The organism is Scytonema hankhaensis NUACC26 (assembly GCF_045865695.1).
GTDB lineage: Bacteria > Cyanobacteriota > Cyanobacteriia > Cyanobacteriales > Nostocaceae > Scytonema.
On sequence record NZ_BAACAP010000242.1, the window covers coordinates 1 to 57,671 of the forward strand.

The window sequence follows — 57,671 nt, forward strand, 5'->3', positions numbered from 1 at the left end:
TTCGTAATGCTCTTTTAATTCAGCTAATAATTTATCAATTGAATCCATACATAACACTGGTCACTGGTCACTGGTCACTGTCAACGGCGAACTAGGGCTAGCTGGGGTAAAGGAAGCGTGACAGTAAAGGTAGTTCCTACTCCAAGCGTGCTCTCGACAGCAATTTTGCCTCCGTATAAATCTACACATTTTTTCACGATCGCTAACCCTAATCCAGTACCGGGGATATCTCTGACATTTGCCGCACGATGGAATAAACTAAAAAGTGTTTCTTTATCTTCTAAAGGAATCCCAATACCATTGTCTTGAATTTTGAAGATAGCTTCATTGTCCATACACTGTAATATAAAGTGAATGGTGCTATGCGGTCGTGAATACTTGATGGCATTAGAAAGTAAATTGCTCAAGATGTGGCGGATTAAAACTTCATCAACACAAGCATCACCGCAATTTCCGTAAGTTACAAAAGAAATTGCGTGCTTACTATTCATACTTAAAAGAATTTCTTCTGCTAAATTCCTACACAATTCTGTTAAATCCATAATTTCGGGATTTGCTTTAAATTTACCTAAATCCGCACGACCAATTACTAAAACATCATCTAGCAATTGAGTCATTTTTTTAACTGTTTGTTTAATTTGCTGAAAGAATTGCTTTTTCCTATCTTTAGATAGTTGCTCGCCGTATATTTCAATCATTTGTGTAGATGACAAAATCACCTGTAGCGGAGAGCGAAACTCGTGGGAGACCATAGAAACAAAGCGAGATTTCAATTCATTAAGTTCTCTTTCTTTTTGTAAAGAAGAACGAATTTCTGTCTCCAAACATCTTCTTTGTTCGATCTCCATCAGGAGTCTTTTGTTCGTAGCGAGCAATTCCTTTGAGAGAAAACGCAATCGCAATAAAACTTCAATCCTAGAAAGCAATTCTAATTTTTGTATTGGTGTAATAATTAATTCATCAACATTTTGCCAAAGATAACGAGTCCTCATCCCTACACTTTGTCGTGGAGTGACTAAGAGAAATGGCAGTAAAACTGGGGATTCAGTATTTCTTCTCTCTTGTATTTGCTGATTTATACCTTCAAGCGTGACTCCACATAAAATACACAAATCAAAAGACTGCTGCCATAGAGCTGATATTTTTCCTTGGAGCGTATCAACATCAGGCACTATGACTTCATAGCGCGTTTTCAACCATTGAGCCAATAAGCGGCGATTTTCCTGATGTTCGAGCAAGAGCAAAATACGTCTCACAGTTCTTCTCCTAGAAAACTGCGAATTATTCTTATATAACTTTTACCAACCCAAAGCCGTATTAAAATACTGCGATCGCGATCGATAAACTTTCTTTGCTTGTCATTCTAACAGTAGTGTCAACCATAGAAACTCTAGATTATGGATGAAATTTTCATTCTACTGCGAATCATGACCTACCCATTCTGGTGTCCCGCTCAAAATTCGCCGCAAACTATGAAGTGGTTTGCCAACTTTGACTCCATAACGAGTGATTTCAATTTCCCGCAATGTTTTTTCAAAATCTGATAGACGTTTCTTCAGCACCCCAATTGCCTTTCGCATTTGACCTTGAACTTCTATATATCGTAAGAACACGATGTTATCAGCTAAATAACTAATACCTAACTCAGTGGCACGAAATTCTCCCGTAATATGTTCCGTTTCATTAATCAGTAGCACTGTGACACCCATATTCTGCAAATACTTACATAAAGCGTGAAGATGCGTGACTAAATTTTCCCCTTGTAAAGAAAGTCTGTAACCTGCAATACTATCAAGCATAACAATTCTGGCTTGTTTGACTTCTACCTCATGCCGCACCAAATGTGCAAATCGATCGGGTGTTAATTGTAACAGTTCTACCTCTACAATTGACAATGTACCTTTCTGTTTCATGGCACACGCAGGGATATTTATAGACTCAGAACGATATAGCAAAGTATTTTCTGCTTCTTCAAAAGTATAAATCACCGATCGCTCGCCTCTTTGTGCAGCTTCTTTCATAAACTGCAAACCTAAAGTTGTTTTACCGACACCTGTTGCACCCGTTATCAGAGTAACAGTACCTCTTTCCAATCCACCGTGCAGCATTCTATCAAATTCGGGAACGCCAGAAGGAATTGTTTGAGCAACAAACTCCTGCTTGTAAATTTCCGGTTGTAAACGCGGAAAAACTTCCATACCCGTCTTTGTCAACTGCATGGAGTGGAAACTGTGTTGAAAATCCGAACCCCGGAACTTAGTCACGCAGACACTTCTACCTAACCGAGAGTGGTTGAGATGGATAACGCCATCACTAATAAATTGCAAGTCATCATCAGGAATTCTGTTAATTCCTTCTGAGGAAAACATTACAGTAGCACCTTGTGATAAAAGAAAGCGAATAAAAGACAGCACTTGCTTGCGAAATAGGAAAGCATCGCCAGATAGATAGCGAAACTGAGTCACAGCATCAAGAAAAACACGTGATGGTTTTTTAGTTTCTACTTCCTCAATAATTCTTTTAGTCGTCGGTTCTCGTTCAACTTCAGCCGGAGAAAATATGTCGTAAGTTTGGACTTGAGCAAAAAATTCAGTATTTGGGCTTAGGTCGAGGAAGTCGATAAAATCAGCATTTATACTTAAAGATTTAGCATTGTCGCGAATTTGCTCGGCTGATTCCCCCAATGTGATGTACAAACAGCTTTCCCCTTGTGTAACTCCAACAGATAGAAAGTGCAATCCCAGGGTAGTTTTGCCAGCACCAGGTCCACCCCGTATAAGATAAGCTCGGTTTGGAAGTAAACCGCCATATAAAACTTCATCCAGACCTGAAACCCCAGTAGACAGACGTTGTTTAACCATTTGGTGGGTTATAACGATAAAAAATAAAATATTTATTAATATTTTGAATTAATTAATAGAAATTAGTGAATTTATTAAATTTATTTACAATAATGTATAGTAATGTTAAGTGAATAAAACAAAAATCACTCAAAATATATATCAATCCTATTTCCTATTTAATTTGTGAAATACCTGTAGGTAGGGAAGACAGCCCACCACTAACACTTTTGGTAAGCAATGCTCAGTACATAAAAATTGTGTACGGCTACGCGGGATATAGGGATTTAAAAATCAACGCTAAGATCTAGGTATTCTTCATGAAATCTTATAAAACAGTGAAGTTCAAATCCTGTACTATCTTGTTTTATGCAAAAAAATCAAATATTTATGTCTACAGAGAGGACTCCACACACCGTACCCCGAAGGGGTCGGTGTGTGCTAGAAGGTTGTTAGAGAAAACATAAACTTATGTTCCCTCAATCCCCATCCATAGCTTCAGCTTCCAACGTTGATATTCTTATCGTTGACGATGAACCAACCAATTTACGAGTTTTATCTACGATTGTGCGCTCATACGGGTATCAAGTTAGACAAGCTATTAGCGGGATTGTAGCTCTAAGAGCAGTACAGATACAGCCACCGGATCTCATTCTTCTCGATATTATGATGCCAGAGATGGATGGGTATCGGGTTTGCGAGCAGTTGAAATTCAATTCTGAGACTAAGGATATTCCTATTATTTTTCTCAGTTCGTTAGTATCTGGAATGGATAAGGCAAAAGCATTTCAATTGGGAGGAGCAGACTATATCACCAAGCCATTTCAAGTTGAAGAAGTTTTAGTAAGAATAGATTATCAACTAACACTGCGGACTCTACAAATTCAACTTCAGCAGAAAAACAATCGACTCAGAGAGCAAAATGAGCGACTTAAACAAGAAATTGAAATTCGTCAGCAAACGGAAGTAGAACTTCGACGTTCAGAAGCACAATTACAAGGTAGAACTCAGCAACTTCAGCAAGCTTTAGATGAATTGAAATTGGCTCAGACACAGCTTGCTCAAAGTGAAAAAATGTCTAGTTTAGGGCAAATAGCTGCAGGGATAGCTCACGAAATCAACAATCCCATCGGCTTCATCTATGGCAATCTAGATTATGCTTCTGAATATATGGAAGCACTAATAAATATCATCAATTTATATAATAAATATTATCCTCAGCCACACCCAGAAATTGCCAAGAGAATACAAGTTTCCGAACTCGATTTTGTGCTTAAAGATTTCCCAAAAGTTCTTAAGTCCATGCTAGTGGGAGCCGAAAGAATTAGAGATATTGTCTTATCGATGCGTTATTTTTCAGGTTATGACCAAGCTTATGCTCAGCAAGAAGATATTCATATTGGTTTAGATAGCACGCTAATCATCTTACAAAGCCGTATCAAAGAACAAACCAATCGAGTAGCAATTGAAGTGAAGAAAGAATATGGAGAAATTCCCCCAGTCAATTGTTATTCAGGACGATTAAATCAAGTTTTTATGAATCTTTTGAGTAATGCGATAGATGCTATAGAAGAGAAACTAGAAGTTGTAGAAGAACCTTTTCACCCAATTATAAAAATTTGTACGCAATTAAGCAATTCTAGTAAACAATTTCAAGATAAAAATACTCAATGGGTTGAAATTCGGATTGCTGACAATGGCATTGGTATTGCACCTCAGATACAACGTTCCATATTCGATCCCTTTTTTACAACAAAGCCCGTAGGAAAAGGAACGGGGCTGGGATTATTTATTAGTTATTCTATTATCGTCGAGCAACATAACGGTCAATTACAGTGTAACTCGGAAGTAGGAAAAGGCACAGAAATACTCATACGGCTTCCAATAGAAGTTCCTCAAAGTTTGGATGTCTCAACAACCAGAAAAGTAAAAATTGCTCCAAGCAGCTTATCACTTGAATCCGATATTGGTGAAATGTAAATATCTAAATAAGTTGCAGTTTGTTCGCTAATATACTTGACAGTTTGCACTTTGTATAGATAGCGATCGCGACTTACCTCTTCTATAAAAGCAATTGAATTAGGGACTTCCAAATAAAAAAATGTTCAACTTTCTCTTGTGGTGCTTTCTCTTGTGGTGCGGGCGTCCCCCTATCTCCTATCGGAGACGCACTCGCGTTCGGGTTCGCCCTCCGGGTTCGCCAGTCCCCTGCGGAGGGAAACCCTCCTTCAGGACTGGACTCACCGCCCGCCACCAGTATAAGACGGGCGAGGACGCCCATCCCACAAGATGGATAATTTATTGCTTGGAAATTCCTTAACTCATTCAAGTAACCAACTAAACAAATCTTCTACAGTGAGGTTGAAGTTTTCAGCAAATTCTGGCACTGGCAAACGTGCTTTTGGTTCATCGTAAAAAGTGACGCTTCGATTTGGCGGGTAAACAAATACCGATTGTTCCTCTGGATCGATTAACCATCCCATCTGAGTTCCATACTTAAGGTAATGCAGAATATTTTTAGTAACTTTAGTTTGACTTTGCTCTGGAGATAAGATTTCGATAGTCCAATCTGGAGCAATTGAAAAGACATTGGCTATTCCACCATTTTCCTTTCGTGGGATTCTTTCCCATAAAAACACAGAAATGTCAGGGACAATTGAGCGTCCGCCAAACGTACAGCGAAGTTCGGAGAAAGCCCGTGCAATCTGTTTGGGTTTGACAACCAAGTTGATTGCAGGTGCTAACTCAGTTTGAATAGCGCTATGTTCTCCTTGTGGCGTTGGTTTTTGGATGATACGCCCATCGATATATTCGCTAGCAGGTTCCGTTTCCGGTAGCTTCAAAAAATCTTCTAGAGTTGAGTATTGAGCAGGGGTTTGTACCATTTAAGGTTTCCTTAAGAGGTGCAATATCAATTTAGAATTTGTTGTTGAGTTATGCTGTTTATTCTTGATTCTATCGTGCTACCCTTTCCCCTTGCTAAATCTTCTCACAATGCGACCGCTTTTAACTAATGTATAATAGAGAAGAGCATTTTTGGGAATTGTTTGTGGGAGTTCCATATTTACGTAACTTGCAAATATGTCTCCAAAAGAATTGGAAACAAAAAGGCTAGTATAAAACAAGCACCACTTCCTGAAGGATCGCCAAGTTAGGAAGATTTTTGTGAAATGTTTTGGGAAGATATAGAAGCGGGAGTTGCAGCAAATCAATCTGGATTTAAGGTGGTTCGCAAATTGTTAAGCGATCGGAGGTTTGATAAATGAAAAGTAATGGATTTAATAAACTTGTTGCATTTCTAAATCAACTAGAACAGGAAAAAATCAGTTACACATTAGCTCACAATCGGGATGAAACCATAATGGTGAATGTAGCTGTACCTGGGGAAAGGTGGGAAGTAGAATTTTTTGAAGACGGTTCAATAGAGGTTGAAAAATTTATTAGTAATGGTGAAATTCTGGGGGAAGAAATTTTGATGGATTTATTGGATGTGCCTTTAAATTTAGACGAGCGTAGAGTTGAAATCAGTCATAATCCTGAATTGGCAAAGGCATACCTTCAGCATACGCTTGCGCTCTAATTAAAGAGTCAACAAATTCAGTGAAGCGATCGCCACCTGGTGTTTTTAATGAGAAAATATCGTAGGAGTTAATTGTCCACATTTATCTAAATATTATCTGCACTATATTAAGCTATTACTTTAGATTCATCATTTTAATTAGGGCTGACGCAAAAATCGTTTTTTTTCCAAGAATCGTCATTTTCAAGCATAAATCTTTGCCCAGAAACTCGGTTTCTTCCGTGTGAGTGCGTCAGTCCTTTTGATTAGCAGTTTAGTTTTAAAAATTAGCTTAATTTATGATATCACAATAACTCATTCGAGCAACCAACCAAGCTTTCTATGGTAAGGTTAAAGTCTTTATGAGCTTCTGGTTGAGTATCGCTTTGATTATCAGAAGGCAAAGCCCAATCGCTTTGCTACTTGTAGTGGAAAGCAACGAACAGTTGTGGTTTTAAATGAAGATGTAGCTAAGGTTTTTACGACACCAGAATCGGTTAATAAAGTTCTGAGGGCATTGATTGAGTCAATGCCAAAAGTAGCAGATGGCGAGTCAATCTAGCCTACATTGCTTAGAGGCCTACCTCCAAAAAAGGCATTCCCAGGCGGAGCCTGGGAACGAGGGTGACAGTCTGCTCACTGATTACTGGTCACTGGTCAGGTGGTCACTGTTTAATAGGCGTCCTGTAGTTCGTAGAAGTCGGGCGAGATGTAATCCTTACGTAGGGGCCAACCAACCCAATCTTCTGGCATTAAAAGCCGTTTGAGGTTGGGATGCCCTTCGTAAATGATGCCGTACATATCAAAAGATTCGCGTTCTTGCCAATCTGCTGTCTTCCAAATCCAGTAAACTGAAGGGACTTTGGGATTTTCTCTTGGCAAAAATACCTTGAGTCTTACTTCTTCTGGGCGATCGGCATTATCACTGATTTTAATCAAATGATACATACTGACTAACTGTTGCCCCGGTCCTAAGTCAATGCCACACTGACATTGGAGACAGTTGAAACCGTAAGCATACAGAGCAGTACACAGAGGCAGTAAAAAATCTGGCTCTACTTTAATAACCTCTACACTACTGTGGTCTGGTTCTAAAGCCTCATGAGCGAATTCATTTTCTGCCAACCACTGAGATACTTTACCTGCTTTCACTATCGACTGTTCGCCAGCCGGTACTGGTTTTGATTCTTCTTCAGCCACGGTTTGTTTCCTCCTTCGCTTTTTCTGTCAGGAGAGCAGGTGGTACTGGGAGACCGATCGCTTCTGTCAATTCCTTTGGTGGTGCAACACGGGTATCAGACATCAAGTACTGACCCGTATGAACTTGCTCGGTTGGGTTGAGTTTATGAGTTGTGCTGTAATAGCGGTGTTTTTGCTTAGTACGATTCCGCTCTTGTATGGAATCATCCCCTATTTTCTTCCGCAATTTGATAATCGCGTCAATAATTGCTTCTGGACGTGGCGGACAACCAGGTAAGTAAACATCCACTGGAATCAGCTTATCAACTCCACGGACTGCGGAGGGAGAGTCTACGCTGAACATACCGCCAGTAATAGTACAAGCACCCATGGCAATTACGTACTTTGGTTCTGGCATTTGTTCGTAAAGACGTACCAACTGGGGTGCCATCTTCATCGTAATTGTGCCTGCTGTAATAATGAGGTCAGCTTGGCGGGGACTCGAACGGGGAATCAAACCAAAGCGGTCAAAGTCAAATCGGGAACCAATAAGAGCTGCAAATTCAATGAAGCAGCAAGCAGTGCCAAATAGCAAAGGCCACAAGCTCGAAAGCCGTACCCAATCGTAAAGGTCGTCAACAGTAGTCAGGATAACGTTCTCTGACAAGTCTTGGGTAACTGTAGGACGCTCAATCGGGTTGAGAATGCGCTCTTTCTGCTGCTGCTCTATATTTGTATCTAAGACCATTCCAAAGCTCCTTTACGCCATGCGTACACTAGGGCAACTACAAGAATTGCTATAAAAATGAGGGCTTCAATAAATGCCAAAAGCCCAAGGCGATTAAAAGCTACTGCCCATGGGTATAAAAATACGGTTTCTACGTCAAAAACGACGAAGACAAGAGCAAACATGTAGTAGCGAATGTTGAACTGAATCCAGGCTCCACCGATGGGTTCCATACCAGATTCATAGGTGGTGCGCCGTTCTGGGTTGCGACCGCTCGGTCGCAGGAGCTTAGACGCTGATAGAGCCAAGGCAGGCACTAGGCTACAGATAATGAGGAAGCCTAGGAGGTACTCGTAACCGCTGAGGACAAACACAATAAGTTTTTACCGCTTGATAGTGCAATTAACTCTGTTAACCTTATTTCACATTATATCTATAATGATTTTCCTAAATGCCCAATCTGCAGAACTTGCGATGATTTGATTCGTTTTGGCTCGAGATAGAAAATTCCAACACTTGTGTCATAATTTTTAACATATGTTTAATATTTCCTTTTTACCAATGCCAGAGTCATGAGCGAACAAGCTGTTGCCGACACCGCGTTAGACAGATACGAATGCCGCGCCTGCGGTTATGTTTACGAACCCCAGAAAGGTGACGACAAGCACGATATTGCCCCAGGAACCTCTTTCGACGAATTGCCCAACAGTTGGAAGTGTCCGGTTTGTAGTGCTAAGAAAGTTGCTTTTAACAACATTGGTCCCGCAGGGACTGCATCGGGCTTCCAAGAGAACCTTAAATATGGCTTGGGTGTCAATACTTTGACTCCAGGACAGAAAAACTTGCTGATTTTTGGTGCTTTGGCTCTTGCTTTCTTGTTGTTTATGAGTCTTTATGGCTTAAAGTAAAAATGCTCTTCAAAGCCTTGAGGTCTGCATTTTCACAGAATTAGGTAAACAAATTTAGATTAGAAACTGACGAATAGAAATGTTTTCAATTGCAAAATCTTGGCAGCGTTTATTAGCTTTATTTGCAGTTATCCTCGCGTGCGTGGGATGTAGTAAGGTTCCTTCAACTTCTTACAACCCTTGGGAAGTGATTTCTGTACCAACACAGGCAAAACTTCTCGATATTGCCTTTAATGACCCCCAACACGGTTTTTTGGTGGGTAGCAATGCTACTCTGTTGGAAACTCAAGACGGTGGTTCCACTTGGCAACCTGTAGAATTACAATTGGAAGACCAACGGTATCGTTTTAACACTGTTAGTTTTTCAGGCAAGGAAGGATGGATCGCCGGAGAACCTTCTTTGTTACTCCATACTGTTGATGGAGGTCATTCTTGGTCGCGGATTCCTCTCAATGAAAAACTACCAGGTAACCCCATTAAGATTGTCGCCCTAGGAAAATACTCTGCTGAAATGGCAACAGATGTGGGTGCTATATACAAAACTACCGATGCAGGTCTGAATTGGAAAGCTCAGGTAGAGCAAGCTGTGGGAGTGGTTCGTAATATGAAACGCTCTCCTGATGGGAAATACGTTGCAGTTTCTGCTAAGGGTAACTTTTACTCCACTTGGGAACCAGGACAAACTGCTTGGGTTCCTCACAACCGCAACAGTTCCCGACGTGTCGAAAACATGGGATTCACGAGCGACGGGCAAATGTGGATGCTAGCACGGGGCGGTCAAATTCAGTTTAGCGACCCAGCAGATCCTGAAAAGTGGCTCGACACTCAATTCCCAGAACTTTCCACAAGTTGGGGTTTACTGGATTTAGCTTATCGCGACAGCAATGAAATTTGGATGGGTGGCGGTAGCGGTAATTTGATGCGTAGCCCTGACGCTGGCAAAACTTGGGAAAAAGATCGTGATGTTGAAAGCGTTCCCGCGAATTTCTACAAAATTGTCTTTTTGAACCCGAAACAAGGTTTTGCGATCGGCGATCGCGGTGTCTTACTAAAATATAATTCCAGTGTTGCAAGTACTGCCAAGTCTGAAGCAGCCTAGGTATTTATCCTGTTTTCTGAGAAAGAGGTTACGAGGTGTAACTCTTTCTTAACTTTGTAGGATAATGATCTCAATAGCAATCTTTATTGAAGGTAGGGATATAAATGTCAGGAACTACTGGGGAACGTCCATTTGGGGACATCATCACTAGCATTCGTTACTGGGTCATCCACAGCATCACCATTCCCGCACTTTTTGTTGCAGGTTGGTTATTTGTCAGCACGGGTTTGGCATACGACGTGTTCGGGACACCTCGCCCTAACGAATACTACACGCAAACACGGCAAGAGTTGCCAATTGTAGATAACCGTTTTGATGCAAAACAACAAGTACAGCAATTTAGTAACACAAAGTAGTTTCAAATTATGACAAGCGGAAATAACATCAATCAACCAATTACCTATCCCATTTTTACAGTTAGATGGCTTGCCGTTCACACCCTAGCAGTACCAACCGTCTTCTTTTTGGGTGCCATTGCTGCAATGCAGTTTATTCAACGCTAGGAGAAAATCATGGATAGAAATACCAATCCCAACAACCAGCCGGTTGAGTTGAACCGGACTTCATTGTACCTAGGACTATTACTCGTCTTTGTTCTAGGAATTCTGTTTTCCAGTTACTTCTTTAACTAACTGGAACGACCGTTATCCGTCGAGTGTTGATGTCTGAAATTGTATTGTGTATTCATTAAGGGAGGAAAAATCAGTGTCTGGAAGTGGCAGAATTCCCCTCTGGGTTGTAGCGACAATCGCAGGGTTAGGCGTAATCACAGTTTTAGGTATTTTCTTCTACGGCGCTTACGCTGGTCTCGGTTCTTCTATCTAACTAATAGTTAGTAGTTGATTTTTACAAATAACAACTGTAGGGGCGCAATGCATTGCGCCCCTACTAACTATTTGCTAATTACCTACTAACCATTTGCTAATTAACCGATATCGTCACGTTCAATGTATAGCAACATAAACGCCGATACTATACCGGGAAATAGCAAAACCGTTAGGGGTACAAGGATGGCAGGCAAGAATGCAGCTGAGTACATACAAATTCCTCTTAAATTGAGCAACAATTCATTTAGGAGCTTACTGCAAATTCTGTCCTGTTTTTTTGAACTCTAAAGATTTTTAACAAATTGGGCGATTGGTTAATTGTAAAGATTTTTAACAAAATTGGTTAGGGACTCCAAATAAAAAAATGGAACCGCAGATGCACAGCAAAGCACGCGGATGTAGCTAGTTCTTTAAATTCCTAGAAGTTCGTCTGGTCGTAACTGCGGTAAGTCTGGAGGAACAACGGTTTTCTGTATGGAAACTTTGTCACTTTCTTGTTTAGTAGCCATGTTGAGTGCGATCGCTTCCAACCGAATCTCCAGACACCCATAAGGAACGTTGATGTGAATGAGTTCTTCCATACCGCCCGAAATCAGAGGTAGGAAATTTATCAACCAACGAGGACCATCTATTAACTGACGAGTTTGGCAATCTTCTACCCAGAACTTCACAGCTAATTCAGAACGACGTTCGGTTAGCCGCACCCGCAACATAACAGATTTTCCAGAAATTAATTCGCCTTTTGGTAAATATATTTGAGGAACAGGTAGCAGTTCTGCCATCGCTGATGCTGTAGGCAATACGATAGGTAAATCCGATGCAGTTTGTTCCTCGTGCTGTACGAGATTGGGTGTTGAAAGATCGGGTAATGGCTCATCAAAATTATCATCTACCACTATTTCTTGTGCTAACAAGGTGAATCGTGCTTTACTGTAAGGGGAAGTGGTAACGGGTAAGTTATTCGTTGATTTTACAGATAATTCCTCAGAGACCTCTGCTATAACATTTGTTGCAACGTCTGGCTGTATGACTGTATACGCTTCTTGTGACTCCGCAACTGCACCTGCTTGTGTCTGCACTTCCTCTGATGACTTGCGAGCTTCCTCTTCCTGCGTCTCCTTTTCCTCTTCTACTGAAATAGGAACAGTATCAATATCATAATAGTCTTGGTCTCTTAAATTAATTGGTTCGGGAATAGCATACCCTTGACTTTGCATCCACTGTCTAATTAGAGGAGATGTGCTAGGCTCGCCTGTGACTATTAAATCAGAACTAGATACAGGAAAAATTTCAATAAGCGATCGCTTTTGAGATTCTCTCTCTTCTTCTCCTAATGGTGATGAATCTTGCTCTAGAGATCGATCTTGGGTTTGTGTCTCTTCAACATTAGGTTGAGAAATATCTTGTTTGAGAGGTTCGTTTTGAACTTGCGTATCTCCTACCTCTAATTGAGCGAAATCTTCATAAGGAGTTTCAACTATTTCCTGTTGATTACTAACTAGTGGTTGAAAATTAAATAACTCCAAAGGTTTACTTTCAACTTTTTGCCCGTCACTGATGAACGCTTTTATTTGCCTTAAATATGGAAAAGTCGTGCTTCGAGTTCTTACATAACCAATATCATCTGCACTCGACAAAGTAGGAACAACAGCACCAGGGGAGAGCGCCTTATTTTGCATTGAAGAAATTCTTGGCAATTGAGGTGATGATTGACGGCTAGAATCCTTATGAATTTTGGGCGGTAGAGTTTTATTAGGAATAGGATTGACAGCGAGAGGCTCAGATATTTTCGCTGTTTTAACGAGATTAAAAAATTCTAATCCTATTGGTATATTAGACTTTTTAGCTTCAGACGTTGCAAATAAACCAACTTCTTGAGTGTCTTCTACTATGTCTGATTCCTTATAAGATGTAGCGCTAACTGCTAATAAATCTGCTACATCTGCTGTAATTGTAAAAGACTCTCTCGCTAACAATAAAGTTTTGCTACCCAGCGAGATTGTACCATACAAACTAATTTCTGCTAAAATGAGTTTAGATACACATTCAACCGGAATTTCAATAGAGCATCGAATATTAAAAGGTAACGACTTTTCTGGTAAAGACTGACGCACTCTTCTGATCAATTCAGAAGCTTGTGGCGAATACAACTCAATTCTAATCTCACCACTATAAATTCTTTCATAATCAATTGACTCTTTTAACTTCACATATCCATTAATTGTAAGAGTTTGCCCCCAAGATACGGTGTATATTTCCCGATCTAACACTAGAGAAAGGAGACATTCCAGTATAGCTAAAGAATCTTCAGCAGTTTCTTCACCCACTAGCACTGCTTCCGAATCTGGTAAAGCTAATTCAATCAAATTGTTTAAAATTTGCTCTGCAGTTTCTCCTTTCAGCCATACTGGGTTAACAGGCAGAATATCTTCATCCCGTTCATCATCGCTATCAGCAGCAAGTACCTCCTTACTCTCTTGTCCTGCTTGCCCAATTGTTACCTTGGGAAGGACTTGTAACCGAATATCCTGTTGCCAAGACGTACCGAGAACATCCGACACGAGATTGCTCGAACAACGCAACTCCCAAATTCCAGGCTTGAGGTAGGTAAAAGGAATCACTGCCATTAAGCCATCAGAATTTACGCGACGCGATCGCCTTTGGATGCGTCGCTTAGGTGGCATCTCTAAAGTCGAAGTATGAGCAATCCGTACCTCCACATCCATGTTAGTACGATTTGAGCGAGCGACAATTCTGTACCGCCCCTCGGTAATTTCTTCGGTGGGTGATTCCAATGGACGCCAAGAGCGATCGCCTTGTTGCTGAATGAGAAATTGCCAGTTTTCCATTGTGACTGATACAGAAAAGATAAAGCCGCTTTTGTATAACTTGCAAGAGCTTGCTGACAGTTTAGCTCAATGCACTACCGAAAGTGTTATTTTTTTATCCAAGTATTGAAAGATTTTTGAATTATGTCTAATTCACTAAGTTCATCACCCATACTCGAAGCGAAAAACATCCGTGCTGGGTACATTAAAGATGTGGATATCCTGCAAGGCGTTAATTTTCGGGTAGACCCCGGAGAATTGGTTACAGTTATCGGTCCCAATGGTGCGGGGAAATCTACATTGGCAAAAACCATCTTTGGGCTTTTAACTCCCCATACAGGCACAATTACATTTAAAGGTGAAAATATTGCTGGGTTAAAGTCAAACCAAATCGTTCAACGAGGAATGTGCTACGTACCACAAATTGCCAATGTTTTTCCTTCCTTAAGCGTGGAAGAAAACTTAGAAATGGGAGCTTTTGTCCGTAATATTCCCCTGAAACCGCTTAAAGACAAAATATTTGCCATGTTTCCTAGGTTAAGCGATCGCCGTCAGCAACGAGCTGGTACGTTATCAGGTGGGGAACGTCAGATGTTAGCAATGGGTAAAGCATTGATGTTAGAACCGAGTTTATTACTACTTGATGAACCCTCTGCTGCATTATCTCCCATACTTGTCACCCAAGTGTTCGAGCAAATTAAACAAATCAACCAAAGCGGTACAGCAATTGTACTTGTAGAACAAAATGCCCGGAAAGCTTTAGAAATGGCGCATCGCGGTTATGTACTAGAGTCCGGGCGCGATGCAATTTCCGGTCCCGGTTTAGAATTACTCAACGATCCCAAAGTCGGCGAATTGTATTTAGGGGCTGGGAAGAGACACTAACCATTAACAATTTATTAAACCGGTGAAGTACATACATCGACTGCTAGGCAGTACGATGTAGGCTTCGAGTAAACTCTCGAATTTCCTTGAGGATACTCATAGAATCCGAAGACTCTATTATCAATTTCCCCCGACGGCTTTTTATAGTAGGGAAAACTCCCAACCCTACTCGTTTGATGTTGACTGCCGCATTGATATCACGGCAGATAATGCCAACATTGCACGCTTGACAATCATGAATTCTATCTGACAAATCTTTCAGGACATAGGCATCACAATTGCAACAAATTTGGCTCGTGTAGTTTGGTTTTATCTTGATAACCTGCCCCCCAGTTTTCTCGACTATGTAAGACAAGATATCAACAAACTGACCGAACCCCGCATCCAAAAAACTTTTGTTTAATCCACTTTTTTGAGATTGATGATTTGGTAAAAACTTTCCGTTCTCATCAAGTTTCGCTTTATTCCTTAAGGTAAGATTTTTTAAGTCTAAGTCCTCTACAAAAAATATCTTTTTACCAATCCTTGTTAACCGATGACTTGCTTTGAAGTGATGGTCTTTACGACAACGCGCAATTTTCTGATGTAACTTAGCTTCCTTCTTTACTAACTTACGTCGTTGAGCACTCCCCTTTTTTTTAGTAGACTTCTTTTGTAATATCTTTACTAGTTTATCTTGGTTTTTACGAAATGCTTTTACAGAGGGTAGTAGTTCGCCTTCCGAAGTTGCAATGAAAACATCGCCCTCTAGTACTGCATCTAGACCACTAGAATTATTAACAGTTGGTACGATTTTGATAGATGGGTTATTGGGTACTGATTTGTCTTCCAATGACAGCGTTATATACCATCCATCTGCTTTCTTTGAAACAATACAAGTTTTGACCTTGAACCCATCAGGTATCGGTCTATGAAAGATTATTTCTATCTCCCCTATCTTAGGAAGTTTAATGAATTTCCCATTAATCCACCTATCTAAAACTTGAGTGTAAGTGAATGACTTAAAAGTTGATTCAGATTTAAATCTGGGTTTGCCACAATGAAGGATACAACCATGACACACATCATTGAAGATTTTATAGATTCATTAAAAATACCGGAAATTGGCAATTCCTCTAGCACCCCGCTCTCTCGTTGACCGACGGTCAACGAGAGAGCGGGGTGACTAGCCTCAAAAGCAAGGGACTTCATCCCGACACCCATCTGAAACAGATAAGGTGCGGGATTCTGACCAAAATAGTTAAATCTTAACTCTTACGCCCTTAGAGATTTTGGTATGTTCCAGTCAACAACCAAGCTGTTATCAGTTGGATTCATTTACCGAGAAATATTAATGAGTCGAATTAATGGATTTGTAGGGCGTCGTAATTTTTTACTAGGTGTAGCTGGCTTTGCTACAGCTGGTAGCTTACTCTGGTATCAACGACAAACTTCCATATTACAAGCAGATGCAGATACAAATCCAGTCAATCCCCATCCAGTCACAGCTACAGAAGCTCTCAAACGCTTGCTGGAAGGGAACCAACGATTTGTAGAGCGAGAGCGTAAATATCCCAATCAATCTCTTAAAGACGTACAATTGCTAGCAAAAGGTCAGTATCCTTTTGCAGCAGTATTAGGTTGTTCGGATTCTAGAGTACCGACGGAAATTATCTTTGACCAAGGGCTTGGAAATCTCTTTGTCGTGCGTGTTGCAGGGAATGTCGCTAGCGATATGGCGGTAGGAAGTTTGGAATATGCCACATCAGTTTTAGGTTCTCAATTGATAGTCGTTTTGGGTCATAAAAAATGCGGTGCTGTCATGGCAGCACTTCAAGAGAAACCAGCGCCCGGTAGGATTAACTCTATTATCGAGGGAATCAAACCAGCTGTTGCAAGAGTTAGATTAAGCAAAGGCGAGAATGCGATCGCGGCTAATATTAAATATCAGGCAGAAAAGCTAAAGAGTCAATCGACGATTTTGGCTAATCTGATTCGGGTAGGCAAATTGCAGGTTGTAAGTGCTTGTTACGATATTGATACTGGTAAGGTAATTTTTAAAACGTAGGATTACTGAGAAGGAGCTTAGCATTTTAAATATAGCTCCTCTTTCTTCTCAAATTATAGAGTTATTTTTCATACTAAATTGGGTATAAGTACTAAGACGGTTAGCTAATAGTCAGTGTCATAGTGGTGAAGTATAAATGGTAAGAGTAAGGAACCGCACCCTTAACGCAGACAGACGCAGATGGGAATTGAATGAGATTACAGAAAGGATTATTGGTTGTTCTTTTACAGTTGGAAGATATTTGGGATGTGGATTCTTGGAAAAGGTTTATGAGAATGCCTTAACTTATGAGTTAAGACAAGCTGGGTTGTTTGTTGAACAACAGTATGAGATTGAGGTACAATATAAGGACGTAGTTGTTGGGAAATTCGTAGCCGATTTATTAGTAGAAAAACGTGTGTTAGTCGAACTGAAAGCTGTAAAATATTTAGATGAAATCTATTTTGCACAATGCCTCAACTACCTAAAAGCAACAAATCTTAACATATGCCTATTAATCAACTTTGGGAATCCAAAAGTAGAATTTAAACGTATCGTTCAAAACCTATAATTTCTGTATTCATCCGCGTGCATCTGCGTTAAGGGTGCGGTTAAAAACAATCGTGAATCTCAACCTCAACCCAGAACACCTCCAAATCATCTACACACAAGCCGAAACCACCTACCCAGAAGAGTGCTGCGGTCTACTCTTAGGTATTCTAACCGACCAAAACAAAACAGTAATAGAAGTCATACCAACAGAAAATGCCTGGTCAGAGACATCAGACCCCTTCGGAGATATTACAGCAAGCAAACAACGAAGATACACGATCGCACCCCAAGTCATGCTAAAAGTGCAAAAAGAAGCACGCGATCGCAACCTGAACATCATAGGTATTTATCACTCCCACATCAACAATCCAGCAAACCCATCTGAATTTGACCGCCAATTAGCTTGGCAAGAATACTCATATCTCATTATCTCCGTCATAAATGGCAAAGTGACTGACATAAAAAGTTGGATTTTGAACGATAATCATCAATTTCAACAAGAAGCCATCGATACGGGGAATCTCGAAGAATAATAATTGTAATGTTTTATGCACCAGTCTTCACTCACGACTCCCAATGACACACAATTTTCGATAGGATAATAAATCCGCGCTTCCTCATCAAATTGTTATGCTTAATCCCAATCTGGATGAAATCCAGCTAACACGAGAAGAATACGAAAGGTACTCCCGCCACCTCATTTTACCTGAAGTGGGGATGGAGGGACAAAAACGCTTGAAAGCAGCTAGCGTGTTGTGTATCGGTACTGGTGGCTTGGGTTCGCCACTGCTATTATATTTAGCAGCAGCTGGGATCGGACGCATTGGTATCGTTGATTTCGATGTTGTTGATACCTCCAATCTGCAACGTCAAGTCATTCACGGCACGTCTTGGGTAGGTAAACCCAAGATTGAATCAGCAAAAGATCGCATTCACGAAATCAATCCCCACTGTCAGGTAGATTTATACGAAACTCGCCTGACTTCGGAAAATGCCCTCGATATTATCCGACCCTACGATATCGTGGTAGATGGTACCGATAACTTCCCAACGCGGTATTTAGTCAACGATGCTTGTGTACTGTTAGATAAGCCCAACGTTTACGGTTCTATTTTCAGGTTTGAAGGGCAGGCTACAGTCTTTAACTACGAAGGCGGACCAAACTACCGCGACCTTTATCCAGAACCACCACCACCAGGAATGGTTCCTTCTTGTGCAGAAGGTGGGGTACTAGGAATTTTGCCAGGGATGATTGGTGTGATTCAAGCTACGGAAACTGTCAAAATCATTCTCGGTAATGGGACGACTTTGAGTGGAAGATTATTGCTGTACAACGCCCTAGAGATGAAATTCCGGGAATTGAAGTTACGTCCTAACCCAATTCGCCCGGTCATTGAAAAACTGATAGACTACGAGCAATTCTGCGGTATCCCACAAGCCAAAGCACAAGAGGAGAAACAGCAGATGGAAATTCCAGAAATGACAGTGCAAGAATTAAAGGAATTGCTAGATGGCAGTGTAAAAGATTTTGTGTTGCTAGATGTCCGCAATCTCCACGAGTACGAAATAGCTAAAATTCCCGGTTCTGTTTTAATACCTTTACCAGAAATTGAAAATGGTGAAGGAGTCACAAAGGTACGGGAATTAGTAAACGGTCATCGATTGATTGCTCATTGTAAATCAGGTATGCGTTCCACAAAAGCTCTCAATATCCTTAAAGAAGCAGGAATCGAGGGGACAAATGTGAAGGGTGGTATTCTTGCTTGGAGTAAGGAAATCGACCCATCAGTACCAAGTTATTAGAAACGGAACTGCATTCGATGTAAAAAAACTAAACAAATTAAACTTCTTGTGGGGTGGGCGTCCTCGCCCGTCCATCCTCTTTATTTAGAAAATGGAAAAACACACCGAAAGCACAGCGCGATCGCATATTTTATGGTTGCAAGTTTGCAGTTTGGCAGGAGTGCAAGGGGGAGGGAACCGGAAATCTGATTTCCCCCCCTATCCATGGGGGAGACTAAGGGAGGGAAATCTACTTCTGTGTACACCATAGCTTGCCAAGTATCACCTCAGAATTATTTCTCTCAAAAAAGAATTTTATAAGTGTTTAAGTCCATACTTTTAAACATAAAAATTTACCGCTCGCTGACCACTGGTCACTGGTAACTGGTTACTGTTACAGCCTATTTCCTAGGTAATGAGTAATATTACTTTACATACTTCTTTTGATAGCCAACAAATTATCTTTTGTAACAAAGTTTGACCCGTTAGAATCGTCTGATGAGAAGATATCCTGTGCTCAAAAAAGTTATATACTGAAAGTATAAAAATTGTTCTATGAATACCTTGAAAAGGAGGAAGTTCATATGCTCGCTATAGTCGCCTTCTTTGCTGGCTATGCAGCTCTATCTGCATACTTTATTTCTGTTGTTGAGTAGTCGTATAAAGCCTGCTTCCTTGTATCTAATGTTATCGCATTGTACTCAAACTTGTTCTTAGTGTTATTTTAATTATTTAAAGTTGAAATAGCAGAAGAAAACATTAGATTCAGGAAGCAAAGTTTTATATATTTTTTATTTTTTCACTGGTCACTAGTCACTGAATTGCTGGTCACTGTTTCTTGACGAAATGCGGTAACGACGCGATCGCGTCCTGACTGTTTGGCACAATATAAAGCAGTATCAGCAGCTTGAATGACTGCCCCTGGTGTTAAACCGTGCATTGGAAAAAGTGAGACTCCTAGTGATAGAGAAATTCTGCTAAGTGACTGGTGACGGTATTGCAGATCTAACTGCTTAGCACCTTCGCGTATTTGCTCTGCGCGTTCCAAGCAAATTTCTAAGGTTGTTTCTGGTAATACAATCAAAAACTCCTCACCGCCATAACGGCAAGCAATATCAGCTTGGCGAATTTGTTGTTTAAAAAATCCGCCGAGTTCTCGCAAAACTGTATCGCCTGCTTCATGACCGTAAACATCATTGAAGCCTTTGAAGCGATCGACATCTATCATAATGATACCTACCGAGTATTGCTTGCGTTCTGCTCGGTATATTTCTTTTTCTAAAAACTCATCTAGATAGCGTCGATTGAACAAACCAGTGAGGGGGTCGCGAGTGCTTTGCTGTTGAAGTGCTTCGCGTAACTTTAAATTTGCTAGAGCCAGTGCAATATGTTCGGAAACTCTAGAGGCTAACTGTTGTTTTGATTTTGTAAATTGTCCCTCTTGTTGTGAAGTCAAATACAACATTCCTAAAGCTTCTCCTTGTGCCATCATAGGAACGCAAAGAGATTCACCACACCAATCCTGACTCATATGCGTACACTGCAAACCACTGCATTTAGACTCTACAAAATGAGTGCGTCCTCGCCTTAGTCCCCAACATTCTTCAGGCGTAAACAATTTTTTACTCGATAATGTTGAGGTTCCCCAAGTCGTTACGGCTTCTACTAAATATTTTGAAGGGCTAATAATAAAAACTCCTCCCGACATATCAGGAAACAAGCTTTGAACAAAATGAGCAATAACTTTATAAGCTTCCTCATTTTTCATACACGCTTGTAGAAAGTCACTCATTTGACTGAGTAAAGCAATTTCATTGTTGCGAGTTTCTAGTTCTTTCACCCAAGAAGACAACTGTTCGTTGGCTTGCTTAAGGGCTGCTTCAGTTTGCTTGCGTTCAGTAATATCTCGATTAACTTCAATTGTTGCTGTAGGCTGACCTTGTTCGTTGTAAAGCGGTACGACGACTTTTTCGCATACCCCCTCAGTACCATCTTTGCGCGTGAAATTCATTTCACCAGTCCAGCGACCTGTATCTAAAGTTCGCTCTATGATTTTTTCTGCCATCACAGTAGAATTTTCCGACTTATGAAGAACTTCTTGTGTTGTTCCGAGCGATCGCACTCTAGCATATCCGAACATTCTTTCTGCCGCGCTGTTGCAGTCAATAATATTACCAGATAAGTCAGTAATAATAATGCTATCGGAAATATTTTCAAAAATACATGCTTGTTGTTTTAGAGTTTCTTCTACTAGTTTACGCTCGGTGATGTCTAAAAGTTGAAATACAAAGTATAATGGAACACCATGAAGCTCGCGCACGAGTGAAGCACTTAAAAGCACCCAGACAACGTGTCCCCGTTTGTGAATGTACCGCTTTTCAAAATTGCAATAGCGAACTTCTCCATTTAATAATTGATTGCTGTAGTTAAGACTGAGCTCTACATCATCTGGATGAGTTATGGCTGGAAAAGTTGTAGACAAGAGTTCTTCTTGTGAGTAACCAGTAATTTCACATAAAGCACGATTCACTTGTAGCCATCGACCATCTGTTGCGGTTAATGCCATACCAATTGCAGCAGAATCAAAAGCACTGCGAAAGCGCTCATTACTCTCTCGTAGCGCTTCCTCCACCCTTTGACGTTCTGCAATCTCGCGTTCTAATACTTGATTGGCTGTTATAAGTTGTGTCAAGTTGGGAAGAACAAGGGCTTGAGGCATTGCTTGCACGAGCATTACACCTGCCACGAGTGAAGTAGTAGCTGTTATTGCTTTGACACTACCTGAAAACCAGTACGCTGGATGCCATAGCGTCCATATTGCCACTAGATGCGTTGTTCCACAACAGAGAATAAATACACTAAATAGGTAAAACACCCAGTAGAAAGGTAAATCTTGCCGTTTATAAGGAAAATAAAGAAGCACGATTGAAATGGTATAGTAGGCAAGTGCAGTTAAAGAGTCAGATACAGTATGCAGTAATACCAAATTTGGCTTCCAAAGGTAGCATTGCCCGTGGGGGATAAACTGTATCATTATTAATTGAAGAAAATTTAGCATATTGACTCGACCTTCTCTAATTTCCCCTAATCCATCGATCTAACTCTGTCCTGGAAATGTCATAACATTCACAAGCAATTGTTTCTAACTCAAGCCGATTTAAAATTGTTATCTCACCGCGATCGTAATCAATCAGTCTTGATGTACGTAGTTTTCTTGCTACTGCCCCAACACTGGCACGGCGTACTCCCAATATTTGAGATAAAGATTCCTGAGTCAGTGGGAACTTATTTTTTCTCATGCGATCGTGAATCATTAGCAGCCAACGACACATACGTTGTTCCACTGAGTGAAAATTATTACAAGCTACAGATTGAGAAATTTGTACGATTAACACGTGCGTGTACTGCAGAAGAACCTCTTGCAGTAGCGTTTTCTCGCACATTACTGTTTTGAATATATCTGTACGCATTCGCACAGCCTCCCCAGAAATCTGTACCACTGCCCTAAGAGGTGTTGTTGGAATTCCTAAGACTACAGAAATACCTACCATCCCTTCGTAACCTATTAAACCCACTTCAGCTTGAGTCCCATCTGCCATTGTTGTCAGTAGAGAAACAACACTATGAATTGGGAAGTACACGTAGTCTATAGATCGTCCGGGTTGAAACAGAACTTGCTTGAAACTGAGAGGAACAGTTTCTAGATGAGGAAGTAATTTTCGATAGACTTCATCGGGTAGTACCGATAACAGCCTATTGTCGATCGGTGATTGAACTGTTTTAGCCATTGGGAACACTATGAGCTACATCGATAATACCCGTATCTAGTAAAGTGCCATCACACATTTAAGTTAAATATGATGCATTAAATTTCTTGATTAAATTTAGATAAAGTAGCAAATAATTACTTACAATTAGTTATTTATGCTACTTACTGCGAGCGGACATCTTTGTTGATACGAGTATATTGATGTCACTTAGAATTGATGAATTAATATAACTGAAGTTTGATGAACGCTAGCGTACAACAATACCGTACAGAATTTACACAAAATTAACTCTCCAATACCCAAAACCAGTACCGATAATACAAAAAAAGAGGGTATTTTTGATTTTTGAAATGTATAAATTCTTTATATTTTCTCAGAAAACGGGATATTGCTAGATTAGATTATTTTTGTCATTGCTTTTTATTTACATTATTAATTCCATTTGTTCTTCTCTCCCAAGCAAGAAAATTTAGAGGCATAAAATATGCAGCTAGAATTCAGCAAGATAGAGTTTTTATCCATCAAGTAATCGTCTGAAATCTAGGTAGAAATATAATGATATCAAAAATATTTTTCTGCTAATAAAAAATATTTATTTCTCTAGCAGCCCTAAATCATTTGTAAAAATTGTGAATACCGTAGGGTGGGTTATGCCGCACAAAAGTATTAGTGGTGGGCATTGCCTACCCAGCCCTTTCAACACGAACGCTTGTACTAACTTTTTGCCCCAAAATCAATGCTCAATTAACCCTTATGCGATCGGGCTTACGAAATATTGTGCAAAAAAATGCCCAACTCAACGACCAATATATCGATCGTTTTTGATGTACTTTCCCATGAAAGAGCATCGATAGCCAAAAGACCTCATTTTTCGATCTAGTCTGGAAGCGTGTTTCAGCGTTCCTTGAAATAGTTCATTTGTTCGCGTTGAAAGGGTTGGTAGGGCTAAAGCCCACCATTCGCCGTTGTAGGGCATAGCCCCACTACAAAGTTCGGTAATTTTAAAGCCCAAAGGGAGTAGTTTCCGGTCACTGGTCACTGGTCACTGGTCACTGGTCACTGATAAAAACATACATTCCCAAACAAGACGCGGTTGAGCATAGCTCAGTAAGAATTTGCGAGCTTGTTCTAACTGTTGAATAATGCTTGGTTGACGCCATTGCTCCCAATAAGACTGCTGTAGATAATCGACTAACCATAACTGGGCTTCAGTATCTAAATTTTTATCAATTTGTCTGGCTAATTCCAAAGCTTCACGATAAGAAGAAGGGAATTTTGTAACGGCTTGCAAAATCTCCTTGGGAATAGCTTGTAATTGTTGATAAGATGCGACCGCATCTCCAGGACTACCTACTGCAACTCTCAGCACCGCCGGATATTGTAGTATATCCGTATGCCCCGTGCGTGTTAAAACCTCAGCCATAGCAGTCGCATTAAGTCGGTGAAAAGCAATACGCTGACAGCGAGATACAATTGTAGACAAAACAGATTCTTGTGTTGGTGCAATTAAAATCAGCGTTGCTCGTCCCGGTTCTTCAAGAGTTTTTAGTAAGGCGTTTGCTGCTGCTTCAGCCATCGTTTCTGCTTGCTCTAACACCACTATCTTTCTAGAGACTTCTAGCGGGGGACGACTGAGAAATTCAATAATTTGCCGTATCTGTTCGAGACGAATGACAGGCGGGGCTTTACGCTTTAGCCCCTTTTCTTCGGCTTCTTTGGATGTCAGGCGTTGACCCTGATGCTGATAAGTTGGTTCTACCCAAAGTAAATCGGGATGGTTCCCCTGGCTTATACGGTTTTGCGATGAGTCAAAAAGCATTTCGACAAAACACCGTGCCGCTAAACTCTTTCCAACTCCATCAGGACCCACAAACAGATATGCTGGAGCAATTCGTTGTTTAAGTGCAGCCTGTGTTAACAATTCGACTGCCTGTGGTTGTCCTATAAGCGGAGAAAAAGAGTTCATGATTTGTAATAATGAGTAACTGCGTAATATAGCTAAGCGAAACGAGCCATAAAAGAGTTTTTTTAATTATGATTCAACCAGCAGAAACCGTCAGAATTTTTCAAAAACAAGCAGAATTTCACCCCGACTTCTTTGAGAAATCGGGGATCTAGACCAACTTGACCTGTCAGAATTTCTATGGTTGACTACTGATAGTTTACAGGTGGTTGGATGTAAGCGTTATCAGCACCATTGTAAGATGGCTGACTAACTGTGTAGCGATGTTCGGGAACTGGATAACCAGCCTCTCCAAAAGCTTCACGGATAACTTTGTTAGTGTCAAAATAGACTTGCCAGTAATGCTCGTTATTGCAATAGGGTCGCACTGCTAGCAAAGGACCAGCTAAATTGAACTCTAAAATTTCTACATCTGGTGCTGGCTTGGTCAGAACATTGGGAATTTGACTTATTCTCCCCTTCAATAATTGGATGGCTTCGTTGTGGCTGACATTGTGATGGAGTTGAGCAACTAAATCAACGCGACGGTAGGGATTGGCTGAAAAGTTTTGTATGTTATCGGAGAAGATTTTATTATTGGCGATAATTGTTTGTACATTGTCGGGTGTATTGATTGAGGTTGTGAACAACCCAATCTCTGTCACAGTACCTGTAACACCTCCAGCACAGATAAAATCGCCAACTTTAAAGGGTCTAAAGATAATTAAGAATGCACCAGCTGCAAAGTTAGCTAATAATCCACCCCAAGCTGCACCAATCGCAATACCTGCGGCTGCTAACAATGCGGCAAAAGAAGTTGTCTCAATTCCAAAGAAACCTAGAAGTGCAACGACTAGAACAATTCTTAGCGTTACAGAAATGATATTGACAAGATAGGTAACAACTGTTGGATCGACGTGCTGGGTTCTAAAACCGCGCTTTAACAGCTTTAGAGCAAAATCGATTAACTTCTGACCAACGATCCACAATGCGATCGCACCCAATAGCTTGAGTCCGAACTCAGTTAATAGTTGGAGTGCAACTCGACTAATCTGATTCAGATCCATATAGTTATTTTTGGTCTTAGAGATAAGGAATACAACGACGTAACGAAGATCTTACATAAATCATATATAACAGTCCTATTTGAGTTGTAAAAATTATTAATTTCCCACTCGCTAAGATTTCTAAGATAAAGAATAGTTTTAGATTTTTGGACGGAGTTTATAAAGAAATTTTGTATTTTTATTTTTATGTATAACCAATAACTTGTTAATAAAAACTTTTTGTGTGTGGGACTGGTGACTAGCGACTAGGGATTTCCAAGAAATAAATTATCCATCTTGTGGGATGGGCGTCCTCGCCCGTCCTATACTGGTGGCGGGCGGGACGCCCCGCAGTCGCCTCAACTCTTGGAACCCCCCGAAGTTTGCGGCTTGGGGGTTTCCCCCAAGCCGCAAACTTCTCTCCGCACAGCGCTGCTCTCCGCACCACAAGAAGTTCTGGGATATTTTTTATTTGGAAGTCCCTTAGGGACTGGAGAATGGTTTTTCCAATCCCCAAGCCCCAATCGCCAATCCCTAATCCCCAAGCCCCAATCCTGTTAGTAACTGTTGAATATCAGCAGTTACTTTATCGATCTCTCGATCGCCATCGAGCGCCACAATTCTTTCTGGGAATTTTTCAGCTAATGACAAGAACCCCTGACGAACTCGATGGTGAAACTTTAAATCGGCTTGTTCCATACGGTCTAATTTTCGTTTAGCAAGAATTCGATTAAAAGAAATTTCTGGGTCTATATCCAGTAAAATTGTTAAATCGCTTTGGAGTCCATCAGTTGCTAAAAAATTGAGTTGCTCGATCGTGTCCAGACTAATTCCACGTCCCCAACCTTGATAGGCAATGGTAGAGTCAGTGTAGCGATCGCACAAAACGACTTTTCCCTCTGCTAAGGCTGGTTTAATAATTCCCTCGACATGTTGAGAGCGATCGGCTGCATATAAAAATAACTCTGTCCTATCTGCAATCGAAGTAGTTCCTGATTCTAATAATAATTGACGTAGATACAAACCTAACTCCGTACCTCCTGGTTCGCGAGTCACAATTGCAGAAATGTTGAGACTGTGCAGCCATTCTTGAATCCGCTGTATTTGGCTAGTTTTACCGCAACCCTCCACGCCTTCAAAAACAATAAATTTACCCTTCATATTTTTGAATTTCTATTCTCCATCTTGAATAATTTCCTTATAAAAATAGTCATTAACTACTCATCTATACTTAATTCTGAGATTTTTAATTGAAAATTTTCATCAAAATCATCAAGAGAAGGGTAGACAATAGGAGGAACTTTATCTATTGTCAACAAGCGATTTTGGTACTGTTCCAAATAAATTTGGCGGCGTTCGTCACTCAGATGATTGACTCCCCAAACAACAAAAGGTGGTAATACATCAAAACCTACAAAGTGAAGAATTCCATGATTAATTGGATAAAGAATAGTATGAATATCGCCATTAATTCCAATCTCCGTGTACATCGTTAAGGGACCGCCTGTTGTCAGAGACAGCATGGCTTTTTTCCCCTTAAATGCGCCGTTATCGTACCACTTACCATTGCCATAAATTTTTCCTAATGCAAAAACTTTATCAACCCAACCTTTTAAAATAGCGGGAAGTCCAAACCACCACAAAGGAAACTGAAAGATAAGCACGTCGCACCAATCGAGTTTTTCCATTTCTGCTTTAATGTCCTCCGCAAAGCCATCCACTTCCGTTGCGTGTAATTCTTCTGCTTGCTGTTTGTAATAGTCAGAGTTTTTTTCAGAAGTAAAATTGCGGCGATCTGAGACTGGATTAAACTGCATTGCATATAGATCGGAAATAATCGCCTTATGTCCTGCTGCTTCTAAGGCTTTTTTCGCGTGACTAGTCAATGCACCATTAAAACTTTTGGGTTCGGGGTGAGCATACACGATAAAAAAATTCATGTCAACTTCCAGTTGAGACTAAGATACCTTTGCAAGAAAATTGCAGATGGCTTGAGCTACAGTTTCTGGCGACTCGATTATAAAACCATGACCTCCAGAATCAAGAACAACTAGTTCGGCGTTGGGAATGCCTTGCACTAGTTCCTCGGAAAACTTTACCGGAGTTAGAACATCTTGTCTACTGACTAGAACTAATGTGGGACAATGAATATGACTGAGGCGATCGCCCGTGTTGCTGCTAGTAATCGCTCGGCTGTGATAATACAATTCTTGGGGTACGGGTGGAAAAGGGTAATTGACTGCCATATTAATAATCGTTTCTATTGCTCCTGGGGTAGAATAATAGGCATTTGTAAATATTCAAGGCAAAATGACTTTTTCATAAAGCTCCAAATCCAAAATTCGAGCAAGGTCTCCCCATGTTTCAATAATGGCATTAAAATGGTCGTCACCCTTTGCTAAAGATGAGAGGAGTAACAAGCTAAGCATTTTTTCTGGTCGAGCCAAAGCTAACTCTTGGGCAATTTGACCACCCATAGATGAGAACAATTATTACCAGAACAAGAATATACTGTACTACAAGAGCGTGGATGCCAAATTCATAAATCTTCTGGGAACTTGTATGGAAGTATATTTGTGTCTAGCGTTTTGACAATCTTCTGCGGATTTCCGATAACCACCACATTTTCTGGAACTGACTGCCTAACAATTGTCCCCAATCCAATCACCGAATTGTCACCGATAAAGACACCTTTGAGAATAACACTTCGACTACCAAGCCAAACATTTTCACCTACACATATAGGTTTAGTTTTTACTTTTGTATTGGGATCCCAACGGTTAATTTCAACACTATGGTAGTCAGTATCAACAATTAAGCTATCGCTTACAAAACATTGCTTTTTTAACTCTACACAATTTTTAGCAATTACTTTTGCCCCATTAAAAGAACAGCGATCGCGAATAGTTATCTTAGCTTCTGCCGCTTGAACCTCAATACTATTTGGGATCGGACTGTGAATCACAAAATAACAGTTATTACCTATTTCTATTTGTCCATTTCCTTCTACCGATAGAGTTGTTCCATAGAAGGTGCAGTTATTTCCAATGGATATTTTAGCACTAAAATCTTGAGTTACAATTTTATTTGGTAAGTTTTTATCGCTACCAATAAACACACAGTTCTCTCCTATTTCTACTTGACCTTTTCCTGTGATAGAAAATTTACCACGGATCTTAACACCACTGCTAAATTTAACATTAGGATATTGAAGGCGGTATCTTATCAAATTAAGAGCATAAAAAGCTTTTCTGAGATCGGTATAAATTAACTGAGCTATAGCTTCTCTTTTTGAGATGGCCAGAGAAAGTGTTTGTGTCATGGATTTTCCTCGTGCTTTCTCAAATAACTCTTTAATTCCGTGCATAGCTCTATCAAAAATGTTACAGATTCATCAGTAATAATATCACTCCTGCTCGATTTTATCAGAAACAACATCACAAGCGTTATATATGAGCCATGAGCCATTAGCACTAAACCGTCTTTGCCGATTGGTTAAACAACAAATCTCTTGATTTCTCAACATCAAGTGCCTGATTTTTAAAGGCTTCTGCTTTTTCATAAGCACGAATTGTTGCCGGACGTTCTTTAATAGCTTCAAACCAGCGTTTGAGGTTGGGAAAATCATCTAGATTTTGGCTTTGACTTTCGTAAGGGACAATCCAGGGATAGCAGGCAATATCTGCAATAGAATATTCATCGGCAATAAATTCTCTATCTGTGAGTTGCTTGTTCAGTACAGCATACAAGCGTCCTGTTTCGTTGACGTAGCGCTTAATTGCGTACTCAATCTTCTCTGGAGCATATTTACTGAAGTGGTGGTTTTGTCCTGCCATCGGACCTAAAGCTCCCATCTGCCAAAACAACCACTGGAGGACTTCAACTCTACCGCGTAGATCGGCTGGGATCAACTTTCCAATTTTGTCTGCTAAATACAGCAAAATCGCGCCAGATTCAAAGACGGAAATTGGCCCATCTCCAGTTGCTGGTTCCTTATCGATAATTGCAGGAATGCGATTGTTAGGAGAAATCTTGAGAAAGTCTGGTTTGAATTGATCCCCAGATCCTATATTGATAGGAACGATGGTATAGGGCAATTCAGTTTCTTCAAGAAACATTATAATTTTATGCCCGTTGGGGGTTGTCCAGTAGTAAAGCTCAATCATAATTCAAACATCCTTGATTTGTGGTGATTTTGCAATTGCCGCAAAAACTCTATGTTGAACCTTTTATCCTGAATACCTTTTCATCCTTTATCCCTTATCCCCTATACTTTACTAACCATTGTATGAGTTACCCACTCTATCGACAAAAACGTTGTAGGATAAAGGCAAGCGTCCGGGATCGCGACGGGGTTCTGCTGCATATCCAACACGTATGAGCACTGCGATCGCAATATCGGGATTGCCTGTCGCACCAATAACTTCTTTAACTTTCTCTTCAATCCAACCATTCATAAAGCAGGTAGATCCAGAGGTTTGGTTTTCCGGTCGAGTTCTTGAACCATTGGATTTATCCGTGATTTTTCTCAAATTATAACAGCATCTACGTACCGAGTTAGCGCACTACCTAAACCTCCGGTGGAAAGGCAAACCCTAAAGACTCAAAACCAATGGATGTCAGGAACGAAGTAATCCTCAAGTAAGTTCCCGTTACGGTCGATCCGAATTTAATCCAAACTAGCTTGAGGCGCAGCAAACACGTCACGATTATGGGCTTTCTAATGACTAACAACATCGTACAAATGACTCAAGCCACATTCACCTTAGTAAACTTAGCGATTTTGTATTGAATATCATCTAATAAAATCACATCATCAGCTATTTCTGAAAGCTGCTGGCTTAACATCCCCTTCTTTGCAACAACTGTTACTGCTGCACCACGTCGTTGAATTTCAGAGATGGCAGGAATAAAATCACCATCACCACTCACAAGAATTACCTTATCTTGCTGTTTTACTTCCCTCAGCATATCTACAACGATTTTTACATCATCACCAACAGTTTTAACACTACGACTCTCAGGTCGGGGTAAAATAGGAAGCCCGATCGCTTCATAACGCAAATGTTCTAAATAACTCATAAACCGCTTTTGTCCTTCAGTCATTGGCGAGAAAACACCCGTGTAATATTTAAAAGTGGTAGCTGTTGTATTTTGAGAAAGCTCTACTCGCAAAGCATCATAATCCACTTCAATCTGTAAGCTATCGAGAGCAAAGCTTAAATTATTGCCATCAATATAAACACGGGTTACTGATGTTTGAGAATCGGGAAGAGATTTAACTGATAATGGTTGAAATGGCTTTTGAGAATTTTTTGGCTGATTTTCAGATTGATGAACAGTTTTGTTCTCTAACTTCTCTCGCAGTTGAGCGAGATTACCGACAATAACTTTTTGTTGATGCTGCAATTTATCGATTTTAGAAATATAAAGGCGCTGACAGGTATTTTGAGTTTTAACTTTTTTTTCAAGTTTATCTAATTCACTCTGTGCATCAGCTAGTTTAACTTGCAAGCTGGTATTTTCTTTGGTTAATAGGGTTAATTGCTTCTGATTATTTACATCTGACTGCGATTGGTTGACTATTATTTTTATAGAGATAACTCCCAATGCAGCTATTTCACCCAGTCCGCGCAATAGAGGTTGTTTGCTAATGCTACCAGTTAATATGCACGCTATTGATGCAGCCATTGCGATGGGAAATACTTGAGTCGGTTTCATTTTCACTACTCACTCATTATTGACTGTGATGTATTTAGTTTAGTGAGTCAGTGGAAAATGATATTTCCATTTGCGATCGCACAGCACTTTAAGTAATCATTATAAATTGCCTACACCAAGATGGATAAAACGAGCGTGTGTTTTTTCCCTAACCCCTAACTCGGAAAGTGCATATTCCACCTATGAGTTTTAATGAGAAATAAGAAAACACAAACCTCACAAACGCGGTGAAAGTGTATGGCAAATCTTCATCGAGTCATGATTATTGCAGACGGCGATAATGCTTTTATGGCAGCACAAAATTTTAATCGCAAAATCAACTGGCATAAAGTACGTGACTATTTAGCAGATCCAAAAGAAGGTAGAGAACTCATTGAAATGGTAATTTATCTTGGTTTACCTCCTACAAGAGAAAGATTTGAAGAACAGCGAAAAAGCAAAGAAAAATTTGTATATTGGGCAAAGAGTAATGGTTTTTTAGTTGTAACGAAAGAAGGAAAAGCTAAAGGAGATGATTACGAGAATAATGTTGATGTCGTGATGGCAATTGATGCCATTGAGTTAGCTTTAGAAATTAAACCAGATATTGTTGTTTTAGTAACGGGTGATTCTGATTTTGCCTATTTAGCAGAAAAACTGAGAAGACGAGGAATACGAGTTGAGGTGGCGTCAGTCGAACAATCACTAGGAAGTGAATTAAAAAACTCAGCTAATAGCGTAGTGGATTTAACTGAGGTATTTGATAAATTTGACCAACATGATACTAACCAAAATTATCACCGTATTGGTAGTTCTAATGTCTTTGATTCATAAATGCAGAATGCTGGAATAAACAAAAAAAAGAAAGGAGTTATTCATGGGTACAGTGAATGGTAAATTAATTAATCAAGAACGCGCTCGGTTAGATGAGCTAACACAAATTAATGAGAAAATAATTCAACGTTGCGAATCTTTAGAATCTCAGGTATCTACTCTTGCCAAACAAGATTACACGCAATATTTGCAAAAATTAAGTTATGAGATTAATAATACCAAAGCCTCTTTACAAAAGCTAGATAAAAGAATTGGCTTTGTAGAGGAGGTGACATCAAACCAAAGCAAACAGTTATTATTTTTCAAGATTAGTAGTGTTATTGGTTTGATAGGTTTATTGTTTATGGTAGTCATGAATCATGTGTCTGAAGCTGATAGCGATCGGTCTCAAAAACAAGTACATTCTGGAGAATTAAATCAACAAAAATTTAAGTAATTTGTTCGTAGGTTGGGTTGAGGAACGAAACCCAACATTTACAGGCATTTGTTGAGTTTCTCCACGGGAATCCCAACCTACAAAAATTCTTATCCGAGTATAATTGCATCGCGAATACGAATCAATCGCCAAAAAATTACCCGAACGTGGGTTAAAAATTAGACAAAAGTGAGGAATAATATGAGAGCAATTGTTAACGGCAAACTAGTCGATTTACCCCAAGGTACAACTGTTGAAGAATTAAGAAAAAAATTGCCAGAAATTGGTCATGATGATGTGATGGAGGAAGGCTTTGGCGGGACTCGTCCTCTCAAAAATAATGAAGCACTCAAGGAAGGTTCTAAGGTTTGGAGTGTACCCAAAATTGTGAAAGGATAATGCAATTTTGGACTTGAGATTTTAAATGGTGGATTTTGAGATATTTTGCAGGTGAAGTATGGCTGTCACAATTAGTCAAGAAAAATCGGGATTTAAGCCTAGTTCGCGAATTCTAGAAGAACTCACACTGTTAGAAAAAGTTGCCAAAAATGTCATTGTTGGTAGCAAGACAGTCGGCGATATCAGATATACCGCTGTTCTCATTAAGGGAATGCCTTTATCTTCCAAAAAATTTACTGTTTCTAACACAGATATTTTGTTTTTGTTACCTCCAGATTACCCGCGCCTTCCGCCCATTGGCTGCTATCTAAATTATCCCTGGAATACGGTAGGAGAGGGAGACCATCACTTTACCCGTCAAAGTTACTATGGTGCGCCATTTTTGAGTGAAGAGGGATGGTATTGGTATTGCGTCGGTTTGGGAGGAGGATTTAACCATGATGTCTGGTTGAATTCTTGGAGACCCAGTCAGAATCCTGAGAAGGGTCACAATCTTGCGACTTTGTTTGTGACAGCACGCCACGCAGTTAATGGTGATGATTGATCGTCATTGGTCAATGGTCATTTGTCATTTGTCATGTTGCGCCCCTACCAACAACTGTACGGGCGCAATGCCTTGCGCCCCTACTAACCACTAACCACTAACCATGAACAAACCTACTACAATTTCTTTTCACGTACCACCAAAAATGTGGTCTGAATTTCAGGAATCCATGCTCAAATCTAGAATCTTTAATGAAGAAGTTATTGGTTTTTTCTTTTGTCAGCGCCATCAAGTTTCAAAACGTAAAATCCGGTATATCCCTAAAACTTGGGTTGTGCCTTCTTCTGATTGTTACGAACATCAATCTGCAAATGGATTGGTGTTAAAACAGCCTTTTCATTCCTATTTACTGGAAAATTATCTTCAGTCAGGATTAGATGTCGTTCACATTCATACTCACGCGGGTCGAGGAATACCAGACTTTTCCTATATTGACGATCGCTATGAGTCGGAATACGCTCAATTTCTCTCATCTGAGTTTCCCCAAAAACCTCGTTTAATTTCAGGGGTATTTGATGAAGCTTTTCAAGCTTGTCAATTTCGGATGTGGGATAGGAAAGGACGAACGTTTGAGAAGGTACAATTTTGTAATTCACTGTTTGAAGTTGTAACTAATGAAAATGAGATGAACAATGCTGATTTGATGTTTGCTCGGCAAAAAATATTTGGAGAAGCCAATCAAAGGCTGCTCAACGAACTAAAAGTGGCATTGATTGGTTGTGGAGGTATTGGTTCAATTTTTGCAGAATTATTGGGGCGTTTGGGTGTGAAAAATTGGGTATTAATTGACCCCGATAAATTGGAGACTCTTAATCTCAATCGCATGCCTGGTGCTACACAAGAAATGGTAGAACAAAGATGGTATAAAGTACATTACGTCAAGCATCTTATCAAAAAAATTTACAGTGAAGGCTCTTGTGTCAAAACAATACCAACTTCAATTGACAGTGAATTAGCTAAGCAAGAAATAGCAACTTGCGATTTAATTGTGGTAGCAACAGACAACCACCTTTCTCGAAAAATCGCTCAAGAATTAGCGTTGGAATATATGCGTCCTCTGGTGTGTTTGGGAACTCACATAGATGTGAAACAAGATAGTACACCGCGAATATATTGTAGAGTGACCGTTCCTCCTGTAGGGGGTAGTTGGTGTTTAATGTGCGGTAATATCATCAGCTTGCAAAGGGCTGCTTTAGAGTCTGCACCTTCTGAAATTCATCAAATGGCTGCAGGTGCGGGTTACATAGAAGGTGTGAATGACCCAGCAGTTTTTTGGTTGAATAGTATCTGTGCAAGTACGGGTGTGGGTGTGATTCACGGGATGGTGAGCGGTTTTTTGAATGTAGATTCCGGGATTGACTGGGTTTATGAGTTTCCTAGTAGTGATTGGCGCAAGACGAATACTGAGTATTTGAGATCTGATGATTGTTTCTTTTGTTCTTGAGTGGGAATTCGGCTCGAATTACTTCTGCAATTTGAGCAAAATATAAATCGTTTTTGAAAAAGCCTGCAAACTTAATCCAAGGATTTTCTTCACCTGCGGCTTTCGTCACTGATGAGGTTTATTAAGTGCGATCGCTCGAGCTTGTAGTGCGATCGCCTCCAAAGTAATCAGGATTTCCCAAAAGCGGCATAATGAAATTACCTTGATTACCTTAATTGCTATGACCTCGTTATCACAGCCGCGCCGCACACGCATAGTACCCCCATCCCCAGCCGATCCAGAGGTAGTCCAACGCGAGCGGGATACACAACGCGCCTTGCGCGAGCGATGCCGCCCCGTGTTCGAGCGTCTTCGCCCCACCCTTAGAGAAACCCATCCGAACTGGTTTATTGCCATCCACCCTGATACTGAGGACTATATCCTCGACCCGACCCTGCGTGGTCTCACGGAGCAAATCAGCCAAGCACAGAGCGGAAACACAATTAGGATGATTTTCCGCCTCAATGACACGGGAACCTGTGGCAGACTATGGGTGTAGGGACATTTGGTGAGGACGGAGAGTTGTTCTTCGAGCTTCAGCTTGTCCCCGCGAACGGCGCACCGTTTTTGATCCCAGCGCTGCTTGATACCGGATTTACAAATGGTTGGCTCGTCATTGATACGCAGGACTTGGAAGCGCTAGCATGGACCGAAATTCTGGGGCAGGTCGAAATGCGGACAGCACGTGGGGAAGGGGACTTCTACATCTACAAAGGTAGAGTCATTATTAATGGCATCGAGGTGGTTATCCCCGTGCATGTTGGACGTGGTGTCCCTGAAACCGCGATCGGATCGGCATGGCTCGAGATTATGAAGTTGGTGGTCAACAAACCAGAAGGTGTATTAACCTTGGAATTTATCGAACTCAGGTGAAAACAGGTTAGCTATCAGTTCCCTACCCTCCGCCATCAATAACTGTACCGCCTTCACCGCAAATGGTAAGTACCTGATTTCTGGTTCCCATGATGTCACCCACTATCATGGAAAATGCGTATTCCATCTCCATGCGATAGTAAAACTGTTGCAAAAGAACACGGATATGTACAGCTATCAAATTCAATTAGAAGGCGAGGTATTGCGAGTCGGGTTTAATCGCACTTTACCAGCCCAAGGCGATCGCATAGTTAAAGATACCCTAGAATTATTGAACCAGATGATTGATAGGGGAGAAATTACTGGAGGACACCGTCTTCTCATTGACGGGGCGCAATCTGTTGCTGTAGGTTATACGATCGCCCATAAACTCGCTCATTTATACGAAGTCATCGCCGTTCTCGATCCAAAATTGGGTAGTAAAATCAGTACAAACACTGGCTCACTGAGATACAAAAACTATATAGTTACTATTTCTCATGGAACATCCCATAAAGTGGGGGATGTGATTGAAACACAAGAAAAGCAACAAGAGCGCAATATTCTCAAAGTTGTGTTGTGCGGTCCTCCACATTCCGGAAAATCCTGTTTGCGAGAAGGTTTAAAACAGGCAATTTTAGGGACTCTGTACGCACCTTATCCCAGTATTTATCCCTATGTCATTACTGCTTGTCCCGATGGGGAAGGATCGTGGTATCAAAAAACTTACGAGCAAAATCAGGAATTAGCCAAGGATAATAAGCCTTGTCTGAGATCTGAACTTACCCCAGAATTTGCAGAACAAGCTTCAAAATGGGTCACGAGTGCTAACCAGTTAATTAATATTGTTGATATTGGTGGTAAAATCACCCCAGAAAACGAGAAAATTATTGCACCAGCAACCCATGCAGTTATCCTTGCAGCTGATACAAATGACTTTGCAGACTGGGAAAAATGTTGTCAAAAATTAAATCTCAAAATTGTTGCCAAGATTCACAGCATTTTACACGCTACTCAGGATGAAGTGTTTCTCCCCGAAGAATGGAAGCTCAACACCAACAAATTACTAGAAACAGCACCTTTACTCATAGGTAGCGTACATCACTTAGAACGGGGAGAAGATTTATCAACTCGTCCAATGATAAAAGCACTAGCTGAAGTTCTGATTCATTTGACGAGATGTTAAGTAAGTCGGCACAATTAAAGTTAAGTCATCAGGGTTGTCATTTATCATTTGTCATTGGTCATTGGCAAGAGTTTCCAAAATATTTACGTTCTGTAATATACTTTGGTTGATTTCCACTTACCTACTTATGGAGTGGTTGGAGAAAATTTGTAGTTTCAGTAAAGTCAGTATGACAGATTTTACGATGCTGAAAAAAAAATTATGATGAAAAGGGAGCTATTTTTCATTGAATATGACTAAAAAAATTTACACAGTCATTACTTTTGCTCCCGTTTTAAGTGGTTACATACTGAATCAAGAAGTAAATCTTGGCAAGAGTGGTATGATAACTAGTTCCCTAAAGTGGGACTTTCTTTAAAGCGTTGGGCGTATGGGTTAGCACTACCTTTATAAAAAGAAGAGTATAGGGCAGAAGTGAAGAGGCTTGTTAGTTCTATAGTAGGGATTTCCAAATTAAAAAAATCCTAATCTACTTCTTGTGGTAAGGGCTTCTAGCACGTCTTATTAAAATAGGCGGGTAAGGGCTTTCACCCCACAAATGGATAATTAATTTCTTGGAAATCTCTTAATTTTTCAATCTAAAATCCAAAATCGTAAAATGTATCAAAAAGCTTACGGAATTATTGAAACTTTAGCACCCCTGCATATTGGCGCTAGTGCAGGAGAAGAAACAGGTAACTTAAACCTGATTTTTCGCGACCAGTTTACCCAGACAGGGATTATTCCCGGTAGTTCTATTCGCGGTCGATTTCGTGCAGATATGCGTCAAGAAGAAAAAGCTGATGATAAATCTAAACAAAAGCATGAGAAAGAAACTCAAGAAACACCTAGTAATGAATCAGGAGAAAAAAATGAGAAACTACCTAAAGAAAAAGTTAGTTTAGTTGAATACTGGTATGGAAAAGATGCAAAACCAGGGCTACCAGATAGCACGAGTGAAGGTCTCGTAAAAATAGAATATGCCTCTATTCTTTGGCTTCCTATTTATTGTCCAAGTCAGCCGGTTGTTCTGGTAACTTGCCCTGCTTTACTCAAACGATATCAAAAGATAGCTGGAAAACCTATACAGACAATTGAACCTTACAGTTATTATGTACCTGATAGCATTAAAAAACCTGTGCGTTCTGCCTTATTTTTTAACTTAGGTTGTTTACCTCTAAAAAAAGCAGAAGCGAAACTGGAAGAGTACATAACTAAAGAAATTGAATCTATTCAAGAGTATCTGGTATTGGTAGTCAAAGATACTGAAATGGCGACCATTCATGATATGGGGCTTTATCGTCAAAGTCGGGTAGCTCTCAAGGAAGAACAAAAAACTGTTGCAGGAACATCATTTTTTAATGTCGAGGCACTTCCGGAAGGAACTATTTTAGTTTTTCCCATAGCTTTGCGAACTAGCAATGCAGATGATAATCCTTGGAATAAATTTATACAAGATTCAAAAATTAATCTTTGTAAAGAACTTTATTTTGGTGGCTTAGAATCTGTAGGATTTGGTCGTACTAATGTCATTTTGAAAAAACCATAAATCAATTAATAGAAGGAGCATAAAGCATGGCTCAAACTGAATCAAATCAAGTTCAAGAATTGAAGGAATGGCAACCTTATAATCTAGACCACTATGCTCAAAAGCTAGTGAGTGATTTTCGAGACAAAAAAAATGTCTTAAATGAATCCCACAAAATGCGAATGGCAGTTGCATACGGTTTAGAGCGATTTTGGGGAGAACATTTACGATTTGAAAGAGACAGTAAACAAGAAAGCAAGGAGAAGGGAGAGTACTGGAAAAAAGTTTGGGACACTCTGGCTAACGATATTCTCAAACCAACAGGAATTCAGCTACCAAACGAAAAAGTGAGGTTTGACGAAACAGATAAAATTCAAAAAATGACAGAACGTATTTGGGAAATGACACTAGAAGATAGAACTATAGTTTTAATGGTACTAACCAAGTTTTGTGATTCTTTAGTTTGGTGGACGCAGCGGTACAAAAAGAAAGATGAGAACTGATTTATAAAGTAACGCACCATAAGTAACTCAACAACAATAAACTTAACATACAGTAGAAACTGGGTTTCTCAAGCAACAGGTTTTATGTCTAATTTAGTTGACTTACTTATGAAAATGGTGCATTACGGCGCTTTACTTAGAGACTAGATTTACAACTCAGTTAAAACTTGCGCCTAACGCACCCTACAAAAATTCTAGTTTTACTTTATAAATGATTTTGAGTAATCAAGAAGTTGGTAATTATGAGTTTTGCTAAAGCATTTCAAAGAGCATTGAACAAGCAGGGACAAAATATGGAAGTACCGGAGATAATCAAAACCGAGCCAGAACTCGTTCCTCATATGTATCGCGCTCAAATACAACCTCGGTGCAGTTTGCAGTTTGCAGGCGATCGCACTCATCGAGATATATGGATTGAGCAGTGGGTTTATCCCAAGAAAGATGAAGATGACGGAAAACCAACTTACCAATATACAGAACCTGAAGATGTTATGGAGGAAGGTTACTTCTGTCGCTTTAAAGTGGAGTTTCCCTATCGACTGTTCAGCAATTGCGGACAGGATAGTATTTTTCGTCCCATGTTAGGTAAAAATGGGATTCCCTTTATTCCGGGTAGTGGTATTAAAGGTTTATTTAGACGTGCTTCTGACTCAAAACAGGCTATTAAATACTGTGGAGACAACAAGCAGCTAACTCCCGGTATTCTGCGCTTTCACGGAGCCTACCCTGTAGGAGATTGGGCTAGTACGGTGACTAGGGGAGAGAAAACCCACTACCGCTTAGTAGACGTGGTGCATCCCCAAGAAAAGAGACAAGTCGGAATAGACGAAAAATCTACTAGCGCTTTCGCTTTGATTAGTTTCTACCAACCAAAGTTAGTTTTTGAAATTAGCAGCACTGAATTATTATCTCAAGAAGAATGGAAAAACATATCAGGGAAGCTAAGAAGTGCCTTGAGGCAAGGATTAGGAGGAAAAACTAGCACTGGTTATGGTCTACCTTTTTTTACTAAAAACCAATATGATATCGATTTAGCTTTGCATGGGGTGGGGATAACTCCAGTTTTGCTAACAGGAGAACCAGAGTTTCGTCCTAATGTATTTAAAGCAACTTTAAGGAGTCATGCTAAACGTCTATTGGGAGGATGTTGCCAAAATCAACAAGATGACAAGCGAGTTGAGAGAAAAATTGGGGAACTATTTGGTAACACTCAAGCCCCCGGTAAAGTAGAGATTTATTGGGAGTTGCGAAACCCTTTACCAAAGACAGATTGGCAACCTACTTATAATATACGAGGCAATTTGCATATTAGCGCCTCTAATGCTGATGTGAAATTTCTCAAATATTTGATTAAGTTTGCTTACACAATGGGTGGTTTTGGTAAATCTTGGCGCAGAGTATGGCATAAAGATTTTTATCACAATAATCCCCATTACGATAAGTTAATTGGCTGTCATTGGAAATGCGAAGATTCCGACTGGAAAAATGACATCTCTGAGTGGGTTAATGATATTAAAACACCAGAAAATTTAATAATTTTTCTCACGAATTTAGAGAACTTATGTAAGGAATATTTTAGGGTCGAAGAGCCTCAATATTTCAACTGGCGAGAAGCTTGGCATAAAGAACGTGTCGCAGTTTACAGCCAAATCGTTGATAAATCTCAGGTTATTGAACTATTTCATAAGGAGATTTATAAACAAACTCAGGCTATAGGTGGAAGAAAAACAGTAACAAAACGAAAAAATGGTAGAGAGGAAAGAACAGAAGTGTTAGTAGTCAGTTCTGTCTGGCATAGAATGCTACCAATTGGCGACGGCAAGCAATACCTAGAAATTGTTACAGTATTTCATGGCGATCGCACTCCTTGGCGGAACCAACTGCAACCCTTCATTAATAGTCTAAAAAATAAAGGGCTACAGTTATCTTGGGGACAAGAACCCCACAATTAAAGCTAAATTTAAATGTTGCTTCTCGTCTTGAGGACTTCTTCCCACTATGCAGAGCTTACCTTTAGTTAAATAAACATTACTAGATTTCTGTATTCAATGGCAATGCTAAGCCACATCCCCAGCGCTTGAAAGAACAGCCTTCTTCAGGAAACCAACTATTATCCCAATCTTGCCAAGCCTGTTTGAGATCTGTTTTGAGAACATACACAGTTCCTGCGGGAACTGCATACCGTCCCCGCGACAGCCGTTTAGTTTTCCCGTCACCTCCCATCCGATAGCGAAAAGGGCTGGGACGTTCAGTTAGCAGAGTTTCTATTTCCCAAACTTTTTGCTGGGGACGATCGCATTCCAACACCATGGGAAAGCGAGTTGATAGTCGATTTGAACCCCAAACTGCTGGAGTAATCAAGGCAAAACTCTTGCTCACAGGCTCCTTGAGGAGGTTTTGAGTAGATTCGTCAAGTCCCAGACATTGCACTTCTACCAAATGTCCTTCACCACCAAAGCGATACCAACCTGGTTCAATTTTCATATTGGACAGGTAAATTAAACAAGTATCAGGGTTTAGTTGCATGGCGTTTTCCAGAAATAAGCCACCCCTTTCGCTACCATCTTCCAGTGTTTCTATCTTGACGCGCCGTTCATCTTCTCTAAGTTGAGGATGCAAGTGAGAAATCGATTTCCAAGGCTCAGCATAAACTTGAATCCAGTCAGCAAGCCCCTCTCGATCTGCTAGACATACTGGATATTTCCAGCCACAAAGCGCTATCTTTTCCCAATCTTTGATACTCATCCACGTACCTTTAGTGTATTTACCTGATGGAGATTGATTAGACTGGTTAAGCCATTGTTTTTTATAACTATGCCAAAACAATTTTTGTTTGACTTTACCCCGTCTAACTTCCTCACTATCTGTAGGAGGGTTCATTTCAACTAAGCAGTTAAACGGGGTAGGAACAAAGAAGTTTTGCGGTGATTTACTCCAAGCCCAAAAGGGACCAGCAAATTGGAATGGAGCTAGTTTTTCTTTCAGCTTTTTTTTGTCAGTTACTTCCTCGGCATAGGTAGCAGCAAATAACCCAGACAAAGTAGCCGCGCTCGGAGGAAAACTCGTACCACTACGCCCTACTAAGTTTTCTGGTGACAAAAATCGCCCTGCACTACCGTAGAGAAATCCTAATGGTTCAATAACAATTAGATATTGGAAGGGGAATTGAGTATTTGAGGCAGAGGGATTTTCTGAGCTTATTTTTACTGCTGACATAGGTGAAATCCTACCTTAGCTAAATTGATAATCCACTGATTCAAGGCTTTGTTGTTATCTGATAACTGGTTTTGAGGTTTGTTGCCTAAAATTCCTTTTCGACAATCACAATCCCAGCGATGTTTCCAGAGGATATCTCGGTTAGTTTTACCAAAATAAACCTCAAATAAAGCTAATGCCACATCGATTTGTCCTCCCTCAAAAGCGTGACGGGACTCTAGTACAGCGACATCTTCATAGATGTGTCCCCAGTTTGCCTGACTATTTTTCTTACCGTCGCGATCGCGATATCCCTGCAAAACATCCTGCAAAAACCACCAAGGACACACCCATTCTATATGGTTACCACTGTTGAAGAGGATACGGATAGCTAGGCGATCGCGTCCTTGACTCTTTGCATTTTTCTCTGCTTCTCGACAATGTTGCAATACATCTCGTTGCGGGACATTCGGTGCAGCCCAAACAAATCCCACACTAACAGTAATTGGTTGTTTGTGCTGTTTCCATAAAGTATCAGTCTTTTCCGAATTGAATTCATAAAACCAATCTAAGCATTCTTGAGGCTTGAGTACAGGTTCTTGGAAGAGGTTTTCGGCTTCTTTTAGATTAAGTCCAGCTTCTGCCAGTGCTGCTTTTAATTCTCGATCGTTTTCTTTTAATTCTCGATCGTTTTGATGTTCGTTTATTATTTTAGCAAATCCCTGTTTGAGATTGTCAGAAATTTTAACATCTTTGTGTAAACCTTTCCAATTAAATTCTTTGTTAAATTCATCTATTTCATTCTTTAAGTTATCTTGGTATGTTACTAACATATTACTTAAATATTTTACCAATCTAATCAAAAACTTTGTTTCAGGAGGAGTGCGATAGAATACACCCAATAAATCATCCCCACCTGCGTAAATAATTCTACCTTTACCCGTATGATCCAAACTAGGTTTCAAGTTTTTTTCACCCCAATCCAGCATTGCATAACTGAATTTGTTGAGTAACTTAGCTTCCACAATTAAAGCTGCTATGCTGGCGTATTTGTATTTAAGAATCAATTGCAGACAGTCAGCAAACATCGTTAATCCAATGCACCAAGCAATGCTGGCTAAGTATTGAAGATATTCTCCAGCTTTGTCACCATCACCTTTAAACCAACCTGTCCAACGATTATCAGGCTCGATTTTGCTCTGCTTTTTCTTTTTGTTGAGTCGGTTTAAATCGCGATATGTTTCGGGAACTTCTTGAGTAGGAATCCCGATAGGAGTAGCGATCGCCTCCAAAGTAATTAAGCGTTTAATCAGTTCTGGAATGCTCAATTCTTCAGTGCTATCAATAATAGATTCCCCATATTCTGCCATCAATTCTTGGTATTCTTCTAAACTTGGTCTAGGAAGTTTATTTTCAAGAAATTGGACAAAACCTTCACCATATCTCTCTACTAACGTTGGACGTGCTGTAGGTTCATTATCTAATTTTTGCTTTATAAACTCAATAAAAGTTTCTCCAACTGCATAACTTAGTTGTTTGTAAAAATCCCTGATTTCTGTTTTTTGTGTTTGGTAATCCCAGGTTTTTGGATTGTTAGTACCCAAACTGGGTATAGCTATACCATCCGCTCCTGATAGAGTTGAACTTTCCCCAGTCCAGTTGATCGCAGTCCAGTTGCGCGAGCGCTTGACTTCGTTAACCTGTTCTCTAGCTGCGGCGATCGTTTCACCTTGTCCCCAAAAAAATTCCCAGGCGTAGTTTGTCCACAAATTCCACTCTCGCCGCCAGCAATATTTCCACTCGTATTGCGTTTGTGTGTACTTACCTTTTTCTTCAACCCATTTGTACTTAAGCTGTTGTTCAATCCAATCTCGACAGGTTTGGGTAATTCCACTCCAAGCTTGATTAAAAGCGTCGCTAGCACATTGAAAAGAAAAATCCCCTTCAATAATAATTATGTTGGGCGTTCCTTGAGTAACGTTGATTGAGGCTGGTGAAACTACCCAAAGTCCCTGACATCTGGCTTCATTACAAATGGCTCTAGCTAGGTATGACAGGATAAACGAACTTCCATACAAATCTCGGAGTTTGCGGGACTTTTCGATAAAGCCTTGCACTGGGGCAAAGGTAATTGCGGTATAGCAGGGTTGATTCATGTAACTGGTATCAATATTTTGAAGAAACTGCTGGCATAATACACCGACTATGGAAATAGGGTCTTCCACTGCCCTGAAGGGTGTAGCTAATATGGAGTCATTCAATTGGGTAGAGGAAAGTACAACGATTAAGAATTTATAGCGGTTCTCATCCGAATAAGGTACAGTTTTATCCGCGTGTATCTGCGTGCATCTGCGGTTCCATAACTCTTTGATGTATTGCATCCAAGTGAGAACCGCTATAATTAGCTTGTTCGTTTGCGAAACTGCTACTTAAAAGCAATTTTAATCGGCTTTAGAGAACGTCCTGTGGGTTTTCCATCTTTTAACTCGGCTGGCGTATATTGTAATGAACTTTGTTCAAGTAAAGAAGCAATTACCATTCCCACACTAGCCTGAGCTGTCATTCCTGTAAAATCTGCGATTACATCCTCTACCATCCATCCCTGGGGTAGATATTTGTAGATTTTCCTAACTTCTTGATAGAACTCTAGAGGATCGTAGATATCGTTGATAATTATTGGTTCTGGAATCGTTAGCTTGGGAAAATCCTGTTTTAACTTGGAAAAATCCTGTTTTAACTTTTTTGCTAAGTCAAGGGTTTGGGAAGAACAAATTAACCAACAATGCTCTAGTGAGAAATGATATTCTATTGCTTTTCGACAAGGTTCTTCTCGGCTAACTAATAAAATCAGTCCTTTGTGTTGATCGGGAGGCAACTTGCCTAAATCGATTTCAGGCGATCGCACTTTGGTTAATGATTTCGTTACCAACCATACTGAGAAGATCAGAATCAATATAGATCCTAGAATAATCCCTAAGGCGGCTTTCGTGGTATTGCCAAATAAATTACCCAATATTTGGGTGATAGCATTACCCAAAACGGATAGAAAAATACTGCCGATAAAGAAAGGAATTAGGGTTTCAGGGTTAAAAAATATTTTGGCTGTTTGAGCAAAGTTGTTTCGCATAGCCTTTTGATGTGACAGCAGTACTATTTGGAGTGAGACTATAATATATTACTTAAAGCATCAGCATTTATCCGGATATATTTTCTGAAAAAGCTTCTAATTGCTTGACGACTCGTTCTAATTCCTCTAGCAGAAAACTAGAAACTCCCAGTAGTTGTGCTACTTCTATAACTGAGCGATAAAACCAAAGCGTTCTTTCGCGCTGTTCTTTATTCCAAGCTTTTTCCCCGTAAGTATACCATTCAAATAAATTAGAGCGTGCGTTATGTAACTTATCAGCAAGTGCTACCCTGAGTACTTCAGGTGAACTGTTACGGATATTCTCAAGATATTTTTGTTTGCATTCTTGCCAAGGGGGTTTAGGTACAATATCTGATTCCGTGCAACTTTCAACAATATCTGCTACCTTGTCTCCAAACTTTTGCCGAATAACTTCACCTGTTTTTGCCCCGCCTCGATCTTCTATAGCATCATGTAGTAGGGCGGCGATCGCTTCATCTTCACTCCCCCCATCTTCTATTACCAGCGCAGCGACACTGAGCAAATGACTAATGTAAGGAACACCAGTAATTTTTCTTATTTGTTGAGCGTGAAGTTGAGCCGCATACACTAATGCTTCTTCAAAACGAGTTGTTAGCTTTGCTTCATCTGTGTAATTCAAATTTATACCTCTAGCCTATCTTTTATCTGCATCCATTCTCTAGTTTTCTTGATAAACCTTAAGAGTCGATTCAATCTCGTGAAAAATCTTTTCTTTCAACTCAATAGGTAAGATAACTTTAACATTTTTCCCCCAAGTTAATATACGCAGAAAAACATCAATATCTTCTTCGTAGAATTTAGCAATGCAAAATACATAGTTTTCGTTCATCTGTTTCTGCAAAGACTTTAATATTAGATGTATCTCTTTTTCATTGAAGAATTGCTCTAATCCATCAATTTCATGAAAATTTTCTATATTAATCTCTTGGAACACTTCTTGACGCGAAGTATCCTGGATATACTTGATGTAATGAATTCGTTCAAATCTTACAAACATCATTTTTTGAGGCTTCCAGAAGGCATAACCCAAAGTATCTGTATCTAGAGAGAACTCTACTTCTTCGGGAGTAGGAAGTTCTTCTTCATCCTTGAGTTCGAGTAACTTTTCTGGAATCTGCTCATTATTCCAATCTAATATTTCAACATCAAGAATCCGATCTAACCGATAACCATACCAGTGATATCTTTCCCCTTCTAGCTCTGTTGGATGAATGGCGTAGAGGTAAGGACCGCGTTTTATGTAGTAAAATATTACAGGATAAACGATATTTATTATTGGCGGAGAGGTTTTGAATTTTTTGTAAGTTAACTTTAAAGGCTTGATATCGTCAGGATTAGACCAATTTAATTCTAAACTGTTTATAATTTTATTATATTTTTGTCTTTCAAGTCTTGCCGACATGATAAATTCTGCTGCAAATAATAGTCTTTTATTACTATTCTTAGCAAATCTAGTAATAAAATCCGCTAGTTCTTCATTGGGAATATATTCAGCATTGACTTCGCTCGTGTATTCTTGACTATCGTCTTGCTGTGATAAATGAGGAATTAGCTTAAACCAAGATTCTACTTTAAGGTAACTACCTGTAGAAACTAAATCCCCATTTTGATTATATTTATAAACAGGTTGAAGCCAGTGAGTTTCTTGAGCTTTAGCTAGACTAATTTGGAAGTCTAACCGATAGGGACGGGTACGATTGGTGAAATCAGAGCCTTGACTATCAAAGGGATGAAGCTTCAACAATTCATTGATTTTTTGCTCTGTAACTTTATAGTGATATTGAAAATCAACACTCCACTTCTCTCGTTTGTCTTGACTATCAAGAAGATGAAACCACAAATCTTCACTAGTAATTTGTACAAGTAAATCAAGATTTACTAGTGCGCTATCTCGTTTTTTAAATTTCTCTGTTGGTTTTCCTAGCTCTTTGTTTATCTTAAACTTATAAGAATGTGGAACCTGACTCTGAAGGCAAATTTCCAAATCACTCAACCATTCAAAAAAACTAAACTCATAACTTGTGTCTTCCTCGATTAAGGGCGAGTTAATGTATTTACCATGTCCCAAACTAATACCATCACCATATATAGTTCTCAGATACATATATATTCGCCACGCCTTCTTAAAAGCCTTTTCTTCTGATAAGACTGCTTTAGGGGTTAAAAAACTCCTTAATAGTTCTACAGTCGGAGGATAATCAAAACGTTGAGTATATGCAGGCATAAACCTTATCTCTATTCAATATATGTATTATCACTGGTGCTGGAAGAGCGCTATTCCACTGTCTTAGTATCGTTTCAGTATGAAATTACGCAATTGCCCGGTTTCTACCAAAAATCGTCTGTTTACTAATTAAATACCACGAAGAAACCGTGTTTTACAGCACACGTAACTTAAAGGAACTAAGCAATGACACTTAAGCTGATTTGCGAGTACGATGTACAGTGGCAGCCTTACCAAAAGATTCAAATTCCTGGTGACTGCCATTTTGTAGCAGAATTCCTTAGAGAGTTAGAGTTACCAGAAGGGATAAACTTTAATTATGGAGTGGTAATTGATGGCAAGGCTCCCAACTGGCTCTACAGCTACTTAACTTATCGATGCCAAAATGCTGCTTGGGTTGGGTGCTATTACCCTCAGCTTGAAGGATCAGTAGTCGTGCATAGTAATACACCAACAGTGGAGGTGGGACAAGTTAAAGGCTCTACTAAAGAGAATTTGCTCAATGGTGAGATAAAGTTAGAAATCGATGAAATAGTTACGATTGAAGACGATCGCTATCAAAGTCTAGCAATTCATGCTGATAATATTTCCCCTCAAGCTTTAAATTCACTGTCACTTCCTAGCGATTTGGACTGGAACAAAGAGATCGTTTTATGGGGACAAGCCCCAGTATGGTTATATGCTCATTTAGTAGTTCGTTGTCAACAAGCTCAATGGGTAGCTTGCTACAACATGAAAACTACTGAAGCAGTCATCGTTGTTAGTCAATGTTCACAATTTGTATCTGGTGACAAATTTAAGTTAGTACCGAAAGCACCTTGTCCTGCTATTCTGTTTGGTGGTCCCCCTAATAGTGGTAAAAGCGTTCTAGCTTATACCTTAAAAAAAACCTTAGTTAATAGTGGTTGGAACAACAAGGTTTATTTACACCGAGTAGCATGGGATGGGGAAGGAGATTGGTTTTCCGAGATAATGCCTACCAACTCAACTCTAGCGGAAAAGCTATCAGAGATTGCCGAGCGCGGAAAACCACCTAAAAATTCAGAAAAATATTTCTCTCAGCACGCTGAAGGTATCAAGGAAATTCGCAAATATACAGATTTGGTGTTAGTGGATTTTGGTGGTAAGCCAGGAGAAGCCGATAAATTGTTGTTGAGTAGTTGTACTCACTATATCATCATTAGTAATTCTCTAGAGGCTGTAGAAGAATGGCATAAGTTCTTTCAGACACCAGAAATTGAAACTCAAAAGCAATTGAGTCCTTTAGCGGTGATTCATAGTGTTGAAGAGCAAAAGCTAGAAGTAGTTACGAACGGAAAACCCTACTTAGAAATTGTTGCAGGTCCTTGGAATTACAAGCAACCCGTAACTATTCCAGATATCTTATTGAAAGAGGTGATGAAATTGATTGGAGTTGAGCCAATTAGGTTCGGTTAAGTTAATTAAACTTTGAAAAGTCATGGGCGAAATATAATTCGCTACTATACAGGCAAAGTCCGCCTGTGCGGACTCACAAAAAATCAAGGTTCTAAAACCCACCTATGTGGGTTTTGCCTGTATAGCTGAGACAGTGCGTTCCGGTGAATCCAGAGAAAGTAGGCTGATTTTTAAAGGCTTTTTTGTTCTCATACAAAGTTTTACACTTAAAGGTGCGGATGCTAGTTTGTCTATGCTGTCACTTGTAAGTGACAAGGTTGGAAAATTGGACTATGCCGCTAAAGCGGCAAAAAATGGTTGTAGTTAAGCGATCGTCAACACAGGTGGTCAAATCATTCGGTTAATATGGCTACGCACTAACTACTGTGGCTTGTCCTTTTGCTAAAGTGGGTAAGATAGCCAAAACTTTAGGTACTAAAGGCTTCAGATCTGCCAATCGGTTAGAGGATGCCTGTAAAACAATCACAGTGATATTGAATTGTGGTAGATTCTGCTGGAATGATAAATTGCGATCGACTGTGATGAAAACATCAAACTCTGTTTGTGCAAGCGCAAGAAGTTGACCATTCTTAATTCCAGCCCACCCCATCTGCGGAACTGTTTTCACTTCATAACCAACAAATTCCCTTGCCAATTTGCGGTCAATACACTCATCTAAAAGGAGCTTCATGCTATGCCACTACGCCAATCAGCTGTTTTTCTGCCTCTTCCAGCAAGGCAATAACTTGCTCTCTGGTTACAGTTGGAAATCCATCTAAAAAATCGTCTATCGATTCTCCTGCTTTGAGATAATCTAGAAGTGTTTGCACAGGAACCCTAGTACCAGCAAAAACTGGGGTGCCGCCCATAATTTCAGGGGATACGTTAATAATTGAGGAATCTTTAAGCATAAATCTTTGACCTCTGTTCTGGTGAAAGTTTCCAACTAATCATTACTTCTGGCGGCTCCACGTTATTGGTTTCTGATTCGTTTGATGAAATTTCAGTCATTTTAGAAATCAGAGTGCTTTCTTAGTAAAAGGTTGGGCTAATGGGATTTCATCATACTCATCCTTATTACTGAATGCATGGGCAAGATCAAGATTGGCGATCGCTAACGCGCTTTCGTGCCATTCATGAATAATAGCTTCGAGTTCATCCCAAGCTTGTTCAGAAAAAACTGCTGAACGATAAGCTTCTGTTACCTCATTAATAAAGTCTTGAAGCTCATCTTTGTCAAATACTTTCAGCCAGCCATGTGGATGTTCACTACCAAGCTTTTCATCTAAACGTAAACGAAAAGCCGCACTTAAAAGCTCGATAAGGTATTCACCATTTTGAGCCGCTTTGGCAAGAGAAGAAACCTTTTCACGACGCAGCAAAGCAAAATGCTCATCGTTACGAGTAATTGTTACTGGATGCTCTAAAGCATGGTCTAGTACTTTTCCAGGTTGACGGTTTAGCTCAGTCGCTGTAAACAGTGTATCTGAGTAGATATAACTCAACATAGTAGAACTCATATGCTATTGCGTTTTAAAACGCCAAAAATCCCACGTGGGTCATATACGTATTATTCTATAGAGCGCAAGCCGCAGCCGATAGACAGCAAGCCGCCATTGACCGCCAAGAGTTCCGTAGGCAAATGGAACAGCGGCAACGCGAGATACAACAAATCTGGGAATACTTGCGCGATACGGCTTAAGCCGTTAAGCGAAGCTTATCGCTTCGGGCGGGAGTAGTCCATCGCCACAATCATGAGTACCAAGCGCCAACACCAAAAAAGCTAGGAGGAAACTTGACGACGTAGCGTGAAAATTGACCGCCACGGGAAAGCAAAGGTTTTGTCTCAGTCAGAGATCCAGGGGTTGTTTACCAATGGCTGACTACTAGAGATTGGAATTTGGACATTTTTTCCGATTCTCTACTTCTTTTGCTAACCATACACACGTGGCTTCGGGATAGCGATGAGCAACGAGTGAGAACACATCAAAAGTTTTAAGGGTTTTTCTATCATCAACACTGCCATAAAATGCTGAGAAACATTTATTTGCGTAAGCCGAAACTGAGCGTTTCTGTCTTTGAGAGTCCGAGAGGTCGCGTCCTAAACTTGAAGCATGGTCGTAAGTAGGTGCTAGGTGTTGGGTTTCTTCTGAAGTCAATGCTGTTTTGATTCGGATAATCCCCCAGTTTTCATGGTGACGGTCTCCGTTACCAATCCACGCATCTAGCAGAAGATAGCCAACAAACACATCTACTGCTTTTTGAATGCCAGAGGGCGGTGTCCAACTCATGGGTAAATTTACAGATTCGCCTGCTATTACCCTCAGCACTACATCTATTGTATGTTGTGATATGCCATAAGTCCCAAACGCAGGGTAATTCGGCACAATTGAGGCAAGAAGTTCGTTACCATGAACAAGCGTCCCCCCTTGTGGTAACAAGTTGGGTGATATTATGCCGCGATCCCCAGACCAAGTTAAAGCTAATTCGTAAACAGCATGGGGAAGTCCCAATAAGGAGCATAACTCTGATGCGACTTTTTCTGCCCAATCTTCTCCGAGGTTTGGTCGGCTTTGCTTATAAAGACAACGACCACGTTGTTCGTGGTAAAACCAAAACTTATATTTGCTACCTAGAGTTTCATTTGAGGATGCTTCATAAGCTTTGTGTGTGACAAGTAGAATTGGAAATTCGGAAGTCATAAATCGAAGATATCGCAGGCATCGGTATTTAACTCACCTTCTGGGCTTAACCAAGTAGGTGCAATTTTCGGCAGTGAAGCCATAGTTATAACTTTTAATACCCGAGGTCTTACCTTGGGGTAAATAGGATTCGCAATTGTCAATCCTCCTTGGGAATCCATTTTACATTGCTATATGACCCTCAAATCAGACAACCTGAACTTAGTATTAAGCAAACATCTGTAACGGCTCTCAGTCATACTAATCAAGGCGGAAGCAGCAATCAAATTTAAGTTTCCAACTAATCCGAATTAACCCAATCGGTGGGGCCGGTTTTAAAAAAAGACTCTTAGCGTTTGGCCGAGAGTTTCCAACTAATCCGAATTAACCCAATCGGTGGGGCTGTGACGGTAAATTTGTTACCTATAACAAGTATAGTTTCCAACTAATCCGAATTAACCCAATCGGTGGGGACTTTGAAACCAGAACTTACCCTTAGTACATTAGGAAACCGTTTCCAACTAATCCGAATTAACCCAATCGGTGGGGGCGTGGAAACAATTGGGCTCGAAAGCGATCCCGAGTTTCCAACTAATCCGAATTAACCCAATCGGTGGGGTGTTGAATAAATTTGTTGCGGCTGCTAGTCTGATCGTTTCCAACTAATCCGAATTAACCCAATCGGTGGGGAAGCAATGACACCAGGTCCAACAATACTACCGACACGTTTCCAACTAATCCGAATTAACCCAATCGGTGGGGCTCTCGGCGAGTGCTGGCTGTGCATGGCGGGAGAGGATGGTTTCCAACTAATCCGAATTAACCCAATCGGTGGGGCCTGATAAGTCTAAAGCGGAAGCTGGCGATGAAAAAGTTTCCAACTAATCCGAATTAACCCAATCGGTGGGGACGAAAGTGTTTCGTATGCTTGAATTATTTGCTCGTTTCCAACTAATCCGAATTAACCCAATCGGTGGGGGTTCAGTTTTTTATAGAAGCTTACTTGAGGGGTGGGAGATTCAGTTTCCAACTAATCCGAATTAACCCAATCGGTGGGGAAGAAAAAAGAAAGGTTCTTATTGAAGCCCAAGCGTTTCCAACTAATCCGAATTAACCCAATCGGTGGGGTCTATAAGGGCTACCGCACCGATGTGGTAGCTTCAATAGAATACAGGTTTCCAACTAATCCGAATTAACCCAATCGGTGGGGCTTGTATTTCTGCTGAAGTACATGGGGCAAGAATACCGTTTCCAACTAATCCGAATTAACCCAATCGGTGGGGTCTTACCCGCCACTATTCGCTTCGCTTAGTGGTCTTCTTGTTTCCAACTAATCCGAATTAACCCAATCGGTGGGGTGTCCAAAAATGGACTACGACAAGGAGAAAATGTTTCCAACTAATCCGAATTAACCCAATCGGTGGGGCTGTCACTTTACGGAGAGCAAGTATTATCTGAACTCGTTTCCAACTAATCCGAATTAACCCAATCGGTGGGGTTTCGGTAGCTGTATCCAGCAGCCTTCTGCTCAACGTTTCCAACTAATCCGAATTAACCCAATCGGTGGGGAGTTCGTCTAGGAGACCTTACCCAGTAAGGGTTTCAGAAGCCAAATCGACGCATCTAGAAAAAGTATAGTACATTCTCCCAAAAATGGCTCGCAACACACACCTCAAACCCAGTCCCTGTAAGGCATCGACGCATCTCAACGGAAAATATAGGGTTTCAGCGATTTGGGGAGATGCGTCGATAGACATTTGAAAGTTCTCCTAAAAAAGTCTCAAATCTATATAACATAATACTTTGGCGGTGGTTCAGGTCTTTCTCCACCAAGAGTTAATACCCTAGACACAGCTTCCTGGGAGATCCAATAAAACCGCACGTTATCCTCCACAGGTTTAACTAACTTTTTCACTTTCTCGTAAAGTTCTCGCATTTCCTCTAAACTCAAAAAACATTCAAACACGGAAAATTGAACTCTTCTTCCATATCCTTCTAAGAAGTTAGATAACTTTGTACGTCTTTTATCATTAGGAATATCGTACACTACAAGCACTAACATTTACACCGATCTTAAAAAAGGTTCATAGAAAACCCCAGATAATAAACTTCGTTTATATCGTCTAACTTGTAATTGAATTGCATGACGGTATGTTACAACGGATTGTAAATCTGGATGAGTTGTTTCTTCATTCATCCGAACTTCAAATTGTTTGAGAAAGACTCTTCTTGCTGATTGATTTAAATAGACTCCTCCAGTGCTAGGAACTATGTCAAAATCTTGTGGCTTAAGCAAAGATTTATTAATAATCTTTAAAACCAAGCTATCAACAATAACTGACCTCATTTCCTCCATAAAATCAAAAGCTAGGTAGGGTTTTTGCCTTTCTCCATAGTGAAAATTACCCAAATAAGGAGAAAGCCCCTCGACAATAATAAAACTCAAGACATTATTAAACAAAAGGGTGTAACCAAAACTCAACAAAGAATTTATCGGGTCAGTAGGTGGTTGACGGTTACGCAAAGAAAATTCAAAATTGGGATTAGTAATTAACTTCCCAAAAGCTGGAAAATATCTTGCAGCTGATATACCTTCATAACCGCGTAAAGTATCTAAATTATCTACTGAATCCAAAGAATCAATATCTTGACTGATTCCCAAGATAGCTTTTTCTACTTCTGCTATCTTACGCTTGCGGTTAAGTCGCAACAAGAGTTGTTTGGAATTCATTAATTTACCGTAGACGATCGCTTTAGACACACTGTACTGAAAATAATCATCATTGCGTCTCTCAACTTGAATTAGCTGGTTATCTAAATGAGTTGATTCTTCACTCCATAAATGACCGTGATAGTTACCGCTTTGACTAAGAAATAAGACAGGAATTTGTTCTTGCAAGCAAGCTTGAATAACGGGAGTCGATAGTTGAATATTACCAAAAACAAGAATTTGCTGAACTTCTCGGACAGGAACTTCTAATTTAGGTTTATCAGATACGTGAATAACAAAACGCTGATAGTCTTTATAGATACTTGTCCCTTGTTCGATGAGATAAATAGCTGCCATTTTTGGATTCCAAATATTTTTTTGAAAAGGGCTGTTATCCTCTTTACTTTGAGGAGGTAATTCTGTTTCTATTTCTGCCAGAAAAGGTTGATGTAAAGTCGCAATATCTGTCATAGTCTCGTTCTCAGCCTCCAATCGAGGAGCGATCGCTGAGAGACTCTCTTCTCTTTCTAAAGGTGAAACTTCCCAAATTGGGTTCCGATATTCTGTATGAAAACGAGAATTTATCTGAGAGAGAGATTCTTCAGGGCTTTTTTTTTACTAGTATTCTTACTAGTATTTTTACTTTGTTTTTTATCTTGCTTATCCTCTATCCCCGACTTCAACGTCACTTTATTAGCATCTACAGGGAAAATCGCATTATCTAAAAAACCATGACCTAAAAACCGAAACCCACGTTGAAAACTAGTAATTTGTGTTTTCTCAGTATTGATCGCCAAGCCCATTGAATCTAGCAGATTGATAATTTCTAATTTAGCCTGTATAATTCGCTCTTGAGAGAGTGACAAAACTAGAAAATCATCGGCATAACGCACGATTTTTAAATCAGTTGCACTCACTAACTCATCAAACTCATGGAGATAAATATTAGCCAAGATTGGCGAAATAACTGCACCTTGAGGTATACCTTTTTGAGGTAAAATTAATCCTTCTTGCGTTAAGACTCCAACTGATATCCAAGATTTTATCAAACATAAGATTCCCGGATTATCTATATGTAACCTGACCTCTTTTAATAACCTGTGATGGTCAATGTTATCAAAAAATTTAACGATATCGGCATCCAACACCCAAAGATAACCCATATCTCGCCAATCTGCAATTTTCTCCACTGCATTGATATAAGATAAATTAGGGCGATAGGCAAAACTGACAGGTGAAAACTTCTCCTCCATCAACGGGTAAAGCACGTTCAATAAAGCTTGTTGTACGATGCGATCGCGAACAGTAGGTATTTTCAACTCTCTTTGAGTGCCATTTTTTTTAGGAATAATCACCTGCTTGCAAGGAAGAGGGTGGTAATGACTGTTAGCCACATCGTTGAGTAATTGATAAAGATTAACAGTTTGATTACAAGCAAAGTTACCAATTGTTTCTCCATCTACTCCAGCACAACCGCGATTTTCAGCAACCTTTTCCCAAGCACGTTGAAAATTCTTGATATCAAGAAATTGACTTGCAATATCACTCATATGCTTATACCATTTTGGATTTTAGATTTTAGATTTTGGATTAAAAATACCTCCTAGGTCACTGGTCACTAGTCATTGGTCACTGGTCACTGGTCATTGGTCACTGATTACTGGTCACTGGTCACTGATTACTGGTCACTGGTCATTGGTCACTGATTACTGGTCACTGATTACTGGTCACTGATTACTGGTCACTGGTCACTGATTACTGGTCACTGGTCATTGGTCACTGGTCACTGGTCATTGGTCACTGGTCACTGGTCACTGGTCACTGGTTACTGATTACTGATTACTGTTAAACTTGCTAACAACATGGTTTAATTCCCGTACTAACCAAGAATTAGGATCGGTAGTTAAAAATAATTCTGCGAGAGTGCGGTAATACCATAACGTTCCTTCCTTCCCACCTTTAAACTTTTCCCAAACTGCTTCCCCTTCCCTATCCAAATCTTTTAAGATACTACGCGCATTATGTAATTTATCTGCTAGCGCTACTTTGCGAACTGAAGCTGAAGCACAACGCAATTTTTCAATGTACTGCTCTTTGCGTTCTTTCCAAAGCTGTTTTGGTATAGTATCTGCATCGGTACAACCATCAACTATTTCGATGACTCTTTCACCAAACATATGTAGAATGGCTTCGCGGGTTGCTTTCCCTCCCTGGTCTTCCACAGCATCGTGTAATAATGCTGATATAGCTTCATCTTCATCTCCGCCATCTTCCAATACCAACGCTGCTACACTTAAAAGATGACTAATATAGGGTACTTTACTTCCCTTTCTAGTTTGTTTGGCGTGGAGTCTGGTAGCGTAAACCAAAGCTTGCTCAAAACGATGGGTTAATTTCGATGTGTCTGTGGTGTTTAAGTTCATAGTGTTGCGATCGCAATTATTTATAAAGTTTGTAAGTAGCTTCGATATCTGTTGTCATACGGTGTCGTAAATCCCAAGGTAAAATCACCTCTACATTCGGTCCCCAAGCTCGCAAACGCATGATAATGTTATTATCTTTGTGACGGTAATCGACTCTACAGTAAATATCCTTCTCCGAACGAGATTGTACGGTTGAAAGCAGATATTTTTGTTCTACTGATGCTGTAGGAGTGTAAGATTTCACTAATTTTTCAACCTGTTGATGGGAAATTCTTCTAAACATTTCATCCCGTTCGGTTCCTTTGATGTTATTTTCATGAAAATAATGGTCAAATCTTAAGACTAGTAACTTTTGTGGTTGGTAGATATCAAATCCCCAAGCCTCTGTCATTTTTCCTTTAATATCGTTAGGAGTTGGTGGATATTGACCTTGACATTTATTTATAAAGTGTTTGGGAAT

The 57,671-nt window shown here is 40.0% G+C and carries 57 protein-coding genes, 3 pseudogenes and 1 CRISPR repeat array (1 of these 61 running past the window's edge); of the genes and pseudogenes, 24 read left to right on the plus strand and 36 right to left on the minus strand.

The features are described from left to right. Positions 1 to 80: 80 nt before the first annotated feature. A complete protein-coding gene (locus tag ACKTT2_RS41070; RefSeq protein WP_407897378.1) occupies positions 81 to 1,256 on the minus strand; it encodes an ATP-binding response regulator in 1,176 nt (391 codons plus the stop codon). A gap of 159 nt (positions 1,257 to 1,415) precedes the next feature. Then, complete coding sequence (locus tag ACKTT2_RS41075; protein WP_407897380.1) at positions 1,416 to 2,861, minus strand: ATPase domain-containing protein; 1,446 nt, start codon at positions 2,859 to 2,861, stop codon at positions 1,416 to 1,418. A gap of 450 nt (positions 2,862 to 3,311) precedes the next feature. Here ACKTT2_RS41075 and ACKTT2_RS41080 point away from each other — a divergent pair, with 450 nt between their 5' ends. Further along, on the plus strand, positions 3,312 to 4,820 hold the full coding sequence (locus ACKTT2_RS41080) for a hybrid sensor histidine kinase/response regulator (RefSeq protein WP_407897382.1): 1,509 nt from the start codon (positions 3,312 to 3,314) through the stop codon (positions 4,818 to 4,820). Between the two features lie 341 nt (positions 4,821 to 5,161). Here the strand turns inward: ACKTT2_RS41080 and ACKTT2_RS41085 are convergent, their stop codons facing one another. After that, entirely contained in the window at positions 5,162 to 5,725 is a 564-nt protein-coding gene (locus tag ACKTT2_RS41085; RefSeq protein WP_407897384.1) for a Uma2 family endonuclease, read from the minus strand. Positions 5,726 to 6,102: 377 nt separating this feature from the next. Here ACKTT2_RS41085 and ACKTT2_RS41090 point away from each other — a divergent pair, with 377 nt between their 5' ends. Beyond that, on the plus strand, positions 6,103 to 6,420 hold the full coding sequence (locus tag ACKTT2_RS41090) for a hypothetical protein (protein ID WP_407897387.1): 318 nt from the start codon (positions 6,103 to 6,105) through the stop codon (positions 6,418 to 6,420). 651 nt (positions 6,421 to 7,071) lie between these two features. Here ACKTT2_RS41090 and ACKTT2_RS41095 read toward each other — a convergent pair. The 3 genes from ACKTT2_RS41095 to ndhC are packed head-to-tail and all read right to left on the minus strand — an operon-like array spanning position 7,072 to position 8,679. After that, positions 7,072 to 7,599 carry an NAD(P)H-quinone oxidoreductase subunit J gene (locus ACKTT2_RS41095; protein ID WP_407897389.1) on the minus strand — a complete coding sequence of 176 codons (528 nt, stop codon included), beginning with the start codon at positions 7,597 to 7,599 and terminating at the stop codon, positions 7,072 to 7,074. Then, positions 7,592 to 8,326 carry an NADH dehydrogenase subunit K gene (locus tag ACKTT2_RS41100; RefSeq protein ID WP_407897391.1) on the minus strand — a complete coding sequence of 245 codons (735 nt, stop codon included), beginning with the start codon at positions 8,324 to 8,326 and terminating at the stop codon, positions 7,592 to 7,594. Before ACKTT2_RS41100 ends, ACKTT2_RS41095 begins: the two co-directional genes overlap by 8 nt. Beyond that, positions 8,317 to 8,679, minus strand: a complete 363-nt coding sequence (ndhC, locus tag ACKTT2_RS41105) for a photosynthetic/respiratory NAD(P)H-quinone oxidoreductase subunit C (protein ID WP_038082265.1) — start codon at positions 8,677 to 8,679, stop codon at positions 8,317 to 8,319. The genes ACKTT2_RS41100 and ndhC overlap by 10 nt, the downstream gene beginning before the upstream one ends. A gap of 198 nt (positions 8,680 to 8,877) precedes the next feature. On the opposite strand from ndhC, the gene ACKTT2_RS41110 reads away from it, so the two are divergent. The 6 genes from ACKTT2_RS41110 to ACKTT2_RS41135 all read left to right on the plus strand — a co-directional run bounded on the left by ACKTT2_RS41110 (position 8,878) and on the right by ACKTT2_RS41135 (position 11,137). Further along, the gene (locus tag ACKTT2_RS41110) at positions 8,878 to 9,213 is read left to right on the plus strand and encodes a rubredoxin (protein ID WP_407897393.1); all 336 of its coding nucleotides are present in this window, start codon (positions 8,878 to 8,880) and stop codon (positions 9,211 to 9,213) included. A 79-nt stretch (positions 9,214 to 9,292) separates the two neighbouring features. Continuing rightward, on the plus strand, positions 9,293 to 10,312 hold the full coding sequence (locus ACKTT2_RS41115) for a photosynthesis system II assembly factor Ycf48 (protein WP_407897395.1): 1,020 nt from the start codon (positions 9,293 to 9,295) through the stop codon (positions 10,310 to 10,312). 104 nt (positions 10,313 to 10,416) lie between these two features. Next, positions 10,417 to 10,668 carry a cytochrome b559 subunit alpha gene (gene psbE / locus ACKTT2_RS41120; RefSeq protein ID WP_407897397.1) on the plus strand — a complete coding sequence of 84 codons (252 nt, stop codon included), beginning with the start codon at positions 10,417 to 10,419 and terminating at the stop codon, positions 10,666 to 10,668. A gap of 9 nt (positions 10,669 to 10,677) precedes the next feature. Then, positions 10,678 to 10,815 carry a cytochrome b559 subunit beta gene (gene psbF, locus ACKTT2_RS41125; RefSeq protein ID WP_038082272.1) on the plus strand — a complete coding sequence of 46 codons (138 nt, stop codon included), beginning with the start codon at positions 10,678 to 10,680 and terminating at the stop codon, positions 10,813 to 10,815. 9 nt (positions 10,816 to 10,824) lie between these two features. Next, entirely contained in the window at positions 10,825 to 10,944 is a 120-nt protein-coding gene (psbL, locus tag ACKTT2_RS41130) for a photosystem II reaction center protein PsbL (RefSeq protein ID WP_072040825.1), read from the plus strand. A gap of 73 nt (positions 10,945 to 11,017) precedes the next feature. Beyond that, positions 11,018 to 11,137 carry a photosystem II reaction center protein J gene (locus ACKTT2_RS41135; protein ID WP_096591750.1) on the plus strand — a complete coding sequence of 40 codons (120 nt, stop codon included), beginning with the start codon at positions 11,018 to 11,020 and terminating at the stop codon, positions 11,135 to 11,137. 412 nt (positions 11,138 to 11,549) lie between these two features. Here the strand turns inward: ACKTT2_RS41135 and ACKTT2_RS41140 are convergent, their stop codons facing one another. Further along, positions 11,550 to 13,988, minus strand: coding sequence for a hypothetical protein (locus ACKTT2_RS41140; RefSeq protein ID WP_407897401.1), 2,439 nt, complete (start codon positions 13,986 to 13,988; stop codon positions 11,550 to 11,552). A 123-nt stretch (positions 13,989 to 14,111) separates the two neighbouring features. Between ACKTT2_RS41140 and ACKTT2_RS41145 the strand changes: the two genes are divergently transcribed. Continuing rightward, on the plus strand, positions 14,112 to 14,852 hold the full coding sequence (locus ACKTT2_RS41145) for an ABC transporter ATP-binding protein (RefSeq protein ID WP_407897403.1): 741 nt from the start codon (positions 14,112 to 14,114) through the stop codon (positions 14,850 to 14,852). 43 nt (positions 14,853 to 14,895) lie between these two features. Here the strand turns inward: ACKTT2_RS41145 and ACKTT2_RS41150 are convergent, their stop codons facing one another. Continuing rightward, positions 14,896 to 15,915 carry an RNA-guided endonuclease InsQ/TnpB family protein gene (locus ACKTT2_RS41150; protein ID WP_407897405.1) on the minus strand — a complete coding sequence of 340 codons (1,020 nt, stop codon included), beginning with the start codon at positions 15,913 to 15,915 and terminating at the stop codon, positions 14,896 to 14,898. Between the two features lie 270 nt (positions 15,916 to 16,185). On the opposite strand from ACKTT2_RS41150, the gene ACKTT2_RS41155 reads away from it, so the two are divergent. The 4 genes from ACKTT2_RS41155 (at position 16,186) to moeB (ending at position 19,233) form a co-directional block, all read left to right on the plus strand. Then, on the plus strand, positions 16,186 to 16,899 hold the full coding sequence (locus ACKTT2_RS41155) for a carbonic anhydrase (RefSeq protein WP_407897613.1): 714 nt from the start codon (positions 16,186 to 16,188) through the stop codon (positions 16,897 to 16,899). 136 nt (positions 16,900 to 17,035) lie between these two features. Further along, positions 17,036 to 17,449, plus strand: a complete 414-nt coding sequence (locus tag ACKTT2_RS41160) for a GxxExxY protein (RefSeq protein ID WP_407897407.1) — start codon at positions 17,036 to 17,038, stop codon at positions 17,447 to 17,449. A 34-nt stretch (positions 17,450 to 17,483) separates the two neighbouring features. Beyond that, a complete protein-coding gene (locus ACKTT2_RS41165; RefSeq protein ID WP_407897409.1) occupies positions 17,484 to 17,963 on the plus strand; it encodes a M67 family metallopeptidase in 480 nt (159 codons plus the stop codon). Between the two features lie 97 nt (positions 17,964 to 18,060). Further along, entirely contained in the window at positions 18,061 to 19,233 is a 1,173-nt protein-coding gene (gene moeB, locus ACKTT2_RS41170; RefSeq protein ID WP_407897412.1) for a molybdopterin-synthase adenylyltransferase MoeB, read from the plus strand. A 778-nt stretch (positions 19,234 to 20,011) separates the two neighbouring features. Here the strand turns inward: moeB and ACKTT2_RS41175 are convergent. From ACKTT2_RS41175 to ACKTT2_RS41230, 12 genes and pseudogenes are all read right to left on the minus strand, one after another. Continuing rightward, on the minus strand, positions 20,012 to 22,246 hold the full coding sequence (locus ACKTT2_RS41175) for a diguanylate cyclase (protein WP_407897414.1): 2,235 nt from the start codon (positions 22,244 to 22,246) through the stop codon (positions 20,012 to 20,014). A gap of 40 nt (positions 22,247 to 22,286) precedes the next feature. Then, on the minus strand, positions 22,287 to 23,000 hold the full coding sequence (locus ACKTT2_RS41180; RefSeq protein WP_407897417.1) for a Crp/Fnr family transcriptional regulator: 714 nt from the start codon (positions 22,998 to 23,000) through the stop codon (positions 22,287 to 22,289). 778 nt (positions 23,001 to 23,778) lie between these two features. Then, a complete protein-coding gene (locus tag ACKTT2_RS41185) occupies positions 23,779 to 24,021 on the minus strand; it encodes a hypothetical protein (protein ID WP_407897419.1) in 243 nt (80 codons plus the stop codon). A 3-nt stretch (positions 24,022 to 24,024) separates the two neighbouring features. Further along, the gene (locus ACKTT2_RS41190; RefSeq protein ID WP_407897421.1) at positions 24,025 to 24,948 is read right to left on the minus strand and encodes a DNA polymerase III subunit delta'; all 924 of its coding nucleotides are present in this window, start codon (positions 24,946 to 24,948) and stop codon (positions 24,025 to 24,027) included. A gap of 185 nt (positions 24,949 to 25,133) precedes the next feature. After that, positions 25,134 to 25,991, minus strand: a complete 858-nt coding sequence (locus tag ACKTT2_RS41195; RefSeq protein WP_407897423.1) for a mechanosensitive ion channel family protein — start codon at positions 25,989 to 25,991, stop codon at positions 25,134 to 25,136. 513 nt (positions 25,992 to 26,504) lie between these two features. Then, a complete protein-coding gene (tmk, locus tag ACKTT2_RS41200) occupies positions 26,505 to 27,131 on the minus strand; it encodes a dTMP kinase (protein WP_407897425.1) in 627 nt (208 codons plus the stop codon). 56 nt (positions 27,132 to 27,187) lie between these two features. After that, positions 27,188 to 27,910, minus strand: a complete 723-nt coding sequence (locus ACKTT2_RS41205; protein WP_407897427.1) for an NAD(P)H-dependent oxidoreductase — start codon at positions 27,908 to 27,910, stop codon at positions 27,188 to 27,190. Between the two features lie 18 nt (positions 27,911 to 27,928). After that, positions 27,929 to 28,450 (minus strand): annotated as a pseudogene (locus tag ACKTT2_RS41210) (alpha/beta fold hydrolase); the annotation flags it as partial. A 59-nt stretch (positions 28,451 to 28,509) separates the two neighbouring features. Continuing rightward, positions 28,510 to 29,337, minus strand: a complete 828-nt coding sequence (locus ACKTT2_RS41215; RefSeq protein ID WP_407897429.1) for a DapH/DapD/GlmU-related protein — start codon at positions 29,335 to 29,337, stop codon at positions 28,510 to 28,512. A gap of 106 nt (positions 29,338 to 29,443) precedes the next feature. Then, positions 29,444 to 30,136 (minus strand): glutathione binding-like protein, encoded by a 693-nt coding sequence (locus ACKTT2_RS41220; protein WP_407897431.1) that lies wholly within the window; start codon positions 30,134 to 30,136, stop codon positions 29,444 to 29,446. Positions 30,137 to 30,247: 111 nt separating this feature from the next. Further along, positions 30,248 to 30,439: pseudogene (locus ACKTT2_RS41225) on the minus strand (nitroreductase family protein); the annotation flags it as partial. 280 nt (positions 30,440 to 30,719) lie between these two features. Next, the gene (locus tag ACKTT2_RS41230) at positions 30,720 to 31,691 is read right to left on the minus strand and encodes a LabA-like NYN domain-containing protein (protein ID WP_407897433.1); all 972 of its coding nucleotides are present in this window, start codon (positions 31,689 to 31,691) and stop codon (positions 30,720 to 30,722) included. Positions 31,692 to 31,928: 237 nt separating this feature from the next. Between ACKTT2_RS41230 and ACKTT2_RS41235 the strand changes: the two genes are divergently transcribed. The 5 genes from ACKTT2_RS41235 (at position 31,929) to ACKTT2_RS41255 (ending at position 35,306) form a co-directional block, all read left to right on the plus strand. After that, complete coding sequence (locus ACKTT2_RS41235) at positions 31,929 to 32,504, plus strand: LabA-like NYN domain-containing protein (RefSeq protein WP_407897435.1); 576 nt, start codon at positions 31,929 to 31,931, stop codon at positions 32,502 to 32,504. Between the two features lie 43 nt (positions 32,505 to 32,547). Beyond that, the gene (locus tag ACKTT2_RS41240) at positions 32,548 to 32,940 is read left to right on the plus strand and encodes a hypothetical protein (protein ID WP_407897437.1); all 393 of its coding nucleotides are present in this window, start codon (positions 32,548 to 32,550) and stop codon (positions 32,938 to 32,940) included. A gap of 180 nt (positions 32,941 to 33,120) precedes the next feature. Next, on the plus strand, positions 33,121 to 33,318 hold the full coding sequence (locus ACKTT2_RS41245; RefSeq protein ID WP_407897439.1) for a hypothetical protein: 198 nt from the start codon (positions 33,121 to 33,123) through the stop codon (positions 33,316 to 33,318). Between the two features lie 58 nt (positions 33,319 to 33,376). Further along, the gene (locus ACKTT2_RS41250; protein WP_407897441.1) at positions 33,377 to 33,862 is read left to right on the plus strand and encodes a hypothetical protein; all 486 of its coding nucleotides are present in this window, start codon (positions 33,377 to 33,379) and stop codon (positions 33,860 to 33,862) included. A gap of 103 nt (positions 33,863 to 33,965) precedes the next feature. Next, positions 33,966 to 35,306: a HesA/MoeB/ThiF family protein gene (locus ACKTT2_RS41255; RefSeq protein ID WP_407897443.1), complete on the plus strand. Its 1,341-nt coding sequence runs from the start codon at positions 33,966 to 33,968 to the stop codon at positions 35,304 to 35,306. Between the two features lie 105 nt (positions 35,307 to 35,411). Here ACKTT2_RS41255 and ACKTT2_RS41260 read toward each other — a convergent pair whose 3' ends face one another. Further along, positions 35,412 to 35,702 (minus strand): hypothetical protein, encoded by a 291-nt coding sequence (locus tag ACKTT2_RS41260; RefSeq protein ID WP_407897445.1) that lies wholly within the window; start codon positions 35,700 to 35,702, stop codon positions 35,412 to 35,414. A gap of 132 nt (positions 35,703 to 35,834) precedes the next feature. Here ACKTT2_RS41260 and ACKTT2_RS41265 point away from each other — a divergent pair, with 132 nt between their 5' ends. The 5 genes from ACKTT2_RS41265 (at position 35,835) to ACKTT2_RS41285 (ending at position 41,345) form a co-directional block, all read left to right on the plus strand. After that, positions 35,835 to 36,218, plus strand: a complete 384-nt coding sequence (locus tag ACKTT2_RS41265) for an aspartyl protease (RefSeq protein ID WP_407897447.1) — start codon at positions 35,835 to 35,837, stop codon at positions 36,216 to 36,218. 166 nt (positions 36,219 to 36,384) lie between these two features. Then, the gene (locus ACKTT2_RS41270) at positions 36,385 to 37,383 is read left to right on the plus strand and encodes a CRISPR-associated protein Csx3 (RefSeq protein ID WP_407897449.1); all 999 of its coding nucleotides are present in this window, start codon (positions 36,385 to 36,387) and stop codon (positions 37,381 to 37,383) included. 598 nt (positions 37,384 to 37,981) lie between these two features. Next, positions 37,982 to 38,911 carry an RAMP superfamily CRISPR-associated protein gene (locus tag ACKTT2_RS41275; protein ID WP_407897451.1) on the plus strand — a complete coding sequence of 310 codons (930 nt, stop codon included), beginning with the start codon at positions 37,982 to 37,984 and terminating at the stop codon, positions 38,909 to 38,911. Positions 38,912 to 38,937: 26 nt separating this feature from the next. After that, positions 38,938 to 39,393: a hypothetical protein gene (locus ACKTT2_RS41280; RefSeq protein ID WP_407897453.1), complete on the plus strand. Its 456-nt coding sequence runs from the start codon at positions 38,938 to 38,940 to the stop codon at positions 39,391 to 39,393. Between the two features lie 242 nt (positions 39,394 to 39,635). Then, positions 39,636 to 41,345 (plus strand): RAMP superfamily CRISPR-associated protein, encoded by a 1,710-nt coding sequence (locus ACKTT2_RS41285; protein ID WP_407897455.1) that lies wholly within the window; start codon positions 39,636 to 39,638, stop codon positions 41,343 to 41,345. A 79-nt stretch (positions 41,346 to 41,424) separates the two neighbouring features. On the opposite strand, the gene ACKTT2_RS41290 is transcribed toward ACKTT2_RS41285, so the two are convergent. The 5 genes from ACKTT2_RS41290 to ACKTT2_RS41310 all read right to left on the minus strand — a co-directional run bounded on the left by ACKTT2_RS41290 (position 41,425) and on the right by ACKTT2_RS41310 (position 47,981). After that, positions 41,425 to 42,609 carry a type III-B CRISPR module-associated Cmr3 family protein gene (locus tag ACKTT2_RS41290; RefSeq protein ID WP_407897457.1) on the minus strand — a complete coding sequence of 395 codons (1,185 nt, stop codon included), beginning with the start codon at positions 42,607 to 42,609 and terminating at the stop codon, positions 41,425 to 41,427. Further along, positions 42,597 to 44,969, minus strand: a complete 2,373-nt coding sequence (locus ACKTT2_RS41295) for a type III-B CRISPR-associated protein Cas10/Cmr2 (protein ID WP_407897459.1) — start codon at positions 44,967 to 44,969, stop codon at positions 42,597 to 42,599. The genes ACKTT2_RS41290 and ACKTT2_RS41295 overlap by 13 nt, the downstream gene beginning before the upstream one ends. A gap of 44 nt (positions 44,970 to 45,013) precedes the next feature. Then, positions 45,014 to 45,715: a CRISPR-associated protein gene (locus tag ACKTT2_RS41300; protein WP_407897461.1), complete on the minus strand. Its 702-nt coding sequence runs from the start codon at positions 45,713 to 45,715 to the stop codon at positions 45,014 to 45,016. 67 nt (positions 45,716 to 45,782) lie between these two features. Next, positions 45,783 to 46,382 carry an HD domain-containing protein gene (locus ACKTT2_RS41305; RefSeq protein ID WP_407897615.1) on the minus strand — a complete coding sequence of 200 codons (600 nt, stop codon included), beginning with the start codon at positions 46,380 to 46,382 and terminating at the stop codon, positions 45,783 to 45,785. Between the two features lie 33 nt (positions 46,383 to 46,415). Continuing rightward, on the minus strand, positions 46,416 to 47,981 hold the full coding sequence (locus ACKTT2_RS41310) for a TIGR03985 family CRISPR-associated protein (RefSeq protein ID WP_407897463.1): 1,566 nt from the start codon (positions 47,979 to 47,981) through the stop codon (positions 46,416 to 46,418). 186 nt (positions 47,982 to 48,167) lie between these two features. Between ACKTT2_RS41310 and crn3 the strand changes: the two genes are divergently transcribed. Then, entirely contained in the window at positions 48,168 to 49,418 is a 1,251-nt protein-coding gene (gene crn3, locus ACKTT2_RS41315) for a CRISPR-associated ring nuclease Crn3/Csx3 (protein ID WP_407897466.1), read from the plus strand. 349 nt (positions 49,419 to 49,767) lie between these two features. Here the strand turns inward: crn3 and ACKTT2_RS41320 are convergent, their stop codons facing one another. From ACKTT2_RS41320 to ACKTT2_RS41365, 10 genes and pseudogenes are all read right to left on the minus strand, one after another. After that, entirely contained in the window at positions 49,768 to 50,088 is a 321-nt protein-coding gene (locus tag ACKTT2_RS41320; RefSeq protein ID WP_407897468.1) for a DUF5615 family PIN-like protein, read from the minus strand. Position 50,089: 1 nt separating this feature from the next. Continuing rightward, positions 50,090 to 50,308, minus strand: coding sequence for a DUF433 domain-containing protein (locus tag ACKTT2_RS41325; RefSeq protein WP_407897470.1), 219 nt, complete (start codon positions 50,306 to 50,308; stop codon positions 50,090 to 50,092). 108 nt (positions 50,309 to 50,416) lie between these two features. Next, entirely contained in the window at positions 50,417 to 50,917 is a 501-nt protein-coding gene (locus ACKTT2_RS41330) for a hypothetical protein (RefSeq protein ID WP_407897472.1), read from the minus strand. A gap of 366 nt (positions 50,918 to 51,283) precedes the next feature. After that, positions 51,284 to 52,099 carry a HipA-like protein gene (locus tag ACKTT2_RS41335; protein WP_407897474.1) on the minus strand — a complete coding sequence of 272 codons (816 nt, stop codon included), beginning with the start codon at positions 52,097 to 52,099 and terminating at the stop codon, positions 51,284 to 51,286. Positions 52,100 to 52,116: 17 nt separating this feature from the next. After that, positions 52,117 to 52,266, minus strand: a pseudogene (locus tag ACKTT2_RS41340) (ATP-binding protein); the annotation flags it as partial. Positions 52,267 to 52,371: 105 nt separating this feature from the next. Next, positions 52,372 to 53,647: a CRISPR direct-repeat array (repeat unit 36 nt; unit sequence GTTTCCAACTAATCCGAATTAACCCAATCGGTGGGG). A 217-nt stretch (positions 53,648 to 53,864) separates the two neighbouring features. Continuing rightward, a complete protein-coding gene (gene cas2, locus ACKTT2_RS41345; protein ID WP_407897476.1) occupies positions 53,865 to 54,140 on the minus strand; it encodes a CRISPR-associated endonuclease Cas2 in 276 nt (91 codons plus the stop codon). Continuing rightward, complete coding sequence (gene cas1, locus ACKTT2_RS41350) at positions 54,141 to 55,259, minus strand: CRISPR-associated endonuclease Cas1 (RefSeq protein ID WP_407897478.1); 1,119 nt, start codon at positions 55,257 to 55,259, stop codon at positions 54,141 to 54,143. 110 nt (positions 55,260 to 55,369) lie between these two features. Beyond that, the gene (locus ACKTT2_RS41355; RefSeq protein ID WP_407897480.1) at positions 55,370 to 56,338 is read right to left on the minus strand and encodes a reverse transcriptase domain-containing protein; all 969 of its coding nucleotides are present in this window, start codon (positions 56,336 to 56,338) and stop codon (positions 55,370 to 55,372) included. A gap of 282 nt (positions 56,339 to 56,620) precedes the next feature. Further along, a complete protein-coding gene (locus tag ACKTT2_RS41360) occupies positions 56,621 to 57,211 on the minus strand; it encodes an HD domain-containing protein (protein ID WP_407897482.1) in 591 nt (196 codons plus the stop codon). Between the two features lie 16 nt (positions 57,212 to 57,227). Next, on the minus strand, positions 57,228 to 57,671 hold the 3' portion of the coding sequence (locus ACKTT2_RS41365; RefSeq protein WP_407897484.1) for a TIGR03985 family CRISPR-associated protein. The gene runs 1,077 nt beyond the window's last position; the window shows 444 of its 1,521 coding nt (coding positions 1,078-1,521); its start codon lies off the right edge, out of view — the gene reads right to left on this strand; it ends in the stop codon at positions 57,228 to 57,230.

Coding starts and splice junctions, on each gene's coding strand:
- ACKTT2_RS41075 (WP_407897380.1), bottom strand. CDS start 2,861: ATGGTTAAACAACGTCTGTCTACTGGGGTTTCAGGTCTGGATGAAGTT.
- ACKTT2_RS41080 (WP_407897382.1), top strand. CDS start 3,312: ATGTTCCCTCAATCCCCATCCATAGCTTCAGCTTCCAACGTTGATATT.
- ACKTT2_RS41085 (WP_407897384.1), bottom strand. CDS start 5,725: ATGGTACAAACCCCTGCTCAATACTCAACTCTAGAAGATTTTTTGAAG.
- ACKTT2_RS41090 (WP_407897387.1), top strand. CDS start 6,103: ATGAAAAGTAATGGATTTAATAAACTTGTTGCATTTCTAAATCAACTA.
- ACKTT2_RS41100 (WP_407897391.1), bottom strand. CDS start 8,326: ATGGTCTTAGATACAAATATAGAGCAGCAGCAGAAAGAGCGCATTCTC.
- ACKTT2_RS41110 (WP_407897393.1), top strand. CDS start 8,878: ATGAGCGAACAAGCTGTTGCCGACACCGCGTTAGACAGATACGAATGC.
- ACKTT2_RS41115 (WP_407897395.1), top strand. CDS start 9,293: ATGTTTTCAATTGCAAAATCTTGGCAGCGTTTATTAGCTTTATTTGCA.
- psbE (WP_407897397.1), top strand. CDS start 10,417: ATGTCAGGAACTACTGGGGAACGTCCATTTGGGGACATCATCACTAGC.
- psbF (WP_038082272.1), top strand. CDS start 10,678: ATGACAAGCGGAAATAACATCAATCAACCAATTACCTATCCCATTTTT.
- psbL (WP_072040825.1), top strand. CDS start 10,825: ATGGATAGAAATACCAATCCCAACAACCAGCCGGTTGAGTTGAACCGG.
- ACKTT2_RS41140 (WP_407897401.1), bottom strand. CDS start 13,988: ATGGAAAACTGGCAATTTCTCATTCAGCAACAAGGCGATCGCTCTTGG.
- ACKTT2_RS41145 (WP_407897403.1), top strand. CDS start 14,112: ATGTCTAATTCACTAAGTTCATCACCCATACTCGAAGCGAAAAACATC.
- ACKTT2_RS41155 (WP_407897613.1), top strand. CDS start 16,186: ATGAGTCGAATTAATGGATTTGTAGGGCGTCGTAATTTTTTACTAGGT.
- ACKTT2_RS41160 (WP_407897407.1), top strand. CDS start 17,036: ATGGTAAGAGTAAGGAACCGCACCCTTAACGCAGACAGACGCAGATGG.
- moeB (WP_407897412.1), top strand. CDS start 18,061: ATGCTTAATCCCAATCTGGATGAAATCCAGCTAACACGAGAAGAATAC.
- ACKTT2_RS41175 (WP_407897414.1), bottom strand. CDS start 22,246: ATGATACAGTTTATCCCCCACGGGCAATGCTACCTTTGGAAGCCAAAT.
- ACKTT2_RS41180 (WP_407897417.1), bottom strand. CDS start 23,000: ATGGCTAAAACAGTTCAATCACCGATCGACAATAGGCTGTTATCGGTA.
- ACKTT2_RS41190 (WP_407897421.1), bottom strand. CDS start 24,948: ATGAACTCTTTTTCTCCGCTTATAGGACAACCACAGGCAGTCGAATTG.
- ACKTT2_RS41195 (WP_407897423.1), bottom strand. CDS start 25,991: ATGGATCTGAATCAGATTAGTCGAGTTGCACTCCAACTATTAACTGAG.
- tmk (WP_407897425.1), bottom strand. CDS start 27,131: ATGAAGGGTAAATTTATTGTTTTTGAAGGCGTGGAGGGTTGCGGTAAA.
- ACKTT2_RS41205 (WP_407897427.1), bottom strand. CDS start 27,910: ATGAATTTTTTTATCGTGTATGCTCACCCCGAACCCAAAAGTTTTAAT.
- ACKTT2_RS41215 (WP_407897429.1), bottom strand. CDS start 29,337: ATGCACGGAATTAAAGAGTTATTTGAGAAAGCACGAGGAAAATCCATG.
- ACKTT2_RS41220 (WP_407897431.1), bottom strand. CDS start 30,136: ATGATTGAGCTTTACTACTGGACAACCCCCAACGGGCATAAAATTATA.
- ACKTT2_RS41230 (WP_407897433.1), bottom strand. CDS start 31,691: ATGAAACCGACTCAAGTATTTCCCATCGCAATGGCTGCATCAATAGCG.
- ACKTT2_RS41235 (WP_407897435.1), top strand. CDS start 31,929: ATGGCAAATCTTCATCGAGTCATGATTATTGCAGACGGCGATAATGCT.
- ACKTT2_RS41240 (WP_407897437.1), top strand. CDS start 32,548: ATGGGTACAGTGAATGGTAAATTAATTAATCAAGAACGCGCTCGGTTA.
- ACKTT2_RS41245 (WP_407897439.1), top strand. CDS start 33,121: ATGAGAGCAATTGTTAACGGCAAACTAGTCGATTTACCCCAAGGTACA.
- ACKTT2_RS41250 (WP_407897441.1), top strand. CDS start 33,377: ATGGCTGTCACAATTAGTCAAGAAAAATCGGGATTTAAGCCTAGTTCG.
- ACKTT2_RS41255 (WP_407897443.1), top strand. CDS start 33,966: ATGAACAAACCTACTACAATTTCTTTTCACGTACCACCAAAAATGTGG.
- ACKTT2_RS41260 (WP_407897445.1), bottom strand. CDS start 35,702: ATGGCAATAAACCAGTTCGGATGGGTTTCTCTAAGGGTGGGGCGAAGA.
- ACKTT2_RS41265 (WP_407897447.1), top strand. CDS start 35,835: ATGGGTGTAGGGACATTTGGTGAGGACGGAGAGTTGTTCTTCGAGCTT.
- ACKTT2_RS41270 (WP_407897449.1), top strand. CDS start 36,385: ATGTACAGCTATCAAATTCAATTAGAAGGCGAGGTATTGCGAGTCGGG.
- ACKTT2_RS41275 (WP_407897451.1), top strand. CDS start 37,982: ATGTATCAAAAAGCTTACGGAATTATTGAAACTTTAGCACCCCTGCAT.
- ACKTT2_RS41280 (WP_407897453.1), top strand. CDS start 38,938: ATGGCTCAAACTGAATCAAATCAAGTTCAAGAATTGAAGGAATGGCAA.
- ACKTT2_RS41285 (WP_407897455.1), top strand. CDS start 39,636: ATGAGTTTTGCTAAAGCATTTCAAAGAGCATTGAACAAGCAGGGACAA.
- ACKTT2_RS41290 (WP_407897457.1), bottom strand. CDS start 42,609: ATGTCAGCAGTAAAAATAAGCTCAGAAAATCCCTCTGCCTCAAATACT.
- ACKTT2_RS41295 (WP_407897459.1), bottom strand. CDS start 44,969: ATGCAATACATCAAAGAGTTATGGAACCGCAGATGCACGCAGATACAC.
- ACKTT2_RS41300 (WP_407897461.1), bottom strand. CDS start 45,715: ATGCGAAACAACTTTGCTCAAACAGCCAAAATATTTTTTAACCCTGAA.
- ACKTT2_RS41310 (WP_407897463.1), bottom strand. CDS start 47,981: ATGCCTGCATATACTCAACGTTTTGATTATCCTCCGACTGTAGAACTA.
- crn3 (WP_407897466.1), top strand. CDS start 48,168: ATGACACTTAAGCTGATTTGCGAGTACGATGTACAGTGGCAGCCTTAC.
- ACKTT2_RS41320 (WP_407897468.1), bottom strand. CDS start 50,088: ATGAAGCTCCTTTTAGATGAGTGTATTGACCGCAAATTGGCAAGGGAA.
- ACKTT2_RS41325 (WP_407897470.1), bottom strand. CDS start 50,308: ATGCTTAAAGATTCCTCAATTATTAACGTATCCCCTGAAATTATGGGC.
- ACKTT2_RS41330 (WP_407897472.1), bottom strand. CDS start 50,917: ATGAGTTCTACTATGTTGAGTTATATCTACTCAGATACACTGTTTACA.
- ACKTT2_RS41335 (WP_407897474.1), bottom strand. CDS start 52,099: ATGACTTCCGAATTTCCAATTCTACTTGTCACACACAAAGCTTATGAA.
- cas2 (WP_407897476.1), bottom strand. CDS start 54,140: ATGTTAGTGCTTGTAGTGTACGATATTCCTAATGATAAAAGACGTACA.
- cas1 (WP_407897478.1), bottom strand. CDS start 55,259: ATGACAGATATTGCGACTTTACATCAACCTTTTCTGGCAGAAATAGAA.
- ACKTT2_RS41355 (WP_407897480.1), bottom strand. CDS start 56,338: ATGAGTGATATTGCAAGTCAATTTCTTGATATCAAGAATTTTCAACGT.
- ACKTT2_RS41360 (WP_407897482.1), bottom strand. CDS start 57,211: ATGAACTTAAACACCACAGACACATCGAAATTAACCCATCGTTTTGAG.